The sequence below is a fragment of the Mesorhizobium sp. WSM3868 genome (assembly GCF_002294785.1).
In the GTDB taxonomy this organism is placed as follows: domain Bacteria; phylum Pseudomonadota; class Alphaproteobacteria; order Rhizobiales; family Rhizobiaceae; genus Mesorhizobium.
Map to the genome: position 1 here is coordinate 1 of NZ_NSGB01000015.1, position 55,800 is coordinate 55,800.

Consider the following 55,800-nt stretch of genomic DNA (forward strand, 5'->3'; position numbering starts at 1 on the left):
CCAAACCGGTCCTCGCCTGAGGCCAAATCTGCGTCGGCGGCCTCCTGACATCCGCTCCCGCCACCAATTTCCCAAGCTCAATCAATCTGCAAAACAAAACCCCGCCGAAAATCGACGGGGTTCGTCAGCAGTCTGAAGGCCGCCCACGAGGCGGCCTTTTTCGTTCATGTTCTCTGTTGTTGCTGCGGGGCAACACCACACGCTTCAGATGAATGCACGCTGCTGGCGATACCGAACATTGATGATTATCTGCTCGATATCACATTGCGCAGGGTCGTTTGGAGGCGTCGGTGGGTGTGGCATTCACGATGAGGGGCGTGGTCGTTACCGCGGCGCTCTTGCTTGCCGCGGCCGGTGTGGCAGAGGCCGGACCCGATCTCGGCAACTGGCGCGTCGACGCAGGCAACGACGGTCAGGTCACCGCGTCGCTATACGCCACCAACAAGCTGATCACGGGCGGCGGCGCGCTGGGCTACAGTCCGGTGCTGACGCTGGCTTGTCGACCGGGCGGCGAACCGCGTTGGAGCGAATGGCTGCAACTCAACGATTCAGTCTCCGCCAGCCGCAAGATCACCATGTCGGTCATGGTCGATGGCGGCGGCAAGTTCGATGAAAGCTGGTCTGTCGGCCCACGCGGTAAAATGCTGGTCAGGGACGGAGCGGATGGCATCAAGCGGCTGGTTTCGGCGAGCCGGCTGTTGCTGTCATGGCGCTTCGGCCTGCTGTCGGGACGCGGCGAGGCCGATTTCGAACTCGCCGGACTGTCCGAGGCGATCGGACAGATGGCTGCAAGCTGCAATACCGATCCGCCGTGAGTCTCAGTACACGGCCTAAAGGGCGTCGCGAGGAGCCGGACTCAGGCGACGCGCTTTAGACTAGGTCCGTGTTTTGATGCATGTCGTTCTGCCAGAACCGCTGCGCAGCTTGGGCGACGTGCACCTTCGCACAAATTGCCGTTTCTACCCATTGGCTTGATACTGTGGTATGTAGATGCCGCAATTCCATTGGTGGGACCACGGATATTCCGCTGTACCGTGCAGGCCGCCCCAGCGCAGCTGGCGTGGTGCGGATCGTCCGGCGCAGATGACGGATCGATCAGGGAGGAATGCCATGCGCGCAATCGCACTTTTCATCGCCTCGGCGGCCACGATCTTCATTGCAAGCCCTTCGCGGGCGCAGGATGCAGCCGCAGGCGAGAAGGTCTTCACCAAGTGCAAGGTCTGCCACATTGCAGACCAGGACCAGAACAAGGTCGGCCCGTCTCTGCACGGCGTCATCGGGCGCACGGCGGGCACGCATCCCGGTTTCACCTTTTCCCCTGCTATGATCGAGGCCGGAAAATCCGGCATCAAATGGGATGAGCCCACGCTGACAAAGTATCTTCAAGACCCCAGGGGCATGATCAAAGGGACGAAGATGGTGTTTCCCGGCCTCAAGAACGATCAGGACGTAGCCAACGTCATTGCTTACCTGAAACAGTTTTCGAAGTAAGCGGGCCCTTCCAGGCCCGTCGGTGGCGCCGGCTCGCTCCGACCGAGGGCGGCCGGCATGACGCTGCTGGAATGCCGCCGCCGGCCCTGTCATGCAGGCAGCGCAAAGAATCCCAGCACCAACAGAATGGCTATGCCAAGGCCGAGTATGAGAAGCGTTCGCGTGTCCATGACGTTCGCCTTCGACCAGGCGCATGACCCGGAAATCGGGAAAGGATCACGGGCCAATCAAAGTGATCCAGCCTCCTTTGCGCGTACCGGAGGCGCTGCGTTGCAGCTGTATAAGAATACCGCAAAAAAACCTCTCGAACCAGCGTGGAGCTCTGGCCGGCCACCGCACCCTCGTTCCAATGAAAAGAGACAAATCGGGCGCAATGGAGTATGTTGGCTGCCGGTGCAGGTCGCGGTTTTGCGTGGCCAACATGCAGAGCGGTAGCACCGCGAATCCGCGACCTTGCCGGACCCTGGTCTGGAGGATTGGTCATGGCAAGCTTTCACGTCATTGCAGGCGCTAGCGAAACGCTCGAGCATACCAGAGTGAGAAAGATCGGCATTTCCGATCTTTTCGACGCGCTCAGGCGCGGTGTCGACGATTTCATGGTGAAACCTTCGCACATCGTGTTTCTGTGCATGATCTATCCGCTCGTCGGCGTGGTGCTTGCTACCTGGACATCGGGAGCGAACGCGCTGCCACTGCTGTTTCCGCTGGTGTCCGGTTTTGCGCTGATCGGCCCATTCGCGGCGATCGGTCTTTACGAGATCAGCCGCAGACGGGAAGCCGGGCTCGATGCATCCTGGCGCCATGCCTTCGAGGTCAGGAACTCCCCGGCGCTGCCGGCCATCGCCGCGGTCGGGATCATGCTGTTCGCGATCTTCATCGCCTGGCTTTTGACCGCCAAAATCTTCTACGAGCAGCTGTTCGGTCCCGCGCCCCCGGCATCGCTGTCCAGTTTCATCGCTGAGATATTCGCCACCGGGCGCGGTTGGACCCTGATCGTGCTGGGTCACGCCATCGGATTCGTCTTCGCCGTGGTCGTGTTGTGCACCACCGTGGTGGCTTTTCCGCTGCTGCTTGATCGCGATGTCGGCGCCTACGAAGCCATTCACACTTCCGTACGCGTAGTGCTGGCGAACCCCATCGTAATGGCCGTCTGGGGACTGATCGTCGCCGTTGGGCTGATCGTCGGCTCACTGCCGGTGTTCGCAGGGCTGGCGGTTGTGCTGCCAGTCCTCGGCCATGCCACCTGGCACGTGTATCGCAAGGTCGTGGAAGCGCCGGCCGCCGCCCCAGGACCGGCGAACTAGCAAACCCTGTCGAGCACGGGCGGGAGTGCCGGTGTCTCACAGGGCCGGGTGGCTGAAGCGTGCCCGACGCGCGCCTGTGGTCAGGTCGCGGAAATCCTTGCCGCTGACATGCACAAGGGTCTTGTGGTCGCCGCCCTCGAAATAGATATCGGCGGCATCGCCGAGGCTTTCGTCCAAAATGACCGGCACGTCATAGGCCGCGCCGATCGGCGGTACGGCGCCGATATCGCAATCATCGAAGAGCGAGACCACCTCTTCCTCGGAAGCGAGCCCGAGGCGCTTGTCCATGACGTCCTGGAGCTTGGCGAGTTCGATCCTGTGGGTGCTTGGGACCACGGCCAGCGCATAGCCGAGCTCGTGGTGAACGACCACGGACTTGGCCATCATGCTGCCGGGCACGTGGGCGGCAATGGCGGCCTGCCTGCTGGTTGCAGTCCGATGATGCGCGACGGTGTCGTACGGGATTCCCTTGCCGTCTATGAAATTCCTCAGTCTGTTCGCTATCGTCATTTTCCGCGTCCTTTGCTTGAGTTCACGACGCATATCAAAACCAAACCGCCGGTTGTTTCGAGGCACCGGCCATTTCGGGCTGATTAGGCTGCGGTTTATCCAAACCGCGCGTCAGGGGCCGGGCCCGAAAAACGCGATACGGGTCAGCAGCGTATAGTCGGCCTCGAAGACCATCATCGCCACGAAGACCAGCACCAATATCGGCGGCAAGATGATCGCATACATCATCGCCAACCGTTCCCAGGCCATGTGCATGAAGACGGCCACGATCAGTCCTGCCTTGAGCATCATGAAGATCAGGATCAGCGACCATCTGAGATAGCCGTGCAGGCCGAAATAGTCGACCATATAGGAGCAGGCGCTGAGTATGAACAGCCACACCCAGACCACCAGATAGAGCTTGATCGGGTGTTCCTGGTGCGTGTCCGATTTGCCGGCGGTCGCCGCATCGTGGGTGGAGTGCAGCGCCTGTTGTCCGAGACCGTTTGCGGTTGCTTCAGCCATTTCGTCCTCTCAGCAAAGCCTGCCTCTCACCAAAGATAGAAGAAGGCGAAGATGAACACCCAGACCAGGTCGACGAAGTGCCAGTAGAGTCCCATGATCTCGACATTCTCGTACTGGCCCCGGCGACTGGTGAAAAACCCTGGACGCCCGATGTCGTAATCGCCGCGCCAGACTTTTCGCGCCACGATGATCAGGAAGATGACCCCGATCGTGACGTGCGTGCCGTGGAAGCCGGTGATCATGAAAAAGCATGAGCCGAATTGCGCGGCTCCCCAGGGATTGCCCCAGGGCCGCACTCCTTCGGTGATGAGCTTGGTCCATTCGAAGGCCTGCATGCCGACGAAGGTTGCGCCGAGCGCGGCGGTCAAAAGCATCAGGATCGCGGTTTTGCGGCGATCGCGGCGGTAGCCGAAATTGACCGCCATGGCCATGGTGCCGCTGCTGGAGATCAGCACGAAGGTCATGATGGCGATCAGGATCAGCGGGACCTCCGACCCGCCGATGTGCAGCGCGAAGACCTTGCTTGGGTTGGGCCACGGCACGCGCGTCGACATGCGGGCGGTCATGTAGGAGAGCAGGAAGCAGCCGAAGATGAAGGTGTCGCTGAGCAGGAAGATCCACATCATGGCCTTGCCCCAGGACACGTTCTTGAACGCGCGCTGATCCGAGGCCCAGTCGGCGGCAATCCCGCGCCAGCCCTGGGGGCGATCCAACTGGCTGCTATCCGTCAGTGTCGTCTCGGCCATCGCCAGTCTCCTAGGTCAGCAGCCGTTGGCAAATGCTCACGAATGTCGCCGCCCAGCCGGCCAGGACGGCGAAGATGCCGAGCCAGACGAAAAGCAGGAAATGCCAGTACATCGCGCAGAGCTCGATCCCGAGGCGAAGCCGCTGCGGCCGGCCGCCCGTCCAGGCGCCGATGCTCGTCCTGCCAAGGCCGACCAGCCCGCCTAGTATGTGCAGGCCGTGCATGGCGGTGATCAGATAGAAGAAGCTGTTGGCCGGGTTGGAGTCCAGCAGGTAGCCGTCATCGGTCAACTGCCGCCACGCGATCAGTTGGCCGATCAGGAAGGCGAGGGCGGTCAGCCCGGCCGTCGCAAGACCGAGCCTGACCATGTCCGTCTGGCCTCTGCGCGCCGCGATCACGGCGCATTGCAGCGCGACGCTGCTCAGCACCAGCACGCCGGTGTTCAGCCAGAGCAGGCGCGGCAGCGGCAGAGGCCGCCAGTCCGGCAGACCCATGCGCATGAAATAGGCGCTGGTGAACAGCGAAAACAGACAGCCGACAACCGCGAGGAAGACACCGAGGCCGATCTTGGCGGTGGGCAGGGCCGATCGCTCGAGGCCGACGAAATCCCCGGCCAAGCCTTGCTCGAGCCACGGCTTCGCGGTCAGCCGCTGGTGCGAAAGCCACCATCCGGCAAAGCCGGCGATCACCAGCAGGAAGACCAGGATGACGCTCATGCCGGCTCCCTCGATGGGATGAAGGAGCCCGGCACGTTCTGCGGGATGAAATCCTCCTTCGCGCCCGGCACGCTGTAGTCATATGCCCAACGATAGACGATCGGCAGTTCCTTGCCGAAATTGCCGTGCGCCGGCGGCGTCTGTGGCGTCTGCCACTCGAGCGTCGTTGCCCGCCACGGATTGCCGCCGGCGTCACGGCCGTGACGGATGCTCCAGATCAGGTTGAACAGGAACACCATCTGGGCGAAGCCGACCAAGAAGGCCATGATGCTGATGAACGAATTCAGATGATGGGCCGACTCCGTCATGATCGTCATGTCTGTCAGTTCGGCGTAGCGGCGCGGTACACCAATCAGGCCGATATAGTGCATGGGGAAGAAGATCAGGTAGGCGCCGAGGAAGGTGACCCAGAAGTGAAACTGGCCGAGCGCCTCGTCCAGCATCCGTCCGGTGACCTTCGGATACCAGTGATAGATCGCGCCGAAGATCACCAGGATCGGGGCGACACCCATCACCATGTGGAAATGGGCAACGACGAACATCGTGTCCGACAGGGGAACGTCGACGACGACATTGCCGAGGAACAGCCCCGTCAACCCGCCATTGACGAAGGTGACGATGAAGGCGAGCGCGAAAAGCATTGGTATCGAGAGATGGATGTCGCCGCGCCACAGGGTCAGCACCCAGTTATAGACCTTGATGGCGGTCGGAACGGCTATGATCAACGTCGTCGTGGCGAAGAAGAAGCCGAAATAAGGGTGCATGCCGCTGACATACATGTGGTGCGCCCAGACCACGAAGCTCAGGGCGCCGATCGCGATGATCGCCCAGACCATCATTCGGTAGCCGAAGATGTTCTTGCGCGCATGCGTGCTGATGAGGTCGGACACGATGCCGAAGGCCGGCAGGGCCACGATGTAGACTTCCGGATGGCCGAAGAACCAGAACAGATGCTGAAACAGGATCGGGCTGCCGCCACTGTGCTGCAACTGTTGGCCCATCTCGACGATCGCCGGCATGAAGAAGGAGGTGCCGAGCGCGCGGTCGAGCAGCATCATCACACAAGCAACGAACAGCGCCGGGAAGGCGAGCAGAGCCATGACGGTGGCGGTGAAGATGCCCCATACGGTGAGCGGCAGGCGCATCAAGGTCATACCCCGCGTGCGGCCCTGCAGCACCGTCACAACATAGTTCAAGCCACCCATGGTGAAGCCGATGATGAACAGGATGAGCGAAGAGAGCATCAGGATGATGCCCCAGTCCTGGCCACCGGGCGTGCCGGTCATGATCGCCTGCGGCGGGTAGAGCGTCCAGCCGGCGCCGGTCGGTCCGCCGGGCGCAAAGAAGCTTGCGACGAGAACGAGCACCGCCAACAGGTAGACCCAGTAGCTCAGCATGTTGACATAGGGGAAGACCATGTCGCGGGCGCCGACCATCAGCGGGATGAGATAGTTGCCGAAGCCGCCGAGGAAGAGTGCGGTGAGCAGGTAGATCACCATGATCATGCCGTGCATGGTGATGAACTGGTAGTAGGCCTCCGGAGTAATGAAATCGAACGTGCCGGGGAAGCCGAGCTGCAGGCGCATCAGCCAGGACAGGAACAGCGCTACAAAGCCGATCGCCGTTGCCGTTGCCGAATACTGGATCGCTATGACCTTGGCGTCCTGCGAGAAGACGTATTTCGTCCACCAACTGTGCGGATGGTACAGTTCCATTTCCCCGACTTCGGCGGGGGGAACGGCATCTGCGGGTGTGACGTCGACCATGGGAGCACCTCCCTGTTCAGCGGGCCTCGACAGTTTCGACTTTTGCCCCGACGTCCAAAGCGGACGCCATTGTCTTTCCTGGCAGCGGGTTCGCCGAGCCCGTTTGCTGAGGCGCCGACAGTTGCGCAAAAGTCTGCTGCTGCCCGAGCCAGGTCAGGTAATCCTGCTCGGTGTCGACCATCACCATGCCATGCATCAGCGGATGTCCCTGGCCGCAGAGCTCGGCGCACAGGACCTGGAAGGTTCCGGTCCTTGTTGGAGTGAACCAGAAATAGGTGACCGATCCCGGGATCATGTCCATCTTGGCGCGGAATTCCGGGATGTAGAAATCATGCAGCACGTCGATCGAACGCAGCAGCATCTTGACCGGTTTGCCGACCGGCAAGTGCAGGTCCGCCGCCTCGACCACGACGTCGTCCTGGCCGTTGGGATCCTTTGGGGCGATGCCTAGCGGGTTCTCAGCGGCTACTTCACGGGTGTCCGAAGTGCCGAGCTTGCCGTCCTTGCCCGGCAGGCGATAGCTCCACTGCCATTGCTGAGCAACGACCTCGATTTCGGTCGCATCGCTCGGCACGTTGACGAAGCGGCTCCAGACGAACAGGCCGGGAACGAGCAAGGCGGTGACGCCGATCGCAGTGACGATCGTCAGCCACCATTCGAGACGCTTGTTCTCCGGTTCGTATACCGCGCGATTGCCTTCGCGATGGCGAAAGCGGAACACGCAATACGCCATGAAGAGCACAACGGCGGCAAAAACGACGCCGGTGATCCAGAAGCTGATGATGATGGTGTGGTCGATATAGTCCCAGTTCGAGGCAATCGGCGTCCACCACCATGGGCTCAGGAAGTGGAACAACACCGAGCCCACGACGATCAAAACGAGTACAAGCGCGATGGCCATGTCCCGTCCTCCGGTATTTCATGGGAGCGCGAAGCATCCAACGCCAATACCAAGCCGCATCATGCTCGATTTCCGGTTGAAATTCCAGAGCCGACTAGCTGATGTGCAAAACGTTGCTGCGCGCCCGGACCTTTTGGGGCGGGGGGCCTTGGCGCAGCGGGCCCTTCGTCGAAGCATTGCCCTTACGGACGATGTGCAGAGGGCTGAATGGCCGGCTTGATGCCGCTGGCGGGTAGATCAACTAGTTCATTTTAGGCGTGCGGACGGCTGCCCTGGCCTTTTGCCGGCGAGATTTGACCGCCTCCAGCAGTTCGCGTTCGCTGGTGTGAGCATTTCGAAAGATGGCCACAACCAATACCGCTAGAATTTCGGCGCCCGGGTCCAAAGGATCGAGCTGTTCATCTGCGCAGACCTGATTGAACACGCGTTCGCAAACGGCCAGATCGAGAGGGCTAAGGCAGGTGCGATTGAAACGCCGACGCAGCATTTGAGCGAACCTTTCAGCGCCCGCCGCCCGTGCTTTGCGGCGGGGCCTTGTCACCGAGGCTTGAAAAGATGTTGTCCCCAGCTTCTAGTAACGTTACTCCATGCTCGGCGATTGTGTTGTCAATAATCCCAAAATCTGTGCGCAGTCCCGAGATCTATATTGGCCGACTCGCATGAGCTGGTAATAGTCTTGCCGTTTGTTGTCGGGTATACGAAAGCCGCGTCGAAAGTCAGCCGCCTCTTTCGGGGCGCGAGTGCAGCCAAGTTTGCTGGCGCTGACTTTCAAACTCGCCAGTGAGCATCCGAGCTTTGCCGCAATGTCTTTCAATGGCTCGTTGTTGACATATCCATCAAGAATTATCTTGCGGCGAGCTTCTCCTTTGACTTTTTCATTCATTACCTGGTCTCCTCAACGTCGCTTTCACGATGTCGGAATCTATAGGCGCCGGTCTGAAGTGTGTCGTTAGCCTCGTATCCAGAAACTTATCTCGGGATGCATTTCTTATTGTAACCCAGCGTGATCGACGATGCGGTCCACAGGCTTGCCAGATCCCGGGATACACCACATGATTGCGGGGGCATGGGCATACCGGAATCGGATATGGCACCACGCGCGATGGACGCTAAGGAGCAAGACGAGGCGCATACCGGGCCTGTACCGGAGCGTGAGCGACGGCGTTGGCCTCGCGACGTTCAACCCGACAACGAGGCGGCTCGGCCAATCGCGCCGGCACTGGAACCGCTGTCCTTTTCAACACTCGAACTGGCAGCAGAGGATCAATTCCCCGCTTGGCAAGCGCATGTGGCACCGCTTGTCGAGGTCAGGCTGCCGGATGACAAATCGCTGGACGACGGCTTCCCCGCAGCGCACAAGGCTTGGAATCTCGGCGGCATGCTGATCGTCGAACAGCGGACGCCGGCGCACAGTTATATCCGTTCCGCCGCAAAGCTTCGGTCCAGCTCGATCGATCATTGGTATGTCGTCTTGCCACATACCGGCCGGTCGTGGACGGAGGTCAATCGCCGTGTCGCGGAGGGCCAGCCGGGCAAACTTGAGATCAGGTCGCTAGGTTACCCGTTTCGCGGGAGGATGACCGAATCCGAAAGTCTCGTTCTATATTTGCCGCGTGATTTGTTCGCCGACGCGGCGGCAACCCTCGACGCAAACAACAATTCAATTCTTTCCGGCAATTTTGCAAACCTTTTGATCGACTATGTCGACGGCATCGTAACAAGACTGCGCAGCCTCACCGCTGACGACCTGCCTCGCATCGTACACGCAACCCGCAGCATGATCATTGCGTGCCTAGCGCCGCCGGCCGAACATGCGGCTGCGGCCGAACAACTGGCGAGTGTCGCGCTGATGGAGCGGGCCCGTCGATACGTCCAGAACAACCTGGAAGCGGCTCATCTGACGCCGGATTCAATGTGCCGGGCGCTCGGTGTTTCGCGATCTCGTCTCTACCAGCTGTTCGAACCGAGCGGTGGGGTGCTCCATTACATTCAAAGTCGCCGACTTCTAGCGGCCCATGTTGCGCTCAGCGATCCGGCGGACAGCCGGCGCATCGTTCAAATTGCGGAGGCCTTCGGGTTCAGTTCAGCGGCAAATTTCAGCCGGGCGTTCAGCAAGGAGTTCGGTTACAGCCCCCGCGAAGGGCGCAGGACGACGGTGTTGCCGCGCCCCGCCCACTCTGTTTCGCTTGGCGAGCACGAGAAGACCTCCTCGTTTGAAGGATGGCTCAAGGCGCTTGGAAGCTGATCATAGCATCCGCGGCGGACGTTTCATCAGTATGCCCGGAGTGATACTGGATCCGGCGACAATCCTTGCCGGGCAAGCGATCCTTGGCTGGCGGTACCCCATTGGGCAAAATCCCTGGCGAGAGATGCCGTGCCGATCGAGATATGTACGCCCGGATAAGTATCTGGATGCGCAGCTAACGACAGCGCGGCCTTATTCGTAGATGTTCGCTGTGACTTAGCGGGGGGCTCGGCACAGGCGGCAGGTTTCCAAGTTGGGGGGAATATCGCACCGCCTGTGCCGACCGCGCCGCCGCAAACCGTCAAAGGCGTAAGTGAGTTAGCGTGCCAAGGCCGAGGCGGCCGGTTGGTGTTCATTCCGCCGCAAAATAGCTTAGTGGGGGCTCGATGGCTTAGTGGGGGCTCGGCACAGGCGGCAGATGTCCAAGTTGGGGAAATCGGATCGCCTGTGCCGCTCGCGCTACCGCTATCCGTCGAAGGTGTGGCGTAGTTGAGTAAGCGTGCCAATGGCCGGGGGGCGGCTGGCCGGTGTTCATTCCGTCGCAGAATGGCTTAGTGGGGGCAAGGCACAGGCGGCAGGTGTCCAAATGGATACCAGGTCGCCTGTGCCGCTCGCGCCACCGCTATCCGGCAAAGATGGTGGCGTAGTTGAGTCAGCGTGACAAGGTCGACGACGAACGGCTGGAGTTCATTCCGCCGCAGATACCAACTCTTGTCGAGCGGCCGCCCGAAGATGAAGGGTGGGTCCACGAGGCCAAATTCGACGGCTACCGCACGCAAATCATCATTGATAAGAACGGCGCGCGTCTTTACAACAAGAACGGACGCGACTGGACGACTAAATACTGGCCCATCGCGCTAGCTGTCGACCTGCCATGCCGGGCTGCCATTCTCGACGGCGAGGTGATTGTCTCAGGCGAGCGGGGCTCGCCCGGTTCTCCTGCGCTGGAAGCCGCGATCTGGAACGAGCCGAGCCGGCTGGTGTTCGTCGCTTTCGACATCCTCCACCTCGACGGCCGCAATCTTATCCCCTTATCCCTGCTGCAGCGCAAGCAAGCGCTGTGGCGACTGGTTGAGCCTGGCCTCGGCAAGATCCAATACAGCGAGCATTTTGAGGGCGACGCGCTCGCGATCTTTCGCGCCACCGAGAAAACCGAGCTCGACGGCGTCATCTCGAAACGCGCCGATAGCCCCTACCAGAGCGGACCGTCGAAAACGTGGCTCAAAACCAGATTTTTGAGAGAGCCGATCTCGAAACACTAGGTCTGTGATCGAGCCCAGGCCGCGAATTCCGCTCTGTCCTGTGGATCGCAATATTTCGAATCACGCCTGGCGCGACGCCGATTATCTGTCGATTCGCGATTTATTAACAATGAATGAACGTCCATCGTGGAATAACCTGCCCGCCAATCACAGCGGAGGATCCATTGCAATTACAGCGCATGCAGCGCTTGTTGAAATAGCGAGTTGAAAGTTTGCCAAGCTTGTTACTTATGCTATTTCTAAACTGGGGGACGCTAATTTTCACCGCCTACGGAGGTGGCTTTTGCGTTCAGAGGCATCAGGCGTCGGCACGCAGAATGAGGAGTCTTCCTCAAGCGATGGTTCACGTGCCGGCGAAGCGCTTCTCGCTAACCTGTTGGCGAATACGACCGAACTTCTATCGTTCTATGATAGCGACTTCCGCCTAACTCACTACGCCGCTAGGCTTAAACGCCTGTACGGAGGTGCGGTGGTGCCAGGCGCCGCCATTTGGGAGATCTATCCAAGCTTCCTCGATACGAGGTGCCGCGACGAATTTCTTCGGGTGTTCCAGGGCGGCTCTGCGGCAAGCATTGACCTGCCGCGCTCATCGGGCGAAGCGCCCCGCTCCGTTTTCGTCTTCGGCACTGCAGATGGCGTGGGAATCATTGAATCCCGGGAGCAGGGGGAGCGCAGCGCGGCGCAGGAGCAGGAGCATATGATTCTGCTCCATCAGGCGACGCACGACGTGCTGACCGGACTGCAGAATCGACGGCGATTCGGTGAGCGGCTGCAGCAAGCGCTGGCGGCCATCGGCGGATCTCAGCCAAAAGCCGCCCTGCTGCAAATCGATCTTGACGATTTCAAAGCGGTCAACGACACGCTCGGCCATGGGGCAGGCGACACGCTTCTGCAACTCGCGGCAGGTCGAATCCGCGACGCGCTGGAGGACGGCGAATCTGCGTACCGGTATGCCGGCGACGAGTTCGCCGTCATCCAATTGGGCAAGGAGCAGCCCGCGGAAGCCGAGCGCCTCGCCACATCGCTGGTCAACGCGTTCAAGGACCCTTTCGTCATCAACGGCATTCCCGTCTTCGTCGGTTCAAGTATCGGAATCGCTTTCGGGCCGGAGCACGGGACCGATGGCGAGCAGCTGATGAAAGCCGCAGATATTGCTCTTTACGCAGCCAAGACGGATGGTCGCGGCTGCGCTCGAACGTTCAATCGCTCGATGCTGTTGTTGCTTGAGCAACGCGAAAATCTGAGGCGCAGCCTTCGAACCGCGCTGGAGCGGGGCGAGCTTTACCTGGACTATCAACCGCTCATCAGGCCTCCTTCGTCGGTGATTGGTTTCGAAGCGCTGCTGCGGTGGCGGCACCCCGAGATAGGAATCATTCCGCCCGGCGTGTTCATTCCGATCGCCGAAGCGGACGGTCTGATGGAAGAAATTGGACGATGGGTGCTCGAGCAAGCTTGTCGCCAGGCATTGGCCTGGCCTTCCGCGCTGACAGTCGCAGTCAACCTCTCGCCGGCTCAGTTCCTGAGCGGTTCGCTGACGGACACGGTCGCTCAGATCATCGACGCAGTTGGAATCCGGGCTGAAAGGCTTGAACTCGAGATCACCGAAACGGTTCTTCTTGAGAAGACTATAGACAATATAGATACATTGAATACGTTGAACGTCCTGGGAATACGAATCTCGCTCGACGATTTTGGAACATACTATTCATCCTTGAGCTACCTTAAGAATTTTCCGTTTGATACCTTGAAGATAGATCAATACTTCATCGCGGACCTGGAGACGGATCTGAAGAGTCAAACGATTGTGCGATCGATCATAAGTCTGGCGCACGGCCTGGGAATAAGCGTCACCGCCGAGGGGGTCGAGACGTCGGCGCAGGCACGGTGGCTGATCAAGGAAAATTGCGATTACCTGCAAGGCAATTTCATGGGACGGCCGCTCGGATCCGAGGCAACCGGCGATTTCATCAGGCGGTCGCCGCCGAAGGGGCTGGAAGCGATGGAGGAATCAAATCGGGCGCGCTAGCCACTTGCACCGTTTGTAAATCGGAGGGCTGTAAAAACGATCGAGCTAGATGCCGCGCAATGCGGGACTGGCTCATCACGAGGCGGTCAAACTTCCGTCCCGGAGTTCATCGCGTCACCTGGGCTCAAATACGGATGGAATAGGAGAGGATGCGGATGGGATCTGTTCATCATGACCCGGTTGGCGAACCGACTTTTGAGCCGATGATCCAGTTCGACATGGAAATCAAGACTTTTGTCTCCGCTTGGAAACACTGCGATTATGTCTCGACGTACATAGCCCGGATGATCAGTCAAAACAGATCAGACTCGGTGCGGCATTCGAATCTCTTTTCCTCTGCGTTCAACGAATTACTGGAAGTCGCCTTTCGTACCCGCCACGCCGACGGCGAACTGGCATGCAGGGTGTCTCGCCATGGCGCGACGGACAGGATCGAGCTGACATTTCCCTGCATGCCGGAGGAGCGCCAATTCTACGAAGAAGCCGTTTCGCAAGTCGTGGGATTTGAGGCCAAGGAGCGATATCTCAATTCTGTGTCTGGGGATCTGGCGCCCAGCCGGGAGGTGGTACTCCTGGAACTAGCTGTCGACTACAACGCGGCACTCAGGGTCGAGGAGGCCGACGGCGATGCGATCACGCTCGTCGTGGATCTTCCGCTTGAGGGCCTGCAACATTGAGCCCTTACAACCCGCACCCGCGCTTCAAGGCGCAATACGATGCGAACAACCAGGAGTTCTCCATATCTGGAGTGGTCCGGCCTCAGGCGATCGATGAGCTTGGGCCCAGCCTGGCATTGCTTCGCGATGCGATCGGCCGAGTACGCGGCGTTCTCTACGTCAATGTCAGACGCTTGGCGCAGATGAACAACGCCGCATTTCACGCTTTTTCGAGGATCATCATCGATGCCTGTCGCGCTCGACCCGATCTCAAATTTGTTGTCATCACGTCGAGCGTCGTCGGATGGACCTCGCGAAAATTCGGTCGGCTGAGCGGAATCGAACCGAACATCACGGTCGAGGAGTATGACAGCGAATTCTATCCAGGGCAGGGCTTCCTCGAGGAAGGCGGGTTCGTTCCAATCCTGCGCACGCAGACAAAGATGACCTGGCGCCACGAGCGTGCAATCCTGCCGCGGCATGGCATGAGACCCGGGATCGTTATGGCCGACATCTGTTGCGGGATCGGCGATTTCGCCGTGCTCGTGCAGAAAGAGTTCCAGCCGTCGCGGATTGTCGCCCTCGACCACTCCATATCAAGCCTGGACTACGCCAGACGCGTGATGCGGGAGTTCGATATCCGGGGCATCGAATATACTTATGGCGATGCCTCGGAAATGCTGCTCGACGAGGAGCAGTTCGACTTGGTCACCTGCCGACATTCGCTTCAAATCTTCAATCGACCGGAACTCATCCTCAAGGAACTCTACCGCATATGCAAGCCAGGCGGGCGGGTCTACATCACCAACGAGAAGAATTCGCATTGCCTCGGCGAGCCGCGCGCCGAAAGCATCCGTTGGACATACAATGAAGTGGCGAAGCTGTTCGCGCATTTCGAAATGGACGTTGAGCTCGGGCCCAAGAGTCGCCGATATCTGATCGAAGCCGGATTCGACGACATACGTGTCGAGACCTTCACGGTCACCAACTTGGACGGAGATGCGCAGGACTTCGCCGATGTCATTGTAGCATGGGCCGATGTGTATGCCGGCGAGATGGCAACCAAACGCGGCGACGGGCCGGAGTTCGTTGCACGGTTCCGGCAGGGCTTCCAGGATCACATATTCGCTGCGCTACACCCCAAGGGTTATGCGGGTTGGCCGATCTGGGTCGCATCGGGGCGAAGGCCGCAATGAAAGCCGACGATCAGCCTACACCGCGCTTCGGCCTGCGCTCCTTCCGGGCGAAATTCGTATTGGTCGTCGGCGGCGCCGTGCTGTTCGACCTCCTGCTGAGCGGTGGCCTGGCGCTCTGGAACGTTCAAAAGCTGTCGCGCGACGCCACGTCGGAAGTCGGTGAGGGCCTGACCACCGCAAACCAGGAATACATTCGCTCCTATGCCGACTCGACAGCGTTAAGCGTCGACCTCCTGCTCGATCGAGTTCATGGGGACGTGAAAGCGCTGGCCGGCGTCCTGCAGGCCCAGACCGACGATCCGAGCCGGCAGCGACAGGTCGGAGCAACCCTTTCGCATGAAGCACCCGGCTCGGTGAAGGTCGTCTATGACGCGAAGGGCGATTGGGCGCAGAACCTGCCGGGCGCGCCTTCCGTGATTAGCGTCTGGGGCTACCTGCTGGGCGCCGACCACACGCCGCTGCCGAGCGTTGAGCAGGAAATCGAAGACAGTACCGTTCTGGATCTCGTCGCGCCGACCCTTATGGCCAGCGGATCGCCAAAACTGCAGATGTACTATATTGGTCCGAAGGAACGGCCGATCTTCAGGACGGTACCGTATACGGACCAGGCGCAGACCTTCGATCGACTCTATCCAGGCCACAACAAGGCGGAGTTCTGGGAGTTCTTCTTTCCGGGGATCTACGGGTCATGGCAGCAATGGGCGAGGGATCCAGCCTCGCGTCCAGTCCCCGACGACATCACTCAGACGGCGCCCTACACCGATGCGATCACGGGAAAGCTGATCGTCAGTTTCTTCCACCCGCTGTGGACGCGGGACCGTACCGGTATCGCCGGTGTAGCGGGTGCAGACATCACTCTCGATCAGCTCGCGGAAGTCGTCGAGCGCGTCAAGATCGCCGAAACCGGGTTCGGCTTCCTCACCATGTCGACCGGCAATGTAGTGGCGATCAATCCATCGGGCGAGGCGATCATAGGCCTGACTTCGTCCAACGATGCGGGCACGCAGGGCGTCACCGGGCTGGAGAGGTCGCTGCGGGGAAGCACGCAGCCGGCCATCGCGTCGCTGCCGCTCGACCAGAACAATGACGGTGTCATTCAGCATATCATGCTCGACAACAAGGGCGAACACGTACCCTACATAGTTGTCCTCAAAAGATTGAAGCCGACCAATCTGTGGAGCTCGGGACCGATCAAGTCTGAAACGATGTCGGTCGGAATCGTCGTTCCAGAACGCGAAATCTATGCGTCCCTGGTCGCCGCGCAAAAGAGTATTTCCCGCGCGACCAATCGTATCCTGCTCTTTCAGGTCGCCGCCATCGTCGTTTCGCTTCTGATTGTCTTTGCGGCAGTGCTCGGGATCTCCAAGCGGATCACGGCCGGCCTCAGGGCGCTTGCCAGCGCCGCCCAGAGGCTACAGTCCAAAGATTATTCGGTCCGCGTTCGCGTTCCAACGCGCGACGAGGTTGGAGCGGTCGGAGTCGCCTTCAACCGTATGGCCGAGCAGATCAGCTTTCACACGGAAAACCTCGAGCAACTCGTCGACGAACGAACCAGGGAACTCGGCGACGCAAATCAGGAGATTTCCGCGCTCAACGAAAAGCTGCGGGACGAGAACGTCCGTCTCGGCGCCGAACTCGCGGTCGCCAGGCAAATCCAGATGATGGTCCTGCCGAAACCGTTCGAACTCGAAGCGATTCCGGGGCTGGAGATCGCGGCCTACATGCGGCCGGCCGACGAGGTCGGCGGGGACTACTACGATGTCCTGCAGAACGGATCACGGGTCAAGATAGGCATCGGCGACGTGACCGGTCATGGTCTCGAGAGCGGCGTGCTGATGCTGATGGTCCAATCCGTTGCACGCGCGCTGCAGGAGGCCAACGAAGGCGATCCGCACCAGTTTCTGGTTCGTCTGAACAGAGCCATCTACAAGAACATCGAGCGGACGAACACCGACAAGCATCTCTCGCTGGCCTTTCTCGACTTTGAGGATGGGCGGGTAACGCTATCCGGCCAGCACGAGGACATTCTGGTCGTGCGTGCGGATGGGGACGTCGAACGTATCGACACGCTTGATCTGGGTCTGCCCGTTGGCCTGGAGAACGACATCTCGCAGTTCGTTGACACGCGAGACATCGTGTTCGGGAGCGGCGACGTAATCGTGTTGCACACCGACGGTGTGACCGAGGCGGAAGATGAAGACAGAAGACTGTTCGGGTTCGATCGCCTCTGCAAGAGCGTGCAAAAGCGCCATGGCAGGAGCGCCGAGGACATCAAGACCGGGATCATCGAGGATTTGATGGCCCATATCGGAATCCAGAAGATCCACGACGACATCACACTCGTGATCATAAGGCATACGTAGGATGACAGCGCTGTTCGGTACGCCTGACATTGCAATAGGGATGAAGGGGAGCGTCAGTCGCGTGCGGCTGTTCGACGGACCTCTCGACTTGAGTTGGCGTCATTGCGCCACGACCTCGGACTTCATTGCCGATCTTTTCGCGTTGCGCTTTCAGTCGTCGCGCAATGACTACATGGAGGTGCGGCATAGCATCGGATATCTGGTCAACGAACTCATCGAAAACGCCGTCAAGTTCCGAGCACCAGGCGAGATCGTGGTTGAGGCGTCGATGGATTCGGAGTGCTTCAAGCTGAAGGTGTCGAATGACGTCGATGGTGAAATCGCGTCGGAGTTCCAAAGCCTTCTGGCGGACATCACGGTTGGCGACCCAAAGGACCTGCTGATACAGCGGATTGAGGCGAATGCCGCGAACCCCGACGTGGGGAGCTCCGGGCTTGGATTGCTGACGTTGATGAGCGACTATGGCGCACGCCTGGCCTGGATATTCAGCCCGGCCGATGAAAACGACCGTATTTGCCTGGAAACATATGCCTCCATTCCGATCTCGCCAACTCACAACTAGATGAAACGAAGCCAGATATGGAAATCAAGACAGACGACTACCGCGTGTGGACTGAGGGAAGCGATATCTTTTTCGACGGTGCAATGCGGCTTGCCAGTTCCGAGGCGGGTGCGCCGATCACGGCTTTGGCGACCAGTGTTCTTGCCTCAAATCCCGCTTCCATCACACTCAATTTGAAGGACCTTCACTTTCTCAACTCTTCCGGCATCAACCTGCTGGCGAAATTTACCATCGAGGTGCGCAAGCATCCCGATGTTCGACTTGTCGTGCGCGGAACGCCCGACATACCCTGGCAATCGAAATCATTGCCGAACCTGAAGAAGCTGCATCCCGCTCTGGTGCTTTTGATGAACTAACGTGAACGCGTCTCGATCGAGCCATCGCCCGCGACGTGCCCGCCCGGGGATGATTTCCTGATCGGTGTCCAGCTGATTTTCGGGACTGTCAGATCAGCAGCAGGCCCTTCATCGAGGCATTGCCCTTGCGGCCGATGATGACGTGGTCGTGAACGGCGATGCCGAGCGGCTTGGCCGTGTCGATGATCTGCTTGGTCATGTCGATGTCGGCGCGCGAGGGCGTCGGGTCGCCGGACGGATGGTTATGCACCAGAATGATCGCGCTGGCGGAAAGTTCGAGCGCGCGCTTGACCACCTCGCGCGGATAGACAGGCGTATGGTCGACCGTGCCGGTCTGCTGCACCTCGTCGGCGATGAGCCCATTCTTCTTGTCGAGGAAGAGAATGCGGAACTGCTCGCGGGCCTCGAAGGCCATGGCCGAGCGGCAATAATCGAGAAGCTGCGTCCAGTTCGACAGAACCTCGCGGCCGCGCACTTCGCCGCGCGCCATGCGCTGCGCTGTGGCGGCGATGACTTTTAGATCGGTCGCCACCGTCGGCCCGATGCCCTTCACTTCCTCGAGCAGGGACGCCGGCGCGCCGAGCACTTCGGCAAGCGAACCAAAGCGCGCGATCAGCGCCTTGGCGATCGGCTTGGTGTCGACGCGCGGGATCAGCCGGAAGAGAAGCAGCTCAAGCAGTTCATAGTCGGGCAGGGCGTCCGGACCGCCGGCCAAGAAGCGTTCGCGCAGACGATCACGATGGCCGTGGTAGTGCGGCTTCTCAACAGGCGCCACCTCTTTCTTCGGCGGCTCTACCCAGGCTTCAGAGAAAAACGCCCGCTCGTCCTCGACTTTTCCCATCGCCCGCCCACATCGCTGATCGAAAGAAGACCTTTGCCAGAGACTAAAGCATGATTCTGAAACGCGAAACGGTTCTCGATCATTTCAAGAAAGTAGCCGGGAGCGTTGCTGGGACATATCAAGACGCCGTGACGATGAGGGCTGCATCGCCTATTGGCGAGCGTTAAACATGAGCACCTTCGGCAGCCTGTTTCTTCACCGTTCTTGCCCCGCTGACCGAAACAGCGATGCCGAGGACGACAAGGGCTGTTCCGAGAATGTGGATCGTCGTGATGGTCTCGCCGAGAAGAAGAAACGAGAGCGCGAGTGCCGCGACCGGCAGCACTGCCATGAACACGCCAGCCTCTCCGCCGCTGGCGCGCGCGGCTCCTGAATACCAGAGCCAGAAGCCGATCACGGTGGGAAAAATGCTGATATAGACTGTCGCCAATAGGGCGGCAGGTGCTGCTGCAACGGTGCTAGACGCGGCAAGGGCGGCGGCGAGCGGCAAGGTCAGCAGCAGCGAAATGCTGCTCATCAGCGCCGCGAGATAGAGCGGCGCCAGCGGCTTGCTGATTCTCTTGTTCAGGATCGCAAACAGTGCTTCGCCGGAAACAGCGAGGACCACCAGCAGGTTACCCGCTAGCAGCTTCAGATCGAGGCCAAAGCCCTTAGCAGAGGCGACATTGACAAGAAGTGCGCCTGCCGTGACAGCGCCGACCGCGATCCAGAGCTTGGCGCCTAGCCTCTCCTTCAAGGCCAACGTTGCAACGAGGGCAGCCAACACAGGCAGAAGGCCGTGGATGACGCTGGCATTGGCACTCGTCGTCAAGGTCAAGGCGAGGATCATTAGAATGCTATAGCCCGCGCTGCCCGCGGCCGCCTGAATCATCACAATGATATATTCCTTTGCCAAGAGCCGCGGCCGCGGCGTGCTTGTCAGGAAGACGAGTCCCCAGAGGATCGGCGTCGAAATCAGGAAACGGAGGGGAACGGCGAAGAAAGGGTGCATGCCGCCGGCAATGATTTTCGAGGCCACCACGCCGGATCCGACCAGCGTCATGGCTATGGTCATGAGGGCGCCTGCAGTGATGCGTTGCGAATCCATATGTCAGCCTACGGTATAGGGGGCGCGCGAACGCGCCTCCTTCAGCGCAAGAGCCCACCACTTGAGCTGGTGGAGCATGGTTTTGACAGCGCCGGAGCTGCGCTTCGGATCGAGCGGGCCCGCACCATCGGCAAAATGCTCCCACACCCCGTGAAAGCTTACTGCGTCCCGGACGGTGACGGCGTGGAGCTCGGCAAATACCTGGCGAAGATGTTCGACGGCCCTCAACCCGCCGGAGACGCCACCGTATGAAACGAAGCCGACCGGCTTGGCGTGCCACTCGTCAGTAGCCTGGTCGATAGCGTGCTTAAGATGACCGGGCATGCTGTGATTGTATTCGGGGGTGACGACAACGAAGGCGTCTGCCTTGGCGAGCTTACCGGTGAATGCCTTCATCGCCGGTGTCGGCTCCGCCAAGAGCCGGCTGGGCAGATCAATGTCTGCAACATCGATGAGCGAAAGTTCGAATTCGTCCAGTCTCTGCGCCTCTTGGGCAAACCAGTTTCCGACCTTGTCGCCATAGCGTCGTTCCCGCGTGCTGCCGATCAGCGCTGCGAGCTTGAGCCGTTCAGTCACTTCGCTCTCCTGTCTCAGGCCAGGAAGTGATGACACACCGGGATGATCGATGGGATTGCTAAATGTTAGCATTTTCTGATCTAATTGATCGATCATGCTCGACGCGCTCACTCTCGATCAGATGCGGATGTTCCTGGCCGTGGCGGACGCGGGTAGCTTTCGACTGGCTTCGATGCGGCTCGATCGCGCGCAGTCGGCGGTAAGTCACGCGATTGCCAATCTGGAGACCGAACTCAAGACGGTGCTGTTCGACCGGTCGACTCGTCGGCCGACCTTGACCTCGGACGGGCGGGCCCTGCTGGACGACTGTCGCTCGCTGGTTCTACGCGCCGATCTGCTGCGCGCGAAGGCGCAGGGCATGGGCAGCGGCATTGAAATCGAGCTTGCGCTGATGGTGGACACGCTTGTTCCATTGCCGGCCGTCGGCAGGGCTCTTGAAGCCCTCCACGCCACCTATCCGACGGTTGGCGTCCGGTTGCAGACAGGTACCCTTGGGGAACCGATCGATTGCCTCCTGCAGGGCACGGTCGACCTCGCGATAACGGTGGGCGAAGACCTGCGCGATCCGCGCCTGGAATTCGATTCCCTCGCGCCTCTGTCGATGGCGGCGGTCGTCGGTGCTGGGCACGCTCTGGCCTTGATAGCGAAGAAAGGCCGGGTGAGTACGCCAGAGCTGGCCGATCACATCCAGATCGTCCTGATGGACCCTTCTCCTCGCTCCCATGGCCGCGACTATGGCGTGCTCTCCCAGCGCAAGTGGCGGGTCGGTAGCCAAGAGGCGAAACTGGCGTTGATCAGAGCAGGCATCGGCTGGGGGCGGCTTCCTCTTTGGTTGATCGAGCAGGATCTTGTCGAAGAGCGGCTCGTGCAGCTTTCAGCCGCTGCGCTTGGTGAAAATGGGACAACGAAGAGCTGGGTCTATCTTGCCCGACGGCTCGACAAACCCTTGCTGCCAGCAGCCAGGTGCCTCAGGTCCGCGCTTCTGGCCGGAGCCGGGCTTGGTGATACTGCCGGGCTTCCAGCCTAGGCGCGCCTCGCCAATCGTTAGGGGCATCAGACCGTGCCGATGCCGTGCCTGCGGCAGACTAATCCGGCAAGCCGGGGCGGTCGAGCTTCTTTGGCGACAGCGTGAAGATCTCGCAGCCGCTATCGGTGACGCCGATCGTATGCTCGTACTGTGCCGACAGCGAACGGTCGCGCGTCACCGCCGTCCAGCCGTCAGAGAGCACCTTCACATGCGGGCGGCCGAGATTGATCATCGGCTCGACGGTGAAGATCATGCCGGGCCGCATCTCGACGCCTTCGCCGGCGGTGCCGTAATGCAGGATGTTCGGCGCGTCATGGAAAAGCTGGCCGACGCCGTGGCCACAGAAGTCGCGCACCACCGAGCAGCGCTCGGCCTCGGCATAGGTTTGGATAGCGGCGCCGATGGCGCCGGTGCGAGCGCCCGGCCTGATTGCGGCGATGCCGCGCATCAGGCATTCGTAAGTCACCTCGAGCAGGCGCTCGGCGGCGCGCTTGATCGTGCCGACCGGATACATGCGCGAGGAATCGCCGTGCCAGCCGTCGAGGATGTAGGTGACGTCGATGTTGACGATGTCGCCGTCCTTGAGGGGCTTGTTGTCAGGAATGCCGTGGCAGACCACGTGATTGATCGAAGTGCAGGACGATTTGGTGTAGCCGCGATAGTTGAGCGTGGCCGGCAATGCACCGTGATCCATGCCGAACTCGAAGACGAAACGGTCGATGGTCTCGGTGGTGACGCCGGGCTTCACCATCGACACAAGCTCGTCAAGACAGCGCGCGGTGAGATCGCAGGCCTTGCGCATGCCCGCAAACCCTTCCTCGCCATAGAGGCGGATCTGGCCGGTGTTTCTCAAGGGGGCCGTTGCGGCGTCGAGATAGGTAACCATTCCTGTCCGTTCGCGGGTTGGCTCCTGACGCGAGCCGGTGCGGAAATTTTCTCCAGATTTGGCACCGGAAGCCGCAAGGTTCAAGGACGAAGTGCCTGCAACCGGTTTGCCGCGGGAATATTCGCTGGGCGCGCGCGTCTGGGCGTCGCAAGCTTTCCTTTCACCATCCCATGAGGTAGGCCGGGACCGCATGCAGGAGATTTACGCCCGTTGACGGCGCCGGAACGCGCAAGATCGACGGTGCTGCCAAGCAGGACCGCGTGCTCGGCCCTGATGGCGCTGCTTGCGCTTGCGCTGGTGAGCTTCGCCCAGGCTGAGGTCTCCGCCTCGACAGCGTTTGCCTCGGGCGGCGCCGGCATCAGCGCGACGCGGCAGGGCGAAACGCTTGCCTTGCTGAGGATCGCCGGCAAGGCGCAGGCCCTCGAAGCCCGCGCCGGCCGGCCACTGCCGGCAAAGCTCGTCAGCGGCAATCCCGGCATTCTCGCTCCGGCATCCGATTTCCTTGTCGCTGGCGGGGCTTTGCCGGCGGAGGGCGGCATCACGCCTGCCTTTGTGGCCGCGCCGCTCTCGCATACCAATCAGCCTCGCGCGCCACCAACTGCCTGAGCCAGGCGGTCGCAGACCTTTCTCACCTCAACTATTTCTTTCGCGCCGCGACCTGGCGACGGCTATCGGCTGTCGGCAGGTTGCGTGGCGCGTGTCCATTGGACATTTCTCGATGCAACGTATCAAGACATTCAAGACACTCACGCGCGCTGCTTCGGCAGCCGCGTTTCTCGCCGTCCAGGCAGTCATCTGCATAGGCACCGTCTATTGGGCTGTAGCCGCAACGCTTCGCGTGGAAGGAACGGCGACGATCGTGCTCGGCGTCATCTTCGCCGTGCCGTCCGCCAATCTGCTGATGGTGGTCTCGCGCATGGCCTACGAGGCGGAGACGGACCCGGCGAACCAGTAGACGCAACCTCGACAGGGGATGCCGGTTGCATCGCCCGGTCGAACGATGTGGCCAGAGCGCCGATCTGCCGCGGCAGTCGCCGGGCCCGCACCGCACTGAGGTCACATTCCTGCGTCAAAAACCGGTCAAAGAACTTTTCAGAACGAACGGCGTTGCTCCGACTTCGCCAGTTCGGGAGACAGGGAATGGACAGACTGCAATTCGAGGTGCCGGTGCGCATCACGCCCGCGCCCGGCCTGCCGGTCGAGGAAATCTACAGCGTCGAGCAGGCGCTCGATTTCCTGCAGAACTGGCCGAAGCGCCGGCAGGGCAAGGTTTATGACGCCGCGTTTAACGCCTGCTTCGGCGCGACAGTCGATGTGGCAAGCGCCGAGGAAGCGTGCCGGGCCTTCATGGCTTTCTGCCGCGTCAGCGGTTTGCTCGCAAGGGACATGATGTTGCCGCTGAAGCGCGGCGGCAGCGCAAGAGGGTTTCGCGAAGCGAGAGCGTGACGCTTTAACCGGCGAAAGATACCCCTCTGTAGTGCATTCCCACCTGCACGCCTCGAACGATCAACCTGGACAGGATCTCCATGTCCAGCGGCATATCCGGGCGCCACACATCAAGCAACAAGGCGATACGCGCCTGATCGGCGCTGTTCATGACCTCGTGCTCGAAAGTGTCGTCCCACAGCAGGCATTCGCCGTCGGCGATCCGCTTTTCCTCATGGTTGATCATCATGATCGTTGCCGGGCGGCCGTCCGCCAGTTTCGGAATGACAAGGCCGAGATGAAATCTCATGATGCCGCGAAAGGGGCCGCGGTGGGGCGGGATGTGCTTGCGCGGCGCCAGGAATGAAACAGCCGCCGATTTGACCTCGGGGCACTCGGACAGCAACCGGCTGAGGGTAGGCATCTTCCCAAGGCTTTCCGGGATCGTCATGTCGTAGGCCTTGAGCACGAACATGCGCCAATCGAGGCCGTCATTGGCCGAAATCTCGGCCTGTTCCGGCATGATGTCGTGAAAACGCGGCACCCGGTTCAGTTGCACCGACAGCGCTTCATCGCGAATACTCTGCCAGACGGCCGCGAACTTTGTCGCGTTGGGAAAATGCGTGGAGGCATCAAGAATCGCCGGTGCATCTATGCGTTTTTCATAGATACGACGCACCAGATCGCTTCCAAGATCGTACACGTTCGACATCGCATCGCCTCGACCATGTTATAATATAGTGCACGATTGCTTTCAGCTATGGGTCACGGAGATTTGTTCCGAGGCGTCAGGCAGACGTTCGGTTTTGTATCGCTGCGTCTTGGATGTCATCTGCGGACCAGTCGTGACGCCTCGATGACTTCGGGCGTCGTGCTGTCGATCGTGGCGTCTCAGCGCCAGCGGCTGGTTGGCTGCAGCCGCCGTCGTGCACCTCAGGACACACCGGGAGCGATTGGGCCGCTGCGCGGCGTCCTGTGATCAAAGAGGTTGCCAGAACGCACAAAGCCCCGCCGGCAACTTGCCAGCGAGGCATTTATCAGAACCCGATCGTCAATCAGTGGCGATCGTGTCCGCGGCCGCCGCTCTGGTGGCCGTTGTTTGCGGCACCCAGGCACTGGCTCCAGTAATCATCGTGATTGCTGCAAGAAGTGATGGTCTGCTGCTGAGCATAAGCCCCACCGGCCAAGCCGAAAACCGCGACAGTAGCCAGAATTGCATTACGAACGATGTTGGTCATTTGAGTTTCCCTTTGCTCTCATTTCCGGCAGTGCCGGTCGACGCCGTTTTTGCAGCGATCAAGTTTCGATCTGATGGCGCGCAATTTCGGCTTTGTTTCGAGGAGGCAACGCCACACGCTCCCTGTGCGTGGGATGCCTGGGACAGCCGCGATCACCTCAAAACCTTCGGACCAGCTTGGTTGTGTGCGAGCGTTTCAGGGGCAGCTGTTTGGTTACAGCCCGTGAGCTTGCGTGCGACGCGGCGGAAACAATCATCGACCATCTAGTACCGATCGAAAGCAGCCGAAGATCGCTCGCGGGACGGCTTCGGCACATGGAAGGATGATGAGCCATGTCGATCTTAAAAACGCTCAACCGCATGGGAGCGGCCCTGAAATATGCGCATGATGCCCAAAAAGCGACGCGGATGCTGAACGGCCCGCCACGCGAAATGCAAATGGATCTTGGCTGGGCAGTTATGCCGACCACCAAGTATCTTTCTTCCAACACTTGGGACGGTATCTGACGAAATTCAGCGTAGAGCCGGCTCAAGCCGCCTGTTGGGCAGGAAGGACAATCCGCAGCGTGCCGATGCCGTCTCCGACGGAGCCGCAGAGGTCAAGGCGAAGCTGGCCCAAGTCGATCTTGCTGCGCAATTCCTGGCCCATACGATGGAAACCCTGCACGGCGATTCCTACCGGATTGAGATCGATCCACGCCACTGGCTTCGTCTTGGTTCGGGTGGAGAATGTTTGGCGGCGGAAATAGACGGGCTGCTGATCGATTCTCTTCGGACCAGGCTCGGCTGCTTAGGTGGCCCGGCTATTCCTTGTGCGGAACAATATACCTGACAACGCTCTCGCCGCGCGAAACCGTAACTGTCGTATAGCCGGCTGGCAGCGAGCCCGTGACGGTCGGATCGACCACCTGGCATCGGCCGACCATTCTTCCGCTAGGAGCGCCGGCGAGTTCATCTGCCAATGAGGCACGGCATTCGTTGAGGGAGGCGAAAACCCGAGGCGCCGTATTAAGCGGTTTGCAGATCGAAGCCTCGCCTGGGCTGCACGAAAGCAAAACCATCACCGCTGCCGTAGCCGGGTCCATCGTCGAAGCTCCTTTGTGGAGCTTTAAACGCTCGCGAAATCCCTTTGTTTCAGATGTTGCTAAAATACGAGCCAATTCCCGGCGACCTCGGTGGCCGGGCCTGTCGATCCTCGGGAACAAGACGCGTTAGTTCGCTGTTATTATTAGCAGAGGCTAATACGAATGCTTTTTAGCGTCACCAGTGCGACTTCGGATGCCGTTCTCGAAGCCAGGAACACTGACGCTGAGATCCTTGGAGTCGTCGACCTCGCCAACAAGACTGATGCCAAGATCGGCACCATGCGCCTGGGGCAAGCTATCCAGTTCGTTGCGAATGCATCCGTGCTTGGATACGGAGTTCGCGGAGCGATGGTGTTTTACGGAAAAGCAGGAACACCGAGCCTCAGGGCGAGGGAATGTGAGCAGTTGTGGGCGCTATATGGTTTCGCACTCCTTGAGCCATAATGTCTGACTCAATGGAGCGCTGGAAGGCGTTCACGTTATGAAAAGCGCGAACGGATGACAGGAGCCGCCACGGATTCTCAGAGCGGGCCATTTCGCGGTCACCCGTCGGCCGTAATACGCAGTCGCTATTTGACGCTTATTGGATGATTTGCCGGGAGAGGGTGCTAACTCCCTGACATTTGCTGGTACGCCCAAGGGGAATCGAACCCCTGTTACCGCCGTGAAAGGGCGGTGTCCTAACCGCTAGACGATGGGCGCGCTCAGACGAAGCGGCTTATAATTGCGTTGCTCGCAACCGGCAACCCATCTGCCGCCACATGCGACAACTTTTTTCGCGAGCCTGCAAAACGCATGTTTGGCAACCGGAAAACAGTTCGATTGAAGCAGGTAAGCCGCTTAGTTGTCGCCACCGCCGCCGCGCCGGCGGCAGCGCCAGTTCCAGTCGCGCTCGGGGCCGACGTCGACATGGACGGATTCGGTGTGGCAGTAGGTTCCGACGCCGCCGCGGCCGGGCATCGAGCGCACATAGCTCGCCAGCTCCCACTTGGAGACGCCGGGAACCTGGATGTCGGCGGCGGCGCAATACATGTGCAGCGAGTTCTTGGCTCCGTTGGCGCGGCGGTTGCGGGCAGGGTCGCGATAGCCGGAGGTGACGATCATCTTGCGGCCGAAATGACCCTCGATCGTCTTCAGGACGCGCACCAGCGAAGGCTTCAGGCAGGCGACGTCGACGCTTTCGTTCTGTCTCAAGAGGCCGTTGGGCGCGAGCCTCGCCATGCCGGCGGCCGACGCCACCTGGTAGGAGCCGCCGCCTTCGTCCTCGTTGAGATCGACGTCGCTCTCGTCGTCGATGCCGGACTTGCGCTTGATCTCGAACAGCGCCGTCTGGCGCACGCCGGGCAAAGCATCGGCGCCGGTGATGTGGTTGCTGCTGTCGTCACCGAGGGAAGCCAGTTGCACCGGCTTGTCGCCTGGGGTCGCGGAGGCGAGGGTGACGATCGGCTTTGTCGGCGGCGGCGTGGTCTTGGCCTGGGCGGCGGGCTGGTCGCTGGAGCGCGTGTTGATCAGCGGAGCAGGCGCGGCCGAGGCCGGCGTGGTGCTGAACAGCGAAGCGAACAGCCCCTTCTTCGGCGCGGCGATCGGCTGCTGCTGGGGCTCGCCCGCTGTCACGTAGACGCCTTTGCTCATCGCCTGCACGGTCGCCTGCGCTTGCGATGCGACCGCGGCGGCATCGCCGGCAGCGACCTTGGTGGCGGCCGCTTTCGTCTCCTCTGCCGTCTGCGGCGGCGGTACCAGCGGTTGCGGCGTGTTGCCGGCGATCGAGCCGGCGTCAGCAGGAACCGCTACCGCGGGGAAGGCTGCTCCGGGCCGGGTTTCCGGCACATAGGCAACTTTTTCAGGCAACGGTTTGTCGTCTTCGCCCATCACGGTCGATGCCGCCTCTGGGGATGCCGGGGAGGTCGACGCCGCCTGCGAGGTCGAATCGGCCGACGCCGCGGACTGGGCGCTGGAAGCCGCGCTCATCTCTGTGGCGGTTGAATTGTAGGCGGGCGTGACGACCGACATCGTCGGGTCGCCGGTCGAGGTGCAGGAGGCCAGAAGCACGGATAAAAGCGCTGCCACGATGCTGCGGCTTTCCCTTCGTGCAAGGCGCCAACCCGCTGATTTCAAAATAAAATTCCCCCTCGGCATCCGGTCCGTACATCGTAGCCGCAGCACTCCAGTGCCTCTGGCGGCGACCTCCTGTTCCCGAACCGGAAACGGGATCTGTATCGATCTGCAAAGCCTCGGATTTATTGTGTGTCTGCAGGCGAGCTGAGGCTACGAAAACGATTAACATCACCATTTCGCCCTGTTTGGGCGGCCCGTCAACTCACCAGACATTACAGCCGGTTACACACGCACCTTGACATAGGTGCCCGGCGCGTCCCCCAAGGTTTTCATACGCTTGCCCGGTTTGCGGGCGGGCACGTGGATGTTGTCCTGGCTTTCGATCCAGTGCTGCCAGTGCGTCCACCATGAGCCGGCATGCTCGTGCGCGCCGGCGAACCAGGTGCTGAAATCCCCCACCGGCTTGCCGCCGGTCCAGTACTGGTACTTGTGCGCCGCCGGCGGATTGACGACGCCGGCGATGTGGCCGGAGCCCGCCATGACATATTCGACGTCGCCACCGAAATAGCCCGAGCCGAGGAACACCGAAAGCGCCGGCGCGATGTGGTCTTCCTTCGTGGCGAGGTTGTAGACAGGGATCGTGATGTCGGCCAGCGAGACGGTGCGGCCGGCAAGCTCCATCGTGCCGCGGGAGAGATTGTTCTCGAGATAGCAATTGCGCAGATAGAAGGAATGGTTGGCCGCCGCCATGCGGGTCGAATCGGCATTCCAGTAGAGGAGGTCGAAGGGCAGGGGGTCCTTGCCGCGCATATAGTTGTTGATGACATAAGGCCAGATCAGGTCGCCCGAGCGCAGCATGTTGAAGGCGGTCGCCATCTTGGTGCCGTCGAGATAGCCCTTTTCGCTCATCGAGCGCTCGACCGCGGCAACCTGGTCCTCGTCGACGAAGACCTTGAGATCGCCGGCATAGGTGAAGTCGACCTGAGTGGTGAAGAAGGTCGCCGACCTGATGCGGTGGTCGCCTTCCTGCGCCAGCAGCGCGAGCGCCGCGGCCAATAGCGTGCCGCCGACGCAATAGCCGATGGCGTTGACCTCCTTCTCGCCGGTCGCCTTCTCGACCATGTCGAGGCCATATTGCAGGCCCTCGCGGATATAGGCCTCCCAGCCTTTGGCGCCGTGGCGCTCGTCCGGGTTGATCCAGGAGATGACGAAGACGGTGTGGCCCTGCTCGATTGCCCAGCGGATGAAGGATTTCTGCGGGTTGAGGTCGAGGATATAGTATTTATTGATCCACGGCGGGCAAATGAGCAGGGGGCGCTTCAGCACCGTCTCCGTCGTCGGATCGTATTGGATGATCTCGGCGACATCGCTGCGGCCGATGACCTTGCCGGGTGTCGTGGCAATGTTCTTGCCGATCTCGAACGGCGCGTAGTCCGCCTGGCGCAGCTTCAGGTCGCCCCTGCCGGCGGCGATGTCCTCGGCCAGCATCTTCATGCCGCGCACCAAATTCTCGCCGTTGGAGGCGACGGTCTCGCGGAACAGCTCGGGATTGGTCAGAATGAAATTGGACGGCGCGATGGCGTTGGAAACCTGCTTGACGTAGAAGCTCGCCTTGTGGCGGGTGTGCTCGTCCAGGCCCTCGGCATGATCGACGAGATCGGAGGCCCAGCGCGAGGTGACGAGATAGGCCTGTTTCAGGAAGTCGAAGAAGGCATTGCGGCCCCATTCCGGATCCTGGAAGCGCTTGTCGCCGCGCTCGGGCTTGACCGCGTCCTCGGGGGCTTCGGCGTTCGGGCTCGGGCTGACCTTCTGGATGGCGTTCGCCCAGACCGTCATGTAGCCGGCGAAAAGCCGCGTCTGGGCTTCAAGCGCGCGCTGCGGGTCGGCCAGCCAGTACTCCGAGAGCTTGGAGAAGGTCTTGACCATGTCGACCACGGGTTCGGCGACGTGGTCGCGCACCTCACCCTTTTCGCGCGGCTCGGCCCAGGCGGAGGCCGCCTTGCCGGCCTGCTCGATCATGCGCGCCATGTTCAACGCGAAGCGTTCGGGATCTTTCACCAGATATTGCTCGACGGTCGAAGGTCCGCCATTTTCCGCTTTGTCCGAATCGGGCGCTTTGGACATGGTTCGCGGGGTTCCTCCCGGAGCGTTTTCTTGACATATTACCATGGGACATCTGACCGGGTCCAACACGCTCTAACCCGGCTGCCAGGAAAACAATATGACGATTAATTTTGGCGGGACTTATTTTCTCGGCGCCGGTTCGATTTGCCGCATCGCCGCCGCAGCCGCGGTGCTGTGCACGCCGTTGCTCGCGGGCGGCTGCGAGACCAGCAGCAACGCCAGCAATGCAAGGCCGACCGCGGTGACCGAGGGGCCGAAGGACACCGGCTCCTATCCGAACCTCAACATTCCGCCGCCGGTAGCCGCCAAGCAGCTCACGAAGGAAGAGACTGCCGCCAAGCTTGCCCAGCTCAAGGCCGAGCAGCAGGCGCAGCTTGCCAAGGGCGGCGGCGCGAAGCCAGCCGCCAATACGGCAGCGCTGAACGCGCTCGCCAGGACGCATGGCGACGACGCGCTGAAGCAGATCGAAGGCAAATGCGATCCCGCCCTCGACCCTAACTGCAATTAGGTCTATATCGCGCGCCGAAAAGCGCCCCCTTTGCTCGTCTGGAACTCCAATGGAAGAATTTCACAAGGTCCGCCGGCTTCCGCCTTACGTGTTCGAGCAGGTCAATCGGCTGAAGGCCAGCGCCCGCTCGCGCGGTGCCGACATCATCGACCTTGGCATGGGCAATCCGGACCTGCCGACGCCGAAGGCCATCGTCGACAAATTATGCGAAGTGGTGCGCGATCCACGCACGCATCGCTATTCGTCCTCGCGCGGCATTCCGGGCCTGCGCCGCGCCCAGGCGAACTACTATGCCCGCCGCTTCGGCGTGAAGCTCAATCCAGACACGCAAGTGGTGGCGACGCTCGGCTCGAAGGAGGGCTTTGCCAACATGGCGCAGGCGATCACCGCGCCCGGCGACGTCATCCTGTGCCCCAATCCGACCTACCCGATCCACGCCTTCGGCTTCATCATGTCGGGCGGCGTCATCCGGTCGCTGCAGGTGGAACCGGATGACGGCTTCATCCCGGCGGTCGAGCGCGGCATCCGCCACTCGATTCCGAGGCCGCTGGCGCTGATCCTCAACTATCCGTCGAACCCGACAGCGCTTGTCGCCTCGCTCGATTTCTACAAGGACGTGGTCGCCTTCGCGAAGAAGAACGACATCATCATCCTGTCGGACCTTGCCTATTCCGAGATCTATTTCGACGGCAATCCGCCGCCTTCGGTGCTCCAGGTTCCAGGGGCGATGGATGTCTGCGTCGAGTTCACCTCGATGTCGAAGACTTTTTCCATGCCCGGCTGGCGTATGGGCTTCGCGGTCGGCAACGAGCGGCTGATCGCGGCGCTGACGCGCGTCAAATCCTATCTCGACTACGGCGCCTTCACGCCGATCCAGGTCGCGGCGGCGCATGCGCTCAACGGCGACGGCGCCGACATCGCCGAGGTGCGCGAGATCTATCACAAGCGGCGCGATGTGATGGTCGATTCCTTCGGCCGTGCCGGCTGGACCATTCCGGCGCCGGCGGCCTCGATGTTCGCCTGGGCGCCGATTCCGGAACAGTTCCGCCAGCTCGGCTCGCTCGAATTCTCCAAGCTGCTCATCGAGCACGCCGACGTCGCGGTGGCGCCGGGCATCGGCTTCGGTGAGCATGGCGACGATTTTGTTCGTGTGGCGCTGGTCGAGAACGAGCACCGGATCCGCCAGGCGGCGCGCAACATCAAGCGCTTCCTGGCCTCGACCGCCAAGCAGCCCAACAATGTTGTGCCGCTCACCGCGCGCCGCTGAATTTACCGCACATCACACCGACCAATCTTTGAGGGGCGTCGCCGGACATGGCTGAAGCGTTGCGTGTTGGAATTGCCGGCCTTGGCACGGTGGGCGCCTCGGTGGCGCGCGTGCTCAACGACAAGGCCGCCGAGCTCACCCGCCAATGCGGTCGCGACATTGTCGTCGCAGCGGTTTCGGCGCGCGATCCGAAGCGGGACCGCGGTGTCGATCTGGGCGGCACCAAATGGTTCGACGATGCCGCGAAGATGGCCGAGAAGGCCGACATTGATGTCTTCGTCGAGCTGATCGGCGGCGACGAAGGGCCAGCGCGTGCATCGGTCAAGGCGGCGCTCGAGGCCGGCCGCCATGTCGTGACGGCCAACAAGGCGCTGTTGGCCAAGCACGGCGTGCAACTCGCCGAGGTCGCCGAGAAGAAGGGCGTGCTGCTCAACTACGAGGCTGCGGTGGCCGGCGGCATCCCGGTCATCAAGACGATGCGCGAGGCGATGGCCGGCAACCAGGTCACCCGCGTCTTCGGCATCCTCAACGGCACCTGCAACTACATTCTGACCCGCATGGAGGCCGAAGGCATCTCTTTCGATGCCTGCCTCAAGGACGCGCAGCGCCTCGGCTATGCCGAAGCCGACCCGACCTTCGACATCGAAGGCCATGACACGGCGCACAAGCTGTCGATCCTGACCAGCCTTGCGTTCGGCACGAAGATCGCCGCCAACGACATTTACATGGAGGGCATCTCCAACATCACCCAGGCCGACATTCGCGCCGCAGCCGAGCTCGGCTACCGCATCAAGCTGCTCGGCGTCGCGCAGCGCACCGACAGCGGCATCGAGCAGCGCGTGCATCCGACCATGGTGCCGACGGCCTCGGTCATCGCGCAGGTGCATGGCGTCACCAATGCCGTGGCGATCGAGACCGACATCCTGGGCGAGCTTTTGCTCTCCGGCCCCGGCGCCGGCGGCAATGCCACCGCCTCGGCGGTGGTCGGCGACATTGCCGATATCGCCAAGAGCCGGCCGGGCTTCCAGCACGGGCCGGTCTTCGGCTGGCCGGCGAAGGAATTGAAGCCCTACAGGAAAGCGCAGATGCGCAGCCATGCCGGCGGCTATTTCATCCGGCTGACCGTGCACGACCGCATCGGCGTCTTCGCGGCGATCGCCAAGCGCATGGCCGACAACGATATTTCACTGGAATCGATCGTCCAGCAGGCCGCCGGGCCGGCTACCGAAGCGCAGAAGACCGTCATCCTCGTCACCCACGAGACAACGGAAGCGGCGGTGCGCAAGGCGGTCGAAGGCGTCACCAAGGACGGCCATCTTACCGACAAGCCGCAGGTGATCCGTATCGAGCGGGCGGAATAGTTCGAGTCATATTTCACCTTTAATCGATTGATATTGCTGCCATTTCAAAAATTGACATGGCAAGTCTTGCCGTTGTCATGGAGCTTTGCCAGAAGAAGCGCGCTTCTGGCGGGAGGCAAAGCGCAGTTTCAACGAGGAATGCCCATCCATGAACATGGCCCAAAACATCGTAGCCGGCCTCGATCGTATCCTCACCATGGAAGTGGTGCGTGTGACCGAAAGGGCCGCGGTCGCCGCTGCCAGGCTGCGCGGTCGCGGCGATGAGAAGGCGGCCGACCAGGTCGCGGTCGATGCGATGCGCCAGGAACTCAACCGGTTGGCCATCAAGGGTACCGTGGTCATCGGCGAGGGCGAGCGCGACGAGGCGCCGATGCTCTATATCGGCGAAGAGGTCGGCACCGGCAAAGGCCCGGCCGTCGACATCGCGCTCGATCCGCTCGAAGGCACGACGATCTGCGCCAAGAACCTTCCCAACGCGCTTGCCGTCATCGCCATCGCGGAAAAGGGCAGCCTGCTGTTCGCGCCCGACGTCTACATGGACAAGATCGCCATCGGGCCGGGATACCCGGACAGCCTGATCGACATCGACGCGCCGCCGGCCGAGAACATCGCCAATCTCGCCAAGGCCAAGGGCGTGGCGGTGCCCGACATCACCGCCTGCATCCTCGACCGGCCGCGCCATGCCAAGCTGATCGACGCGGTGCGGGCCACGGGCGCCGCCATCCGGCTGATCGGCGACGGCGACGTCGCCGGCGTCATCCACACCACCGATCCGGAAGAGACCGGCATCGACATCTATCTCGGCACCGGCGGCGCGCCGGAAGGGGTGCTGGCCGCGGCGGCGCTTCGCTGCACGGGCGGACAGATGCAGGGCCGGCTGATCCTCGACACGCCGGAGAAGATTGCACGGGCCGAAAAGATGGGCATTTCGGATCCGAAGCGGGTCTATCGCGCGCAGGACATGGCGCGCGGCGACGTGCTGTTCGCGGCGACCGGCGTCACCGACGGCAATCTGCTCGGCGGAGTGAAGTTCGGGCGCACCTTCATCACCACTCACACCATCGTGCTGCGCTCGTCCTCGCGCACAGTGCGCGAGATCAAGGCGCGCCACCAGGATCTGGAAAAGTTCTGATTTCGTCCTTGTAGACACTTTCGCGCAATTACGGTCGGAGCGCCCTTCCACAGTTTTCCGGGGTGGTTCGCTTTCCCGGAATTGCTAGGGCTGTCGCATCTTGATATCTGCCGAAGGATGGTGTGCAGACGGCGCGTCTCATGATGGGCGAGAGACGCTTCTTCCTCGATGTCAGGCAGTCGGCGACCGGTGTTTCCTGGGAGCACCGGCTGACCGAGCGGCAGGACATGGCCGCTTTGGCCATCGCGCAGGGTCATGGCGTGCCGGACATCGTCGCAAGGGTGCTGGCTGGCCGCGGCGTGACGGTCGAGCAGACCGAGCGCTTCCTCGATCCGACCATTCGCGAGCTTTTGCCGAACCCGGCCTCGCTGACCGACATGGAGAAGGCGGCGGCGCGCATCGCGGATGCGGTCGTGGCCGGCGAGAGGGTGGCGATCTTCGGCGACTACGATGTCGACGGCGCCGCGTCGTCGGCGCTGCTGAAGCGCTTTCTGGCGCATTTTTCGGTGCCGTCCGAGATCTATATCCCCGACCGCATCTTCGAAGGCTACGGCCCGAATCCGGAAGCTATGCGCGAGCTGATCTCGCGCGGCGCGAAGCTGATCGTCACCGTCGACTGCGGCACCAACAGCGCCGTGTCGATCGAGGCGGCGAAAGATGCCGGCGCCGATGTCGTGGTGCTCGACCATCACCAAGTCGGCGGACCGCTGCCGGCGGCGGATGCGGTGGTCAATCCGAACCGGGAGGACGACCTTTCGGGGCAGGGGCATCTCTGCGCCGCCGGTGTGGTCTTCCTGTGCCTGGTGCAGACGGCGAAGGTGCTTCGCGAACGCTTGCCAAACGTCGCGCCGGTCGATCTGCTTTCGTTGCTCGACCTCGCCGCGCTGGCGACCGTTTGCGACGTGGTGCCGCTCACCGGCGTCAACCGCGCTTTCGTAGTCAAGGGGCTGCAGGTGGCGCGCCAGCAGAAAAATGAGGGGCTGGCGGCGCTTGCGCGGGTCTCGCGCATCGGCGAGCCGATAAATACCTTCCATCTCGCCTATCTGATCGGGCCGCGCATCAATGCCGGCGGGCGCATCGGCGATGCCGCGCTCGGCAGCAGGCTGCTTGCCACCGAGGATCCCGTTGAAGCCGCAAGCATTGCCGAGACGCTCGACCGGCTGAACCAGGAACGGCAGCAGATGGAACTGGAGATGCTGGCGCAGGCGCGCGCCGAGGCCGACGCGGAGCTTGCCGGCGGCACCGGCCCTGGCATCGTCGTGACCGCAAGCAACAGCTGGCATCCCGGCATCGTCGGGCTGCTGGCCTCGCGGCTCAAGGACCATGCGCGCCGTCCCGCTTTCGCAATCGCCTTCAATGCCAATGGGATCGGCACCGGCTCGGGGCGCTCGGTCTCCGGTTTCGATCTCGGCCGGCTGGTGCGCGAGGCGGCGCAGGCCGGCCTGATCGCCAAGGGCGGCGGTCACGGCATGGCGGCAGGCATCACCGTGGAACGTGCCAAGCTCGGCGCGCTTCGGGCTTTCTTCGAGGAGCGCGCGGCGGCGGATGTGTTCCGGCTGCAGAGCGAGGAAAGCCTGGCGATCGACGGCGCCTTAGCCGCGGAGGGCGCGACGCTGGCGCTGCTCGATGCGCTGGAGAAAGCCGGCCCGTTCGGCGCCGGACACATCGCGCCGGTGTTTGTGCTGCCGCGCCACAGACTCATCGATGCGCGGCCGATCGGCACCAACCACATCCGCGCCGACCTGCAGTCGCAAAGCGGCGGCAACCTCCAGGCGATCGCGTTCCGCGCCGTCGACACCGCGCTCGGCGAATTCCTGTTCAAGAACAGGGGCAAGACCGTGCATATAGCCGGTTCGCTGTCGGGCAATTACTGGAACGGCAACCGCTCAGTGCAATTCCGCATCACAGATGCCGCGATTGCTTGACTGACGCTTCGGATCAGGCGAGCACCGTCTGCAGCCGCCGCAATTCGCTGATCTGGGACATGGTCGCCTGATAGCCGATGCGGATCGCCTCGTCTGCGCGGTGGAACTCGGTCAGTCCGATATGGCTGAGCTTCGGCTGCAGCGACATGTCGGGCGGATCGCCGGCGAGCCTGGCGCGCGAGATCCGGTCCTGGATGATGTTGAAGGCCTCGACCATGACGCCGGTGATGCCGAGGCGGGTCTGGTGCGGCGGGTGCTGGGGATTGACCTGACCGGGACGCGGCGCGTCGTTCTCGATGACGAGTTCACCCGCGCTGTGCTTGATCACCGCGGCACGCCCGAACAGATCGTAGTGGAGGTTGACGGCCACGACCAGCGGCTGCTCGTAGGCGCGACAGACCGAGACCGGCACCGGATTGACCAGCGCGCCGTCGACCAGCACGCGCCCGTTGCAGTTCACGGGCTCGAAGACGCCGGGCAGCGCGTAGGACGCGCGCATGGCGGTGATGAGCGAACCTTTCGACAGCCAGATTTCGTGGCCGGTGCGGATTTCGGAAGCGACGGCGACGAAGGGCTTCGACAGTTCCTCAAAACGGATACCGTCGACATGTTCGCGCAGCCGCGCATCGAGCTTCATGCCGCCGAACAGGCCGCTGCCGCGCAGATTGAGATCGAGCAGTCCGAAGAGGCGCCGCTTGGTCAGGCTTCTGGCGAACTCTTCCAGTTCGTCCAATTTGCCGGCGAGATAGCAGCCGCCGACCAGCGCGCCGATCGAGGTGCCCGCTATCATCGAAACTTCGATGCCGGCTTCGTCCAGCGCGCGCAGCACGCCGATATGGGCCCAGCCACGAGCACAGCCGCCGCCGAGCGCTAGCGAGATGCCCATCTTCTTCGCCGATTTCGGATCGAGCACGCCGCCGGACGATGCAAGGCCGTTGGCCTCCTGAACGTCAGGTCTGCTGCGCAATGACGCCCATTCGAGCATCATGATCTCCCTTGTCCCGTGTCCCTTCTATCACAAGGATGTTTGAGAATAGTGAATATGAGTGGTTTGTGAATATCGAATGGTTCACGCCGGCTTCCGATACGTTTCTTGCGCATCGAACAGCGGCTTGCTGCCATCGTCGGCAAGCACCGCCTTGCCGTCGCTGAGCCCCACCGTCCGATAAAAGCAGGAACGCCTACCGGTGTGACAAGTTGCGTCCTGGCCCAATACTTTGACGCTCAACCAAATCGCGTCCTGGTCACAATCCGTGCGCATCTCGAGGACGCGCTGGACGTTGCCCGAGGTCTCGCCCTTTTTCCACAGCGCGTTGCGGGAACGCGACCAATAGTGGGCGATGCCGGTTTCGAGCGTCAGCGCCAGCGCCTCGGCATTCATATGCGCGACCATCAAAAGCATGCCGTCGCCGGCGTCGGTGACGACGACGGTCACGAGGCCGGCAGCATCGAAGCGCGGAGAAAGGACGGTGCCTTCCTCCAGCGCCTTCTTGTCTGCCGGGGCTTTGGGAAATTGCAGTGCCGACATTGCCGGTTCGTCTTTTTGTTGGACCATGATCTTATCTGAAAACCGGGTCCCGCTTTTCGGGACCATGGTCTGAAGGCCGGCAGCAGCCGGCGATCAGGCACGCACCATGGTGACGAAGCGCACCTGTTCCTCGGGCGTGTCCTTGAAGACGCCGGTGAAGGTAGAGGTGAGCGTGGTCGAGTCCTGCTTGCGGATGCCGCGCATGGCCATGCACATATGCTCGGCCTCGATCATGACGGCGACGCCGCGCGGGTTGAGCACGTCCTGGATCACGCCTGCGATCTGCGCCGTCATCGCTTCCTGCGTCTGCAGGCGATGGGCGAAGATGTCGACGACGCGCGCGATCTTGGACAGACCCACGACCTTGCCGTCCGGCAGGTAGCCGACATGCGCCTTGCCGATGATCGGCACCATGTGGTGCTCGCAATGGGAGTGGAACTTGATGTCCCTGACGATGACGAGATCGTCATAGCCGGCCACTTCCTCGAAAGTGCGGCCAAGCTCCTCGGCCGGGCACATGTCATAGCCGTTGAACATCTCGCGAAAAGCCTTGGTGACGCGCTTCGGCGTGTCGACAAGGCCCTCGCGATCAGGGTTGTCGCCGGTCCAGCGCAAAAGCGTGCGCACGGCGGCCTGGACTTCGGCCTCGCTTGGGCGATCGGTGACAGGCTTCTCCATATAGGAGGAAGGGGGCATGAGTTTCTTGATGACGGCATCCATAAAGGCGTCTCCCGTAGTCCCACTCAGAGGTGGGACGAGTTGAACGGACCACGACCTTTCGGGTGAAACTCGCCCGGTTTCCAGCCCGTAAGCGGCGTGAACAGATGAGCAATGACAATGGTTTGAGTTTGCCTTGTCGATGCCCGGCTGCCATCATTATATATGGTCGTGCACAGCGAAAGGAAGACGCAACAGCGGCAAAGCCTGTTCGCTTGGCGGCGACGGATTGGAAAAAAATGATCGACGACATCTACAATGCGAAAATCCTGAGCTTCGCCGGAAACATCGCCAAGATCGGCCGGCTCGACCACCCCGATGCGACCGCCAGAGCGCACTCCAAACTGTGCGGCTCGACCGTCACCGTCGACCTCAAAATGGATGGCGACGTGGTGACCGATTTCGCTCATGACGTGAAGGCCTGCGCGCTTGGTCAGGCATCCTCCTCGATTATGGCCCGGCATGTCATTGGCGCGAACGCCGGTGAGCTGCGCGCGGTGCGCGAAACCATGCTGAAGATGCTCAAGGAAACCGGCGCGCCGCCGGAGGGCCGGTTCGCCGATCTGAAATATCTGGAGCCGGTGCGCGACTACAAGGCACGTCACGCCTCGACCATGCTGACCTTCGACGCGGTGGTCGACGCGATCGGCCAGATCGAGAAAAAGCGCGCCGGCCAGGCTGCTTGAGGGCGATCTCCTGGGCTGCTTGCCTGGTCATGGCGAACTCGCTTGGTGAGCGATAAAAGGTCGTTGCGTTCCCGGCTCGAAGCCCACATCTAACGCACAAGGAAGCTGGCTGCGGAGAAGTGCGGATGGGAGACCATTCAGGACATATCCATGGTGTCCGGCCGGTCCGGCATGGGCGAAACTGGCAGGGACCCTGGCGCAAGACGCCGGGCCGCGTCCTCGGCACGTCGCTCGTGCGCCTCTACCAGTTGACGCTTTCCGGCTTCGTCGGCAATAGCTGCCGGCATCTGCCGACCTGTTCCGAATACGCGCATGAGGCAATCGCCCGCCATGGATTGTGGACCGGGGGCTGGCTGGCGCTGTTCCGGGTCTCGCGTTGCGGGCCGCTCGGGACGCATGGCATCGACCGCGTGCCGGAGACGCTTGCGCCGCGCTATGTCTGGTTCATGCCGTGGCGCTATTGGCAAATCGGCAGGAAGCGCGATGACGCAGATGGCTGACTGCGGCTGCGTTTCGCAGCCCGTGTTTACGATTCGGTAGGGTTAACGTCAGCCTGCACAAACACTGCCAATTTGAGACAAAATCGAGACAAGACGCCTCGCTAAGCCGCTCCGCGTAATCCCTTTTCCGGAGTGAGCTTCGATGCGCCAGATGGACCGCTATCCGTTCTTCATTGCCATCATTCTGTTCCTGCTGGCCTGGATGCTCGGCCTGCCGATGCGGGCGCAATCGGCGCCGCTCAAGGACATCCACTGCATTTTGATCGAGGACTCGGCGAGCGGCTCGACGCTTTGCCAGGATGGCTTCCGCGACGAGCGCGTCAGCCCGGCTTCGATCTTGCCGAAGGGGCTCGCGACGCGGGCGGCTTCCTGAACGATCTTCCGGGGCTCATCAAATAGAACGGCTTGCGGCTTTACGGCGGCGGAAACTCCTCATAAAAGACTGCCGCCCGCCAGCGTCCAAGTGATTGGCGCCTCCGGCCAACCCTGCATGCTCCAGCACATTCCTGCGACATGCATTCACCACCCGCGCTCGTTTGCGGGACTGGATAGGACAACTCTGATGCTGAATTCCGTCTCCCTGACATTTCCCGATGGTTCCGTCCGCGAGTACGACGCCGCGATGACCGGCGCCGCCCTTGCCGAATCGATCTCCAAATCGCTGGCGAAAAAGGCTGTTGCCTACAGCCTCGACGGCACTGTCCGCGATCTTTCTGATCCGCTCGGCGGGTCCGGCAAGGTCGAGATCGTCACCCGCGAGGATCCGCGCGCGCTGGAACTCATCCGCCACGACGCGGCGCACGTGCTGGCCGAGGCCGTGCAGGAGCTTTGGCCGGGAACGCAGGTGACGATCGGGCCGGTGATCGAGAACGGGTTTTATTACGACTTCGCGCGCAACGAGCCGTTCACGCCGGACGATTTCCCGGTGATCGAGAAGAAGATGCGCGAGATCATCACCCGCAACAGGCCGTTCACCAAGGAAGTGTGGTCGCGCGAGAAGGCAAAGAAGGTCTTCGCCGACAAGGGCGAGCGCTACAAGGTCGAGCTGATCGACGCTATCCCCGAGGATCAGGATATCAAGATCTACGCGCAGGGCGATTGGTTCGATCTCTGCCGCGGTCCGCACATGGCTTCGACCGGGCAGATCGGCAACGCCTTCAAGCTGATGAAGGTGGCGGGCGCCTATTGGCGCGGCGATTCCAACAACCCGATGTTGACGCGCATCTACGGCACCGCCTTTGCCGACCAGGCGCAGCTCGAGGCATACCAGATGCTGCTGGAGGAAGCCGAGAAGCGCGATCATCGCAAGCTCGGCCGCGAGATGGATTTGTTCCATTTTCAGGAGGAGGGACCGGGCGTCGTCTTCTGGCACGCCAAGGGCTGGAAGATGTTCCAGAACCTGGTCAACTACATGCGCCGCCGCCTCGACGAGCACGGCTACCAGGAAGTCAACGCGCCGCAGGTGCTGGACAAGAGCCTGTGGGAGACCTCGGGGCACTGGGGCTGGTATCGCGACGCGATGTTCAAGGTGACGGTTGCCGGTGACGACACCGACGACGACCGCGTCTTCGCGCTGAAGCCGATGAACTGCCCCGGCCATGTGCAGATCTTCAAGCATGGGTTGAAGTCTTACCGTGAACTGCCCGTAAAGCTTGCGGAGTTCGGCAATGTGCACCGCTACGAACCGTCGGGCGCGCTGCATGGGCTGATGCGTGTGCGCGGCTTCACCCAGGACGATGCGCATATCTTCTGCACCGAGGAGCAGCTCGCCGCGGAATGCCTGCGCATCAACGATCTGATCTTGTCGACCTATGCCGATTTCGGCTTCGAGGAGGTCGCGGTGAAGCTGTCGACGCGGCCCGACAAGCGGGTCGGCACAGACGAGGCCTGGGACCATGCCGAGGCGATCATGAGCAATGTGCTGGAGACGATCCGCACGCGCTCCGGCAATCGCATCAAGGCCTCGGTCAATCCGGGCGAGGGCGCCTTCTACGGGCCGAAGTTCGAATATGTGCTGAAGGACGCCATCGGCCGCGAATGGCAGTGCGGCACCACGCAGGTCGACTTCAACCTGCCGGAACGCTTCGGCGCCTTCTATATCGGCTCGGATTCGGAGAAGAAGCAGCCGGTGATGGTGCATCGCGCGGTGTGCGGCTCGATGGAACGCTTCCTCGGCATCCTGATCGAGAACTATTCCGGCCATTTCCCGCTGTGGTTCGCGCCGCTGCAGGTGGTGGTGGCGACGATCACCTCAGACGCGGATGAGTATGCAATGAAGGTGGTCGAGCGGCTGAAGGCTGCGGGGCTGCTCGCCGAAACCGATCTGCGCAACGAGAAGATCAACTACAAGGTGCGCGAGCACAGCCTGGCCAAGGTTCCGGTCATTCTCGTTTGCGGCAAGCGGGAGGCGGAAGAGGAAACCGTCAATGTCCGCCGTCTCGGCTCCCGCGACCAGGAATCGCTGAAGCTCGGCGACGCCGTGAAATTGCTGGCGGACGAGGCCGTCTCTCCGGACCGCAAGCGCCGCGCGGCCTAAAATCGTTAATCTCCAATCGCTTCTCGAATGGCGGTGGCACATAGTCCACCGCCATCTTCACACGCCTGTCACGCCAACCTTGTAACCGAGCCGCCATGCTCAAGCTGAAACCGCGGGAAAGGCCGTTTCCCGAGCTCTCCTACGCCAACCGGCATCAGCCGACGCTGACGCGGTGGTTCATCCATTCCGTCGAAGGCCTGTCGGGCCGCGACCGCTTTGCCGTGCTCTACGACTTGTGGCGGCGCCAGGTCGCTCCAACGGGCGACCGTGTGTTCAGCCGCATGCTGGATTTGATCGACGTCAGGGTGCACCACGCCGGCCGTTGGCCGCCGGCGAATGTGCCGGATAGTCCGCTGGTGATCGTCGCCAACCACCCCTTCGGCATCGGTGACGGCATTGCAGTGCTGTCGCTCGCCGAGCAGCTCGGCCGTCCGTTCCGGGTCATGATCCACAAGGATCTGCTCAGGATCCGCGAGATGGAAGCCTATTCGCTGCCGATCGATTTTTCCGAGACCAAGGAAGCGCTGAAGAACAACATGGCCGTGCGCCACGAGGCGGTGCGGCTGTTGAAGGAAGGCGTCACCATCGTCGTTTTTCCGGCCGGCGGCGTCGCCACGGCGCCGAAGGGGTTCGGCCGGGCGATCGACCTGCCGTGGAAGATGTTTCCGGCCAAGCTCATCCAGGAGGCCAAGGCCTCGGTCATCCCTTTGCATTTCTCCGGCCAGAACGGCCGTCTGTTCCATCTCGTCAGTGGGCCGATGAACATGGCCGAGCGCGACAACCGCGTGGCGAAATTCGTCGGCAAGGCGTCGCTGACGCTGCGCACCTCCTTGCTCATCCGCGAATTCGCCCGGCTGTCCGGCAGGGCGATCGAGGTGCGCATCGGCGATGTGCTGAAGTGGAGCGAGCTCGAACCGTTGCGCGACCGCAAGGCGTTGCTCGACAGGCTCTACCAAGCGGTTTTCGATCTCGCTCCGGCGGCGGCGCGGCGCGGACGCACGCCGTTTCTAACCAAGCGGATGCGCAAAGCCGCCTGAGCAGCTAGTCCGCGCCCTCCTCGGGATCGATGGCGGACGATTCGTTGGCCACGACCTCGATTTCCTGGTTCTGGCCGGCCACGACGGTGAAATCCTTCTGGTAGATGCGGTCGCGGTTCTTGGCGATGATGGTGTATTGTCCTTCGGCCAGCACCATCGAGGCGAAGGCGCCGACGGCTTCCTTGATCGGATCGCCCGATTCATTGAGCAGCGACCAGGAGGTGTCGGCAATGGCTTCGCCGCCGGGCTCGCGCACCAGCTTCATCGTCATCTCGGCTGCGCGGTGCTCGACAGTGGCCTCGGTCAGCTTGCCGGCCTCGACGCGGATATCGGAGCGGATCACGGCGTTGACTGCGCCATAGGTAGAGACGACATGGTAGGTGCCTGCATTCAGCCGCACCACCGTGTTCGGCTCGACATCGGGGGCGATCAGCGCGCGGTCGCCATCGGCCTCGGCCTGGCCCTCATAGATCGCGAAGCGGAGCTTCTTTGGCGCGATGTGCGCGCCGCCGGACGTCACTGCGTCGAGTTTCAAGCCGCCGGCATCGAGAACGAGGCTCTCGCGCTTTGCGTCCTTGCCGACGGTGATGCGCTTGGTGGCGCCGGCCCGTCCGTAAGAGGCGTGGACCAGGTAGCTGCCGGGGTCGAGCTGGAACACCGCCGTGCCGCCATGCGCGGACGCCACCATCGGCAGCTTGCCGTCGCTGGCCGGTTCCGGCTTGAAGACGCGCCAGACGATGCCGCGGGTGATGTCGGCGCCCTTGTCGGTCAGTTGCGCAGAAAGGGTGATCGCTCCGCCACTGCCAAGCGCCAGCGACCGCTCGCTCTTCGGCGTCGCATAGCTCGAAATGCCCGGCAACTTGATATTGCCGACATCGTTGGCGTTCTGGGCCAGCGCGAACGAAACCGGCACCGCAAACAACGCGGCGACGAGCCCGATCACGAAAAGGCGCAGAGTCCCCTCAAACATGCCTTGCGTTGAAGCCCAAGGCGGTGGCAATTTCAAGGCTCAAGAGCCTGCCGCCCTCCGCCAGGGCTCTTTATCCGGCGTATAATTGCGCCATTGCCCGAGCCGCCCGACCTCCCGATGGCGCGCTTCAGCTCAAAATTGAAATGCTAGGAGACTTGCGCCCATGGCGTCGCCGATCATCGACTTCCTGCTGACCCGCAGTTCAGCGCCGATTCCGGACCTCAAGGAGCCGGCGCCGAGCGATGCGGAAATCGCCACGATGATCGCCGCGGCATCGCGGGTACCAGACCATGGCCGCCTCGAGCCCTGGCGGTTTATCGTCTACCGCGGCGAGGCGCGGGTCGAGATCGGCAAAAAGCTCGCGGCGCTTGCCGAGCAGCGCGAAGGACCGTTGCCGGAGGGGCGCCGCAACCAGGAACTGGCGCGCTTCTCGCGCGCCCCGCTGGTGATCGGCGTAGTCTCCGTGCCGCGGGAGAACCCAAAGATCCCGCAATGGGAGATGTTCCTGTCGGGCGGAATGGCGGCTATGAATCTGATGATCGCGGCCAATGCGCTGGGCTATGGCACCAACATGATCAGCAACTGGTATTCCGACGTTGCGGAGGGCAGGGCGATCCTCGGGCTGTCGCCGCAGGAGCGCGTCATCGGCTTCGTCCATATCGGCTCGTACCAGGGACCGGCGCCGGAGCGGCCGCGGCCCGATCCGGCTAAGCTCTATGCCGATTACGCCGGGCCGTGGGCCGGCTGACATGTTCTACGAGCCATCCAAGGGGCACGGCCTGCCGCACGATCCGTCGAAGGCGATCGTTGCACCCCGCCCGATCGGATGGATCTCGACATTGAACAAGGCCGGTGAGATCAACCTGGCGCCCTATTCCTTCTTCAATGCCGTTTCGACGCGTCCTTTCATCGTCTGGTTCTCATCCGAAGGCGCGAAGGACAGCGCCACCTTCGCTGAAGAAACCGGCGAATTCGTCGCCAATCTCGTCAGCCGCGAGCTTGCCGAGAAAATGAACCGCACGGCCGTCGATGCACCGCGCGGCATCAGCGAGTTCGCCTATGCCGATCTCGCCATGGCGCCGTCGCGCCTCGTCGCGCCGCCGCGCGTGGCGGAAGCGCCCGCCGCCCTCGAATGCAAGGTGACCGAGATATTTCGGCCGCGGGGACTGGACGGCGCCGAGACCAGCGCCATCGTCGTCGCCGGCGAGGTCGTCGGGGTCCACATCGACGATGCTTATCTCAGGGACGGCCTGTTCGACATCGTCAGAGCCGGCAATGTCGCCCGGCTTGGCTATATGGACTATGCCAGCGTCAACGAGATTTTCTCGATGCGGCGGCCGCGCTGGAGCAAGGATTAACCGGGAGGGGTACACGGCTCACGTCCGCTACAAACTGATCCTCATGGTCTGGTGATTGGCGGTTCAGGCTGAAAGTCCCGCCGCTCTCGCGCGTGCCAGCAGCCGCTCCGCAAGCCGCAGGTGCGGCCGGTCATACATCTTGCCGTCGATGCCGACGACGCCCGGATTTCCCGCCGCCGCGAAGGCGTCGACGATCACCCGCGATCGTTCGACCGCTTCCGGCGACGGCGTGAAGGCGGTGTTGATGACCGGCACCTGCGCTGGATGGATCGCCATCTTGCCGGTAAAGCCGTCGCGCTCGGCCTCTCTGCATTCGGCTTCGAAACCGGCCATGTCGCGGAAATCCGGAAAGACGGTATCGATCGCGGCGATTTCCGCCGCGCCGGCCGCCAGGATGGTCATCGCGCGCGCCAGGCGGAAGACGTCGGTGTAGCGGCCGCTCTCGTCGCGCGCCGAACGCGCGCCGATTGCGGCCGACAGATCTTCCGCGCCCCAGGTAAGTCCGGCAAGCCGGCTGCTTGCTCCGGCGTAGCTCGCGGCAGCCAGCAGGCCGGATGCGGTTTCGGTGATGATCGGTAGGATCTTTATGCCGCCATCCGGCAAGCCGCTTTCGGCCTCGTGCACCCGAAGCTTGGCCGCGAGCTGCTGGACATCCTGTCCGCTGTTCGACTTCGGCAGCATGATGCCGTCGGGTTTCACCGGGACGAGCGCCGCAAGATCATCGTCGGTCAGGCCGGTCGACAGATCGTTGACGCGTACGTAGATGTCGGAGCTGGTCTGCTGTCGGTGGCCGGCGATGAGGTTCGCCGCGACTTTGCGGGCGCCCGCCTTGTTGCCGGCGGCGACCGAATCCTCAAGGTCGACGATGACCACGTCGGCGCCGGCGCCAAAGCCCTTTTCCAGCTTGCGCTCGGAATCGCCCGGCACGAAGAGCAGCGAGCGCATCAGGACGCCTTCTTCATCATCATCGCCTGCCTCGTGCATTTGGCGACAAGAACATCGTTCTGATTATAGGCGCGGTGCTCGAATTCGACGATGCCGCGATCGGGCCTCGACCTGGACTCGCGCACCGAAACGACCGTCGTCTCGACGCGAATGGTGTCGCCGTGGAAAACCGGGTGCGGGAAGACGGTCTCCTTCATGCCGAGATTGGCGACAGTGGTGCCGACGGTGATATCGTTCACCGAGATGCCGATCATCAGGCCGAGCGTGAACAGCGAATTGACCAAGGGCTTGCCCCATTCGCTCTTCGCGGCGAAGTCGAAGTCGATGTGGAGCGGCTGCGGGTTCAGCGTCATCACCGAGAACAGCATGTTGTCGCTTTCGGTGACGGTCTTGCGCAGCGTGTGCCGGAAGACGCGGCCGACGACGAACTCCTCCAGATAAAGCCCGGCCATGGTCGATCTCCTCCGCTATTCCTGTTTGATAGGCGTTGGTTGCAAAGCCATCAAGCCGGTTAAGAAACATGGTGAACCGTTCGTAAACCATTTCCAGCTTACCGTTCCCAACGGGCCGAAACGTTTCGGCAAGGGCGTAGCTGATCGGCATGGTTGTTTCGCATTTTCTAAAGTGGATCGATAAGGCAAGGGTTTCCGAGCGCGCCGCCGCCGCGAGCGCGCTGGCCCGCGCCTACATCAATTCCGACCTGCCGTTCGAGGATCGCTGCGCCGCCGAGGCGGCGCTCACGCTGCTGCTCGACGACGTTTCCGCCAAGGTCCGGCAGGCGCTCGCCGAAGCGCTGTCGATGAGCCATCACGCCCCGCCGCAGGTGATCGCAGCACTCGCTTCCGACCAGCCGGAAGTGGCGGCGCTGGTGCTGGCGCGTTCGCCTTTGCTTACCGATGCCGATCTCATCGACCGCGTCGCCTGCGGCCAGAAGGCCACCCAAAAGCCGATAGCCAACCGTCCCGTCGTCTCGATGTCGCTGGCGGCAGCCATCGCCGAGATCGGCGAGCCGGAAGCCTGCGCCACGCTGGTCGCCAACAGCGGCGCCGATATTGCATCGCTGAGTTTCCGCCGGATGGCCGAACGGCACGGCCACCTGCCGCTGGTGCGCGAGGCGCTGATCGCCGACGCGCGGCTTCCCGCGGACTGCCGGCACATGCTTCTGGTCAAGCTCGGCGAGACGCTGAAGGGATCGCCGCTGGTACTGGCACTGATGGGAGCGGCACGGGCAGACCGCGTGATGCGCGACGCCTGCGTGAAGGCTTCGGTGACGCTGATCGAGGGCACCCGCGCCGAGGAGCACGCCGCGCTGATCGAGCATCTCAGACTGCGCGGCGATCTCACCGCGAGCTTCATCATCCGCACCGTCGCGCATGGCAAGGTCGACTTCTTCGGCTCGGCCCTGGTGGCGCTTGCCCAACAATCCGAGCAGCGGGTGAGGGCGTTGCTGGCCGGCGGGCACGACGTTGCGCTGCAGGCGCTGTTCCGCAGCGCAGGCCTCGCCGTCGCCACGCACGGCATCATCCTGCGCGCGCTGAAGATCTGGCGCGAGGTCGCCAACGGCAAGCGTGTCGCCGGCGTGCAGGAGGTGAGTTGGCTGATGCTGAAGGAACTCGGCGGGCAATCGGCCGAGGGCGATCTCGCTGGACTGGTGAAGTCGATCCATCTCGACGCGCTGCGCGAGAACGCGCGCGGGCATGCGCTGGCAATTGCCGCCGCCTAGCGCACGTCGGTGCCAGGTGTGGCCGGCCTGGCGGCTTCCTGCTCGATGCTCACGTATCCCGGCCCGGCCCGTCTAAGGGTGCCCCTTCGCGAAAAAATCCGGATAATCCTGCATCGCGGCAGCGATGATGCGCAGTGAGGCCGCGACCTGAAGCATTTCCGGCCGGTCGCCGCGACCGGCGATGCTCGCCGCATATTCCCGCGCCACGACGATGGTCGAGGTCTGCGGCTCGCCATGCCTCCTGAACAGCAATTCCCGCGCCAGGCCGCGCAGGAAGTTGCCGATCGACTCGACCGTCTCGCGTGGCACGGTGGAGTTCAGTTGCGCCTGGCGCAGCCGGAGCACTTCGAGGCCGACGGTCACGGCGGCAATGCTGCCGCCAAGAATAGGGTCGCCTTTCCTCCCGGTCTGCTGCAGTTGCGGCATCAACTGGTTGATCCGGTCATAGGCCAGGCTTTCGAAGGCCGAACGCCTGGGGACGCGCTCATGCAGGCAAAGGCGCGCCAGGTCCTCGCGCATCGCCTGCGAGATGCGCTCAACAGTGGCCCAGGGATTGGCCGGCAAAACGACGATGAAGACGCCGATGGCGATCAGGATGCCGACCAGGATCGATGCCGATCCGGCGAAGAACGGGCCGGGATCATAGGTCATCATCTGGTGCGGGCTGAGGAAAGCCAAGAAATTGATGGCGAAGGCGGTGGCCACGCCGACATGCCGCGGATTGGCCATGCCGAGCGCTGCCGGCACCAGGATCGGCACGACAAAGAGGGTGAACCAGCCGAAGCCGGGCAGCGCCGGCATTGCGATCTGGCCGACGAGGAAAGCGAAAGGCAAAGCGAGGACCGTTCCAGTGAAGAAGCCCCAGGCCGACTGAACCGGATCGGGACGTGCCGCGAACAGGCTGGAGACGACGGCGACGAGAATGACGGTGCCCGCCGCCTCCGACCATTTGGTGGTCAGCCAGAAGGCCGCCACCAGAAGCGTGGCGAGCGCGGCGCGCACCGCATTGCGCCAGGCCGCATGATAGTCGCGGTGCACGACCAGGGCCGGCTGCTGCCGCTCACGAGACGTTCGGGAAACTGGCGAGCGAAGCGCATCCAAGCCGCGCATCACCTGCTTCAGCGCCTCCGCGAAATCGGCTGCAATGATGAGGCGGGTGATAGTGCCGACCTTGTCTTCACCGGGATCGGTGGCCACCGGCGCCGTTTCTCTTGCCCTGATCGCGATTGCCTCGAGCCGCGCCACCCATGGGCCGGTGTCGTCCAACGCGTCGCGCGTCGTAGCGAGTTCCCCGACGATTGCCTTCAACTCACTGCGAACAGGGATGAGCGTCGCATTCTTCGGCGCGGCATGGGTATGCAGCGCGCGGGCCGCCGAGAGCGCCCACAGGAGTTGTCCGATCGTGCGCCGGACCGGATGGGCGCGGGTCGCGAAGCTCGGCGCTTCGAGGCGCGCATAGGTGCGCATCTCGGCAAGTGTCTGGGCATCGGTGATCAGCTTGCGCTGGAGAGCGGCAAGACCGGCCGGATCGCCGTCGGAAAAGGCGCCTGAGGCGTAGTCGGCGAGATCGAGAATGCTGCGCTTCAGCCTGGAGATGATGGCGTCCGCCGCGAGCTTCGGCAGGATCAGCCGGCTGGTGACGCCGGCGCAGACGATGCCGAGCACAATTTCGGCGCAGCGCGCGACAGCGAGATCGACGACGAGATGCGCCTGCCCGAATGCCGGCAGGCTGATGATCATCGCTGTATAGCCGGCAAGGGCGGCGCCATAGGCTTCCGGATTGCGCAGCAGCGAGGAAACGAGGGTGCTGACGCCGATCCATAGTGCCAGCACCGTCACCAAGAGCCAGGGATTGGTGCCGAACAGCGATGTGATGCCGATCGCCGCCAGGCCGCCGGCCAGCGTGCCGATCAGGCGGTAGAAGCCTTTCGCCAGCACCATGCCGGCGACCGGCTGCGCGACGATGAACACCGTCATCATCGCCCATTGCGGATGATCGAGCTTCAAGGCGTAAGCGGCAAGCAGCGCGATCAGCCCGGCAGAAACCGTGCGCAGGGCGAAGATCCAGTCCGAGCGCGTCGGCTGGGTCAGCTCACTTAACGGTGTCCCGGCTAGATCCTTCAGCCGCGTCCAGGTCACATGCAAGTCTCCGTCCCGGAGCCTGTTATGGACCAGTCCGCGTTCAGATATCCAGCACGTCGGCCTCGGCGAATTCGGCACGTTCCTGGATGAAGCGGAAGCGGGCCTCGGGCTTGGTGCCCATCAGCGCGTCGACGGCGTCCTTGGTCGCCTGCTCGGCATCGATCACGTCGACCCTGAGAAGCGTGCGCTTCCTCGGGTCCATCGTGGTTTCCTTGAGCTGCGAGGCCATCATCTCGCCAAGGCCCTTGAAGCGGCCGATCTCGACCTTGCCGCGCCCGGTGAATTCGGTGCGCAGCAATTCGTCCTTGTGCGCGTCGTCACGTGCATAGGCCACCTTACCGCCCTGACGGATCGAATAGAGCGGCGGCACGGCCATATAGAGATGGCCACCTCGGATCAGGTTAGGCATCTCCTGGAAGAAGAAGGTGATCAAAAGCGAAGCGATATGCGCGCCGTCAACGTCGGCGTCGGTCATGATGATCACGCGGTCGTAGCGCAGGTCCTCGTCGCGATATTTCGAGCGCGTGCCGCAGCCGAGCGCCTGAACCAGGTCGGAAATCTGCTGGTTGGCGGCAAGCTTGTCGTTGCCGGCGCTGGCGACGTTGAGGATCTTGCCGCGCAGCGGCAGCACCGCCTGGCTGGCGCGGTCGCGCGCCTGCTTGGCCGAGCCTCCGGCCGAGTCGCCCTCGACGATGAAGATCTCGGCGCCGGCCGCGGCATTCTGGGTACAGTCGGCGAGCTTGCCCGGCAGGCGCAGCTTGCGTACGGCGCTCTTGCGCGAGACTTCCTTTTCCTGACGCCGGCGCACACGCTCATCGGCGCGCGCGATCACCCATTCGAGAAGCTTCGAGGCTTCCTGCGGGTTGTCGGCCAGCCAGTGGTCGAACGGGTCGCGGATGGCGGTTTCGACGATGCGCATCGCCTCGATGGTGGCCAGCCTGTCCTTGGTCTGGCCAACGAATTCCGGCTCTCGGATGAATACCGACAGCATACCGGCGGCCGAGATCATGACGTCCTCGGTGGTGACGATCGAGGCGCGCTTGTTGCCGATGAGATCGGCATATGCGCGAAGCCCGCGCGTCAGCACGTTGCGGAAGCCCGCCTCATGCGTGCCGCCCTCGGGAGTGGGAATCGTATTGCAGTAGGAGTTGAGGAAGCCGTCGCCGCCGAACCAGGTCACAGCCCATTCCAGCGAGCCATGGCCGCCCTGCTTGTCGCTTTTGCCCGCGAACACTTCGCGCGTGACCTGGAATTCGTCGCCGAGGGTGGCCTTGAGGTAGTCTTTCAGGCCGCCCGGGAAATGGAACTCGGCTTTGGCCGGAGTTTGATCCTTTTCCTTGATCAGTGAGGGATCGCAGGTCCAGCGGATCTCGACGCCGCCGAACAGATAGGCCTTCGAGCGCGTCATGCGGTAGAGCCGGGCCGGCTCGAAGGCGGCGCCCTTGCCGAAGATCTGCTCGTCGGGATGGAAGCGGGTCCTGGTGCCGCGGCGGTTGTGCACCTCGCCGAGGTGCTCCAGCCCGCTCACCGGAACGCCGCGCGAGAAGCGCTGGCGATAGAGCTGGCGCCCGCGCGCGACCTCGACCTCGAGGTGATCGGACAGCGCGTTGACTACGGATACGCCGACGCCGTGCAGACCGCCGGAGGTCTCATAGACCTTGGAGTCGAACTTGCCGCCCGAATGCAGCGTCGTCATGATGACTTCGAGCGCCGGTTTCTTGAACTTCGGATGCGGATCGATCGGAATGCCGCGGCCATTGTCGGTGACGGTAAGAAATCCGTCCGCCGAAAGCTCGACGTCGATGAAGGTCGCGTGGCCGGCCACCGCCTCGTCCATCGAATTATCGATGACCTCGGCGAAGAGGTGATGCATCGCCTTGTCGTCGGTGCCGCCGATATACATGCCTGGGCGACGGCGCACCGGCTCCAGCCCCTCAAGCACCTCGATGTCGGCGGCGCTGTAGCTCTCGCTGCCGTCGCGGGCGGCGGCCGAGCGCTTCGCGGCCTGCACCAGCGGATCGGCCGGCCGCGAGGGCGCGCGTACTTGCTGGGGCTGCTTTTCCGGGTTGCCGAAAAGATCGCTGGTGTCGTCCATGCTAGCCATTAAGTCCAGTACTGCGAATCACTCCTCGATACTGCCACGCTTTTGGCGGGCGAACGAGTTCCTGTTCCGTTCAGGGATCAAACTGTCTCTTATTCCAAAACCATTCGATAACCAAGCCGCCGGAAATAGGGCGGGCTCCACCCCTTTGGATTCCTGATTCTTTAACATTAACGCCTAGCGTGAGCCTCAACGACAAAAGACCACGGGGCGTCAGGGGTTTCGTTGTGAAGGGCAGGGCCATAACCATGATCGGCATCGCAGCCGTTTTCGGCGCGATCTCGATCTTTGCCGCGGACTTCTGGGTCAAAAGCCAGGCGAGGGCCCAGCCCGAGCAGAAGACGGCATCGATCGTGGTGCCGCACGAGCCCAAAGTCGAGTTCAAGACCATCGTCGTGGCGAATGCGCCGCTACGCTACGGCATGCAGCTCGACCGGTCGCAACTCACCGAAATTCCGTGGCCGCAGGATTCTCTGCCGCGAGGCGCCTTCCCGACAATCGACAAGCTGCTGGCCGAAGGCAGCCGAGTCGTGCTGTCGCCAATCGAGGTCAACGAGCCGGTGCTGCTCGCCAAGCTGTCGGGACCGAACGGCCGCGCCACACTTTCCAACATGCTGTCGCCGGGCATGCGGGCCGTCACCATCCGCACCGACGAGATCGCCGGCGTCGGCGGCTTCATCACGCCGGGCGACCGGGTCGACGTCGTGCTGACGCGCGATGCCGGCGAAATCCAGGAAGTGTCCAAGAACGCGCAAGGGGCAGCCGGCTCGACGGTCACGTCCGAAATCGTCGTGTCCGACGCCAAGGTGCTTTCGGTCGGGCAGGGCGCGGACGAGCGCAAGACCGAGCCGCAGGTCGCCAATTCCGTGACCCTCGAGGTCACGAACGAAGGGGCGCAGAAGGTAGCGCTCGCCCGCACCGTCGGCTCCTTGTCGCTGTCTTTGCGGTCCGCCGCCGATGCCAGCGCCAGCGGCAACGGGCTTACCACCATCTCGTCCTTCGGCGGTTCGGTTGCCGCGAGCGCCGAGGCAAGCGCCGCCTCGCTGGTCAATGCGGTGGCGAAGGAGCCGGAAGAGCCGAAGTTCAAGACGGTGATCGTGTCGCGCGGCACGAAGGTGGAGGAATACAAGGTTCCCTCCAAGCCCGCCGACGGAGACGTCGTTCCTTCCAAGGAACAAGAACAATAGCCGGTGGGGACCGGCCGGGAACGGGACAATGCCTGTGTTGAACAAAGAACGGACGACGAGAGGGCTGCGCCTTCTGCGTGCAATGGCGGCGGGCGCCTTTCTGGCAGCCGCCGGAATACTGGCCTTTGGGGCGCCGGCCCAGGCAAACAACGACGTCGTATACGTCTCGGCGACCAAGAACGTCTCGATCAAAGTCGCCAAGGGCAAGCCCAAGACGATCATGACGAACGCGGCCTTCTATCAGATCGTCATCGGCGATCCGGAGATCGCCAACGTCAATCCGCTGACCGACAAGTCCTTCTATGTGTTGGGCAACAATCTCGGCACCACCGGCATCGCGCTGTTCGATCAGAACAAGCAGCTCGTCGGCACCATCGACATCGAGGTGACGCTGGACACCGACCAACTCGCGAACACCATCCGCGCCAGCGTGCCGGATGCCAAGATCAAGGTCGGTTCGGCCAACGGCCGCGTGGTGCTTTCGGGCGAGGCGGAAGACGCGGTCGCGGCCGACAAGGCGAGCAAGATCGCGTCGCGCTTCTCCGGCAATGAGGAAGTGATCAACTCGGTCAACATCTCGTCCTCGCAGCAGGTTCAGCTCAATGTCCGTTTCGTCGAGATCAACCGGCAGGCGGGACAGGACCTCGGCGCCAAATACGGGGCCAACTTTGCCTTCGGCGTCGGCGGTCGCGACGTCATCATCGACCCGGGCACGGTACCGACCGCCGGGACCGGCGAGATCATCGGCCGGTTGCTTTCCAACGGGGTTTCGATCGACATCGCCATCAAGGCGCTGGAAGAGCGCGGTCTCGCCCGGCGGCTGGCCGAGCCCAACCTGATCGCCCGCTCGGGCCAGACCGCGAGCTTCCTTGCCGGCGGCGAGTTCCCGATCCCGGTGTCCGAGGACAACGGCAAGATCAGCGTCAGCTATAAGAAATACGGCGTCGGTCTTGATTTCACGCCGACCGTGCTCAAGGGTGGACTGGTCAGCCTCGATATCGCGCCCGAAGTTTCGTCGATCGATCCCTCCGCGTCGATTGAAGTCAGCAGCGGCATTTCCATTCCTGCCTTCATCGTGCGTCGCGCCAAGACGTCGGTCGACTTGAAAAACGGCCAGAGCTTCATGATCGCGGGCCTCTTGCAGTCGCAGAACGACATCACAACCTCGCGCCTGCCGGGGCTCGGCAAGCTGCCGGTTCTCGGTCCGCTGTTCTCCTCGAAATCCTATCAG

Annotated in this window: 56 protein-coding genes, 1 tRNA gene and 1 pseudogene (1 of these 58 only partly in view); 33 read left to right on the plus strand and 25 right to left on the minus strand. The window is 62.2% G+C overall.

All coding sequences use genetic code 11. The features are described from left to right. The first annotated feature begins 308 nt into the window (after nt 1-308). The 3 genes from CK221_RS21695 to CK221_RS21705 all read left to right on the plus strand — a co-directional run bounded on the left by CK221_RS21695 (nt 309) and on the right by CK221_RS21705 (nt 2,795). A complete protein-coding gene (locus tag CK221_RS21695) occupies nt 309-815 on the plus strand; it encodes a hypothetical protein (RefSeq protein WP_067000878.1) in 507 nt (168 codons plus the stop codon). 295 nt (nt 816-1,110) lie between these two features. Further along, on the plus strand, nt 1,111-1,491 hold the full coding sequence (locus CK221_RS21700) for a cytochrome c family protein (protein ID WP_067000047.1): 381 nt from the start codon (nt 1,111-1,113) through the stop codon (nt 1,489-1,491). A 482-nt stretch (nt 1,492-1,973) separates the two neighbouring features. Next, nucleotides 1,974-2,795: a DUF2189 domain-containing protein gene (locus CK221_RS21705; protein ID WP_095779202.1), complete on the plus strand. Its 822-nt coding sequence runs from the start codon at nt 1,974-1,976 to the stop codon at nt 2,793-2,795. A gap of 36 nt (nt 2,796-2,831) precedes the next feature. On the opposite strand, the gene CK221_RS21710 is transcribed toward CK221_RS21705, so the two are convergent. From CK221_RS21710 to CK221_RS29915, 8 genes are all read right to left on the minus strand, one after another. After that, the gene (locus CK221_RS21710; protein ID WP_095779203.1) at nt 2,832-3,305 is read right to left on the minus strand and encodes an aminoacyl-tRNA deacylase; all 474 of its coding nucleotides are present in this window, start codon (nt 3,303-3,305) and stop codon (nt 2,832-2,834) included. A gap of 111 nt (nt 3,306-3,416) precedes the next feature. Next, nucleotides 3,417-3,809, minus strand: a complete 393-nt coding sequence (locus CK221_RS21715) for a cytochrome C oxidase subunit IV family protein (RefSeq protein ID WP_082980618.1) — start codon at nt 3,807-3,809, stop codon at nt 3,417-3,419. A 26-nt stretch (nt 3,810-3,835) separates the two neighbouring features. Beyond that, entirely contained in the window at nt 3,836-4,555 is a 720-nt protein-coding gene (locus CK221_RS21720; RefSeq protein ID WP_095779204.1) for a heme-copper oxidase subunit III family protein, read from the minus strand. A 10-nt stretch (nt 4,556-4,565) separates the two neighbouring features. Continuing rightward, nucleotides 4,566-5,270 (minus strand): cytochrome c oxidase subunit 3, encoded by a 705-nt coding sequence (locus CK221_RS21725; RefSeq protein ID WP_095779205.1) that lies wholly within the window; start codon nt 5,268-5,270, stop codon nt 4,566-4,568. Continuing rightward, nucleotides 5,267-7,036 (minus strand): cbb3-type cytochrome c oxidase subunit I, encoded by a 1,770-nt coding sequence (locus tag CK221_RS21730; RefSeq protein WP_095779206.1) that lies wholly within the window; start codon nt 7,034-7,036, stop codon nt 5,267-5,269. The genes CK221_RS21725 and CK221_RS21730 overlap by 4 nt, the downstream gene beginning before the upstream one ends. 16 nt (nt 7,037-7,052) lie before the next feature. Beyond that, nucleotides 7,053-7,937, minus strand: a complete 885-nt coding sequence (locus CK221_RS21735) for a cytochrome c oxidase subunit II (protein WP_067000063.1) — start codon at nt 7,935-7,937, stop codon at nt 7,053-7,055. A 241-nt stretch (nt 7,938-8,178) separates the two neighbouring features. After that, entirely contained in the window at nt 8,179-8,424 is a 246-nt protein-coding gene (locus CK221_RS29910) for a hypothetical protein (protein WP_143749085.1), read from the minus strand. A gap of 93 nt (nt 8,425-8,517) precedes the next feature. Continuing rightward, complete coding sequence (locus tag CK221_RS29915) at nt 8,518-8,820, minus strand: hypothetical protein (protein WP_127214219.1); 303 nt, start codon at nt 8,818-8,820, stop codon at nt 8,518-8,520. Nucleotides 8,821-9,024: 204 nt separating this feature from the next. On the opposite strand from CK221_RS29915, the gene CK221_RS21740 reads away from it, so the two are divergent. The 8 genes from CK221_RS21740 to CK221_RS21775 all read left to right on the plus strand — a co-directional run bounded on the left by CK221_RS21740 (nt 9,025) and on the right by CK221_RS21775 (nt 18,603). Then, nucleotides 9,025-10,182 (plus strand): AraC family transcriptional regulator, encoded by a 1,158-nt coding sequence (locus CK221_RS21740; RefSeq protein ID WP_245299691.1) that lies wholly within the window; start codon nt 9,025-9,027, stop codon nt 10,180-10,182. Between the two features lie 647 nt (nt 10,183-10,829). After that, nucleotides 10,830-11,444, plus strand: a complete 615-nt coding sequence (locus CK221_RS21745; protein WP_095779207.1) for a DNA ligase — start codon at nt 10,830-10,832, stop codon at nt 11,442-11,444. Between the two features lie 376 nt (nt 11,445-11,820). After that, nucleotides 11,821-13,470 carry an EAL domain-containing protein gene (locus CK221_RS21750; protein ID WP_095779296.1) on the plus strand — a complete coding sequence of 550 codons (1,650 nt, stop codon included), beginning with the start codon at nt 11,821-11,823 and terminating at the stop codon, nt 13,468-13,470. Between the two features lie 155 nt (nt 13,471-13,625). Next, on the plus strand, nt 13,626-14,147 hold the full coding sequence (locus tag CK221_RS21755; protein WP_095779208.1) for a ubiquinone biosynthesis methyltransferase UbiE: 522 nt from the start codon (nt 13,626-13,628) through the stop codon (nt 14,145-14,147). Beyond that, nucleotides 14,144-15,322 (plus strand): class I SAM-dependent methyltransferase, encoded by a 1,179-nt coding sequence (locus CK221_RS21760; protein WP_067000076.1) that lies wholly within the window; start codon nt 14,144-14,146, stop codon nt 15,320-15,322. The genes CK221_RS21755 and CK221_RS21760 overlap by 4 nt, the downstream gene beginning before the upstream one ends. Further along, nucleotides 15,319-17,685, plus strand: a complete 2,367-nt coding sequence (locus CK221_RS21765; RefSeq protein ID WP_095779297.1) for a SpoIIE family protein phosphatase — start codon at nt 15,319-15,321, stop codon at nt 17,683-17,685. The genes CK221_RS21760 and CK221_RS21765 overlap by 4 nt, the downstream gene beginning before the upstream one ends. Nucleotide 17,686: 1 nt before the next feature. Then, nucleotides 17,687-18,247, plus strand: coding sequence for an ATP-binding protein (locus tag CK221_RS21770; protein ID WP_176477834.1), 561 nt, complete (start codon nt 17,687-17,689; stop codon nt 18,245-18,247). A gap of 17 nt (nt 18,248-18,264) precedes the next feature. Then, nucleotides 18,265-18,603 (plus strand): hypothetical protein, encoded by a 339-nt coding sequence (locus tag CK221_RS21775; RefSeq protein ID WP_067000080.1) that lies wholly within the window; start codon nt 18,265-18,267, stop codon nt 18,601-18,603. Between the two features lie 88 nt (nt 18,604-18,691). Here CK221_RS21775 and radC read toward each other — a convergent pair whose 3' ends face one another. The 3 genes from radC to CK221_RS21790 all read right to left on the minus strand — a co-directional run bounded on the left by radC (nt 18,692) and on the right by CK221_RS21790 (nt 21,107). Next, nucleotides 18,692-19,444, minus strand: coding sequence for a DNA repair protein RadC (gene radC, locus CK221_RS21780; RefSeq protein WP_095779209.1), 753 nt, complete (start codon nt 19,442-19,444; stop codon nt 18,692-18,694). Between the two features lie 163 nt (nt 19,445-19,607). Next, on the minus strand, nt 19,608-20,498 hold the full coding sequence (locus tag CK221_RS21785; RefSeq protein ID WP_179295185.1) for a DMT family transporter: 891 nt from the start codon (nt 20,496-20,498) through the stop codon (nt 19,608-19,610). A gap of 36 nt (nt 20,499-20,534) precedes the next feature. Further along, entirely contained in the window at nt 20,535-21,107 is a 573-nt protein-coding gene (locus CK221_RS21790) for an NAD(P)H-dependent oxidoreductase (RefSeq protein WP_095779299.1), read from the minus strand. 94 nt (nt 21,108-21,201) lie between these two features. Here CK221_RS21790 and CK221_RS21795 point away from each other — a divergent pair, with 94 nt between their 5' ends. After that, complete coding sequence (locus CK221_RS21795; RefSeq protein WP_095779211.1) at nt 21,202-22,134, plus strand: LysR family transcriptional regulator; 933 nt, start codon at nt 21,202-21,204, stop codon at nt 22,132-22,134. Nucleotides 22,135-22,192: 58 nt separating this feature from the next. On the opposite strand, the gene map is transcribed toward CK221_RS21795, so the two are convergent. Then, on the minus strand, nt 22,193-23,020 hold the full coding sequence (gene map, locus CK221_RS21800; protein ID WP_067000098.1) for a type I methionyl aminopeptidase: 828 nt from the start codon (nt 23,018-23,020) through the stop codon (nt 22,193-22,195). 210 nt (nt 23,021-23,230) lie between these two features. Here map and CK221_RS21805 point away from each other — a divergent pair, with 210 nt between their 5' ends. The 3 genes from CK221_RS21805 (at nt 23,231) to CK221_RS21815 (ending at nt 24,466) form a co-directional block, all read left to right on the plus strand. Next, nucleotides 23,231-23,626, plus strand: coding sequence for a hypothetical protein (locus CK221_RS21805; protein WP_245430705.1), 396 nt, complete (start codon nt 23,231-23,233; stop codon nt 23,624-23,626). A gap of 112 nt (nt 23,627-23,738) precedes the next feature. Next, the gene (locus CK221_RS21810) at nt 23,739-23,975 is read left to right on the plus strand and encodes a hypothetical protein (RefSeq protein ID WP_095779213.1); all 237 of its coding nucleotides are present in this window, start codon (nt 23,739-23,741) and stop codon (nt 23,973-23,975) included. Between the two features lie 185 nt (nt 23,976-24,160). Next, nucleotides 24,161-24,466, plus strand: coding sequence for a DUF982 domain-containing protein (locus CK221_RS21815; RefSeq protein ID WP_095779214.1), 306 nt, complete (start codon nt 24,161-24,163; stop codon nt 24,464-24,466). A gap of 4 nt (nt 24,467-24,470) precedes the next feature. On the opposite strand, the gene CK221_RS21820 is transcribed toward CK221_RS21815, so the two are convergent. Next, nucleotides 24,471-25,157, minus strand: a complete 687-nt coding sequence (locus CK221_RS21820; RefSeq protein ID WP_095779215.1) for an aspartyl/asparaginyl beta-hydroxylase domain-containing protein — start codon at nt 25,155-25,157, stop codon at nt 24,471-24,473. Between the two features lie 343 nt (nt 25,158-25,500). Beyond that, nucleotides 25,501-25,683 carry a hypothetical protein gene (locus CK221_RS29920; RefSeq protein WP_143749086.1) on the minus strand — a complete coding sequence of 61 codons (183 nt, stop codon included), beginning with the start codon at nt 25,681-25,683 and terminating at the stop codon, nt 25,501-25,503. A gap of 332 nt (nt 25,684-26,015) precedes the next feature. Here CK221_RS29920 and CK221_RS30375 point away from each other — a divergent pair, with 332 nt between their 5' ends. The 3 genes from CK221_RS30375 (at nt 26,016) to CK221_RS21835 (ending at nt 27,211) form a co-directional block, all read left to right on the plus strand. Further along, the gene (locus CK221_RS30375; RefSeq protein ID WP_095779216.1) at nt 26,016-26,189 is read left to right on the plus strand and encodes a hypothetical protein; all 174 of its coding nucleotides are present in this window, start codon (nt 26,016-26,018) and stop codon (nt 26,187-26,189) included. A 34-nt stretch (nt 26,190-26,223) separates the two neighbouring features. After that, the gene (locus CK221_RS29925) at nt 26,224-26,514 is read left to right on the plus strand and encodes a hypothetical protein (RefSeq protein ID WP_143749087.1); all 291 of its coding nucleotides are present in this window, start codon (nt 26,224-26,226) and stop codon (nt 26,512-26,514) included. A 415-nt stretch (nt 26,515-26,929) separates the two neighbouring features. Further along, a complete protein-coding gene (locus CK221_RS21835; protein WP_095779218.1) occupies nt 26,930-27,211 on the plus strand; it encodes a hypothetical protein in 282 nt (93 codons plus the stop codon). A gap of 183 nt (nt 27,212-27,394) precedes the next feature. Here CK221_RS21835 and CK221_RS21840 read toward each other — a convergent pair. The 3 genes from CK221_RS21840 to phaC all read right to left on the minus strand — a co-directional run bounded on the left by CK221_RS21840 (nt 27,395) and on the right by phaC (nt 30,946). Continuing rightward, nucleotides 27,395-27,469, minus strand: a tRNA-Glu gene (locus tag CK221_RS21840). A 138-nt stretch (nt 27,470-27,607) separates the two neighbouring features. Further along, nucleotides 27,608-28,834 carry a YcbK family protein gene (locus CK221_RS21845; protein ID WP_245430706.1) on the minus strand — a complete coding sequence of 409 codons (1,227 nt, stop codon included), beginning with the start codon at nt 28,832-28,834 and terminating at the stop codon, nt 27,608-27,610. 270 nt (nt 28,835-29,104) lie between these two features. Beyond that, nucleotides 29,105-30,946 carry a class I poly(R)-hydroxyalkanoic acid synthase gene (gene phaC / locus CK221_RS21850; RefSeq protein ID WP_095779220.1) on the minus strand — a complete coding sequence of 614 codons (1,842 nt, stop codon included), beginning with the start codon at nt 30,944-30,946 and terminating at the stop codon, nt 29,105-29,107. 97 nt (nt 30,947-31,043) lie between these two features. On the opposite strand from phaC, the gene CK221_RS21855 reads away from it, so the two are divergent. The 5 genes from CK221_RS21855 to recJ all read left to right on the plus strand — a co-directional run bounded on the left by CK221_RS21855 (nt 31,044) and on the right by recJ (nt 37,139). Continuing rightward, nucleotides 31,044-31,454: a hypothetical protein gene (locus CK221_RS21855; RefSeq protein WP_164748201.1), complete on the plus strand. Its 411-nt coding sequence runs from the start codon at nt 31,044-31,046 to the stop codon at nt 31,452-31,454. Nucleotides 31,455-31,503: 49 nt separating this feature from the next. After that, nucleotides 31,504-32,721: an LL-diaminopimelate aminotransferase gene (locus CK221_RS21860; protein ID WP_095779221.1), complete on the plus strand. Its 1,218-nt coding sequence runs from the start codon at nt 31,504-31,506 to the stop codon at nt 32,719-32,721. A 47-nt stretch (nt 32,722-32,768) separates the two neighbouring features. Then, complete coding sequence (locus tag CK221_RS21865) at nt 32,769-34,082, plus strand: homoserine dehydrogenase (protein ID WP_095779222.1); 1,314 nt, start codon at nt 32,769-32,771, stop codon at nt 34,080-34,082. 148 nt (nt 34,083-34,230) lie between these two features. Next, complete coding sequence (gene glpX, locus CK221_RS21870) at nt 34,231-35,214, plus strand: class II fructose-bisphosphatase (protein ID WP_082980638.1); 984 nt, start codon at nt 34,231-34,233, stop codon at nt 35,212-35,214. Nucleotides 35,215-35,354: 140 nt separating this feature from the next. Next, entirely contained in the window at nt 35,355-37,139 is a 1,785-nt protein-coding gene (recJ, locus tag CK221_RS21875; protein ID WP_095779223.1) for a single-stranded-DNA-specific exonuclease RecJ, read from the plus strand. 13 nt (nt 37,140-37,152) lie between these two features. Here recJ and CK221_RS21880 read toward each other — a convergent pair whose 3' ends face one another. The 3 genes from CK221_RS21880 to folE all read right to left on the minus strand — a co-directional run bounded on the left by CK221_RS21880 (nt 37,153) and on the right by folE (nt 39,387). After that, nucleotides 37,153-38,124, minus strand: a complete 972-nt coding sequence (locus CK221_RS21880) for a patatin family protein (RefSeq protein ID WP_067000906.1) — start codon at nt 38,122-38,124, stop codon at nt 37,153-37,155. Nucleotides 38,125-38,208: 84 nt separating this feature from the next. Then, nucleotides 38,209-38,667, minus strand: a complete 459-nt coding sequence (hisI, locus tag CK221_RS21885) for a phosphoribosyl-AMP cyclohydrolase (protein WP_067000908.1) — start codon at nt 38,665-38,667, stop codon at nt 38,209-38,211. Nucleotides 38,668-38,760: 93 nt separating this feature from the next. Beyond that, a complete protein-coding gene (gene folE / locus CK221_RS21890; protein ID WP_067000141.1) occupies nt 38,761-39,387 on the minus strand; it encodes a GTP cyclohydrolase I FolE in 627 nt (208 codons plus the stop codon). 236 nt (nt 39,388-39,623) lie between these two features. On the opposite strand from folE, the gene CK221_RS21895 reads away from it, so the two are divergent. The 5 genes and pseudogenes from CK221_RS21895 (at nt 39,624) to CK221_RS21915 (ending at nt 44,143) form a co-directional block, all read left to right on the plus strand. Next, nucleotides 39,624-40,070, plus strand: a complete 447-nt coding sequence (locus CK221_RS21895) for an iron-sulfur cluster assembly scaffold protein (RefSeq protein ID WP_095779224.1) — start codon at nt 39,624-39,626, stop codon at nt 40,068-40,070. 125 nt (nt 40,071-40,195) lie between these two features. Beyond that, nucleotides 40,196-40,570: a membrane protein insertion efficiency factor YidD gene (gene yidD / locus CK221_RS21900; protein ID WP_095779225.1), complete on the plus strand. Its 375-nt coding sequence runs from the start codon at nt 40,196-40,198 to the stop codon at nt 40,568-40,570. A 142-nt stretch (nt 40,571-40,712) separates the two neighbouring features. Continuing rightward, a pseudogene (locus tag CK221_RS21905) lies at nt 40,713-40,904 on the plus strand (class D beta-lactamase); the annotation flags it as partial. Between the two features lie 228 nt (nt 40,905-41,132). Beyond that, nucleotides 41,133-43,106: a threonine--tRNA ligase gene (gene thrS, locus CK221_RS21910; protein ID WP_095779227.1), complete on the plus strand. Its 1,974-nt coding sequence runs from the start codon at nt 41,133-41,135 to the stop codon at nt 43,104-43,106. A 95-nt stretch (nt 43,107-43,201) separates the two neighbouring features. Next, entirely contained in the window at nt 43,202-44,143 is a 942-nt protein-coding gene (locus CK221_RS21915; protein WP_095779228.1) for a 1-acyl-sn-glycerol-3-phosphate acyltransferase, read from the plus strand. Between the two features lie 4 nt (nt 44,144-44,147). On the opposite strand, the gene CK221_RS21920 is transcribed toward CK221_RS21915, so the two are convergent. Continuing rightward, on the minus strand, nt 44,148-45,113 hold the full coding sequence (locus CK221_RS21920; protein ID WP_095779229.1) for a hypothetical protein: 966 nt from the start codon (nt 45,111-45,113) through the stop codon (nt 44,148-44,150). A gap of 163 nt (nt 45,114-45,276) precedes the next feature. Here CK221_RS21920 and CK221_RS21925 point away from each other — a divergent pair, with 163 nt between their 5' ends. Together CK221_RS21925 and CK221_RS21930 are read left to right on the plus strand one after the other, a co-directional pair. Beyond that, a complete protein-coding gene (locus tag CK221_RS21925; protein ID WP_095779230.1) occupies nt 45,277-45,861 on the plus strand; it encodes a nitroreductase in 585 nt (194 codons plus the stop codon). Between the two features lies 1 nt (nt 45,862). Continuing rightward, a complete protein-coding gene (locus CK221_RS21930; RefSeq protein WP_095779231.1) occupies nt 45,863-46,471 on the plus strand; it encodes a flavin reductase family protein in 609 nt (202 codons plus the stop codon). A 63-nt stretch (nt 46,472-46,534) separates the two neighbouring features. On the opposite strand, the gene CK221_RS21935 is transcribed toward CK221_RS21930, so the two are convergent. Beyond that, on the minus strand, nt 46,535-47,416 hold the full coding sequence (locus CK221_RS21935; RefSeq protein WP_095779300.1) for a CoA ester lyase: 882 nt from the start codon (nt 47,414-47,416) through the stop codon (nt 46,535-46,537). After that, on the minus strand, nt 47,416-47,868 hold the full coding sequence (locus CK221_RS21940) for a MaoC family dehydratase (protein ID WP_095779232.1): 453 nt from the start codon (nt 47,866-47,868) through the stop codon (nt 47,416-47,418). The genes CK221_RS21935 and CK221_RS21940 overlap by 1 nt, the downstream gene beginning before the upstream one ends. A gap of 149 nt (nt 47,869-48,017) precedes the next feature. On the opposite strand from CK221_RS21940, the gene CK221_RS21945 reads away from it, so the two are divergent. Next, a complete protein-coding gene (locus CK221_RS21945; RefSeq protein WP_095779233.1) occupies nt 48,018-49,139 on the plus strand; it encodes a DUF2336 domain-containing protein in 1,122 nt (373 codons plus the stop codon). A gap of 72 nt (nt 49,140-49,211) precedes the next feature. On the opposite strand, the gene CK221_RS21950 is transcribed toward CK221_RS21945, so the two are convergent. Further along, nucleotides 49,212-51,278 carry an FUSC family protein gene (locus tag CK221_RS21950; protein WP_095779234.1) on the minus strand — a complete coding sequence of 689 codons (2,067 nt, stop codon included), beginning with the start codon at nt 51,276-51,278 and terminating at the stop codon, nt 49,212-49,214. Between the two features lie 43 nt (nt 51,279-51,321). Then, nucleotides 51,322-53,376 (minus strand): DNA topoisomerase IV subunit B, encoded by a 2,055-nt coding sequence (gene parE / locus CK221_RS21955; protein ID WP_095779235.1) that lies wholly within the window; start codon nt 53,374-53,376, stop codon nt 51,322-51,324. Between the two features lie 254 nt (nt 53,377-53,630). Between parE and cpaB the strand changes: the two genes are divergently transcribed. After that, on the plus strand, nt 53,631-54,569 hold the full coding sequence (cpaB, locus tag CK221_RS21960) for a Flp pilus assembly protein CpaB (protein WP_095779236.1): 939 nt from the start codon (nt 53,631-53,633) through the stop codon (nt 54,567-54,569). 82 nt (nt 54,570-54,651) lie between these two features. Continuing rightward, a protein-coding gene (locus tag CK221_RS21965; protein WP_245430707.1) for a type II and III secretion system protein family protein crosses the window boundary here: on the plus strand, nt 54,652-55,800 show its 5' portion. 246 nt of this gene lie beyond the right edge of the window; 1,149 of the gene's 1,395 nt are visible here — the first part of the coding sequence; its start codon is at nt 54,652-54,654; its stop codon lies beyond the right edge, outside the window.

Bases quoted from the DNA above. Each gene is read 5' to 3' on its own strand.
- CK221_RS21725 (WP_095779205.1), bottom strand. From the start codon at position 5,270: ATGAGCGTCATCCTGGTCTTCCTGCTGGTGATCGCCGGCTTTGCCGGA.
- CK221_RS21700 (WP_067000047.1), top strand. From the start codon at position 1,111: ATGCGCGCAATCGCACTTTTCATCGCCTCGGCGGCCACGATCTTCATT.
- CK221_RS29910 (WP_143749085.1), bottom strand. From the start codon at position 8,424: ATGCTGCGTCGGCGTTTCAATCGCACCTGCCTTAGCCCTCTCGATCTG.
- CK221_RS21930 (WP_095779231.1), top strand. From the start codon at position 45,863: ATGTTCTACGAGCCATCCAAGGGGCACGGCCTGCCGCACGATCCGTCG.
- CK221_RS21865 (WP_095779222.1), top strand. From the start codon at position 32,769: ATGGCTGAAGCGTTGCGTGTTGGAATTGCCGGCCTTGGCACGGTGGGC.
- CK221_RS21715 (WP_082980618.1), bottom strand. From the start codon at position 3,809: ATGGCTGAAGCAACCGCAAACGGTCTCGGACAACAGGCGCTGCACTCC.
- CK221_RS29915 (WP_127214219.1), bottom strand. From the start codon at position 8,820: ATGAATGAAAAAGTCAAAGGAGAAGCTCGCCGCAAGATAATTCTTGAT.
- parE (WP_095779235.1), bottom strand. From the start codon at position 53,376: ATGGACGACACCAGCGATCTTTTCGGCAACCCGGAAAAGCAGCCCCAG.
- CK221_RS21860 (WP_095779221.1), top strand. From the start codon at position 31,504: ATGGAAGAATTTCACAAGGTCCGCCGGCTTCCGCCTTACGTGTTCGAG.
- CK221_RS21705 (WP_095779202.1), top strand. From the start codon at position 1,974: ATGGCAAGCTTTCACGTCATTGCAGGCGCTAGCGAAACGCTCGAGCAT.
- CK221_RS21695 (WP_067000878.1), top strand. From the start codon at position 309: ATGAGGGGCGTGGTCGTTACCGCGGCGCTCTTGCTTGCCGCGGCCGGT.
- folE (WP_067000141.1), bottom strand. From the start codon at position 39,387: ATGGATGCCGTCATCAAGAAACTCATGCCCCCTTCCTCCTATATGGAG.
- CK221_RS21915 (WP_095779228.1), top strand. From the start codon at position 43,202: ATGCTCAAGCTGAAACCGCGGGAAAGGCCGTTTCCCGAGCTCTCCTAC.
- CK221_RS21855 (WP_164748201.1), top strand. From the start codon at position 31,044: ATGACGATTAATTTTGGCGGGACTTATTTTCTCGGCGCCGGTTCGATT.
- CK221_RS29920 (WP_143749086.1), bottom strand. From the start codon at position 25,683: ATGACCAACATCGTTCGTAATGCAATTCTGGCTACTGTCGCGGTTTTC.
- CK221_RS21765 (WP_095779297.1), top strand. From the start codon at position 15,319: ATGAAAGCCGACGATCAGCCTACACCGCGCTTCGGCCTGCGCTCCTTC.
- map (WP_067000098.1), bottom strand. From the start codon at position 23,020: ATGGTTACCTATCTCGACGCCGCAACGGCCCCCTTGAGAAACACCGGC.
- CK221_RS21940 (WP_095779232.1), bottom strand. From the start codon at position 47,868: ATGGCCGGGCTTTATCTGGAGGAGTTCGTCGTCGGCCGCGTCTTCCGG.
- cpaB (WP_095779236.1), top strand. From the start codon at position 53,631: ATGATCGGCATCGCAGCCGTTTTCGGCGCGATCTCGATCTTTGCCGCG.
- recJ (WP_095779223.1), top strand. From the start codon at position 35,355: ATGATGGGCGAGAGACGCTTCTTCCTCGATGTCAGGCAGTCGGCGACC.
- CK221_RS21770 (WP_176477834.1), top strand. From the start codon at position 17,687: ATGACAGCGCTGTTCGGTACGCCTGACATTGCAATAGGGATGAAGGGG.
- CK221_RS21785 (WP_179295185.1), bottom strand. From the start codon at position 20,498: ATGACCATAGCCATGACGCTGGTCGGATCCGGCGTGGTGGCCTCGAAA.
- CK221_RS21920 (WP_095779229.1), bottom strand. From the start codon at position 45,113: ATGTTTGAGGGGACTCTGCGCCTTTTCGTGATCGGGCTCGTCGCCGCG.
- CK221_RS21810 (WP_095779213.1), top strand. From the start codon at position 23,739: ATGCAACGTATCAAGACATTCAAGACACTCACGCGCGCTGCTTCGGCA.
- CK221_RS21815 (WP_095779214.1), top strand. From the start codon at position 24,161: ATGGACAGACTGCAATTCGAGGTGCCGGTGCGCATCACGCCCGCGCCC.
- CK221_RS21735 (WP_067000063.1), bottom strand. From the start codon at position 7,937: ATGGCCATCGCGCTTGTACTCGTTTTGATCGTCGTGGGCTCGGTGTTG.
- glpX (WP_082980638.1), top strand. From the start codon at position 34,231: ATGAACATGGCCCAAAACATCGTAGCCGGCCTCGATCGTATCCTCACC.
- CK221_RS21730 (WP_095779206.1), bottom strand. From the start codon at position 7,036: ATGGTCGACGTCACACCCGCAGATGCCGTTCCCCCCGCCGAAGTCGGG.
- thrS (WP_095779227.1), top strand. From the start codon at position 41,133: ATGCTGAATTCCGTCTCCCTGACATTTCCCGATGGTTCCGTCCGCGAG.
- yidD (WP_095779225.1), top strand. From the start codon at position 40,196: ATGGGAGACCATTCAGGACATATCCATGGTGTCCGGCCGGTCCGGCAT.
- CK221_RS21740 (WP_245299691.1), top strand. From the start codon at position 9,025: ATGGCACCACGCGCGATGGACGCTAAGGAGCAAGACGAGGCGCATACC.
- CK221_RS30375 (WP_095779216.1), top strand. From the start codon at position 26,016: ATGTCGATCTTAAAAACGCTCAACCGCATGGGAGCGGCCCTGAAATAT.
- CK221_RS21935 (WP_095779300.1), bottom strand. From the start codon at position 47,416: ATGCGCTCGCTGCTCTTCGTGCCGGGCGATTCCGAGCGCAAGCTGGAA.
- CK221_RS21820 (WP_095779215.1), bottom strand. From the start codon at position 25,157: ATGTCGAACGTGTACGATCTTGGAAGCGATCTGGTGCGTCGTATCTAT.
- CK221_RS21795 (WP_095779211.1), top strand. From the start codon at position 21,202: ATGCTCGACGCGCTCACTCTCGATCAGATGCGGATGTTCCTGGCCGTG.
- CK221_RS21775 (WP_067000080.1), top strand. From the start codon at position 18,265: ATGGAAATCAAGACAGACGACTACCGCGTGTGGACTGAGGGAAGCGAT.
- CK221_RS21755 (WP_095779208.1), top strand. From the start codon at position 13,626: ATGGGATCTGTTCATCATGACCCGGTTGGCGAACCGACTTTTGAGCCG.
- CK221_RS21925 (WP_095779230.1), top strand. From the start codon at position 45,277: ATGGCGTCGCCGATCATCGACTTCCTGCTGACCCGCAGTTCAGCGCCG.
- CK221_RS21720 (WP_095779204.1), bottom strand. From the start codon at position 4,555: ATGGCCGAGACGACACTGACGGATAGCAGCCAGTTGGATCGCCCCCAG.
- CK221_RS21895 (WP_095779224.1), top strand. From the start codon at position 39,624: ATGATCGACGACATCTACAATGCGAAAATCCTGAGCTTCGCCGGAAAC.
- hisI (WP_067000908.1), bottom strand. From the start codon at position 38,667: ATGTCGGCACTGCAATTTCCCAAAGCCCCGGCAGACAAGAAGGCGCTG.
- phaC (WP_095779220.1), bottom strand. From the start codon at position 30,946: ATGTCCAAAGCGCCCGATTCGGACAAAGCGGAAAATGGCGGACCTTCG.
- CK221_RS21945 (WP_095779233.1), top strand. From the start codon at position 48,018: ATGGTTGTTTCGCATTTTCTAAAGTGGATCGATAAGGCAAGGGTTTCC.
- CK221_RS21710 (WP_095779203.1), bottom strand. From the start codon at position 3,305: ATGACGATAGCGAACAGACTGAGGAATTTCATAGACGGCAAGGGAATC.
- CK221_RS21880 (WP_067000906.1), bottom strand. From the start codon at position 38,124: ATGCTCGAATGGGCGTCATTGCGCAGCAGACCTGACGTTCAGGAGGCC.
- CK221_RS21835 (WP_095779218.1), top strand. From the start codon at position 26,930: ATGCTTTTTAGCGTCACCAGTGCGACTTCGGATGCCGTTCTCGAAGCC.
- radC (WP_095779209.1), bottom strand. From the start codon at position 19,444: ATGGGAAAAGTCGAGGACGAGCGGGCGTTTTTCTCTGAAGCCTGGGTA.